General features: G+C 63.9%; 53 protein-coding genes and 1 riboswitch (1 of these 54 running past the window's edge). Of the genes, 25 read left to right on the top strand and 28 right to left on the bottom strand.

Annotated features, from left to right (window positions below):
- A protein-coding gene (locus HV681_RS25130; protein WP_175125842.1) for an NAD(P)/FAD-dependent oxidoreductase crosses the window boundary here: on the top strand, positions 1-351 show its final stretch. 813 nt of this gene lie to the left of the window's left edge; 351 of the gene's 1,164 nt are visible here — the last part of the coding sequence; its start codon lies off the left edge, out of view; it ends in the stop codon at positions 349-351.
- A complete protein-coding gene (locus HV681_RS25125) occupies positions 348-734 on the top strand; it encodes a RidA family protein (protein ID WP_175125841.1) in 387 nt (128 codons plus the stop codon). Before HV681_RS25130 ends, HV681_RS25125 begins: the two co-directional genes overlap by 4 nt.
- Here the strand turns inward: HV681_RS25125 and HV681_RS25120 are convergent.
- The 5 genes from HV681_RS25120 to HV681_RS25100 form a co-directional block, all read right to left on the bottom strand.
- Positions 709-1,989, bottom strand: coding sequence for an amidohydrolase family protein (locus HV681_RS25120; RefSeq protein WP_175125840.1), 1,281 nt, complete (start codon positions 1,987-1,989; stop codon positions 709-711). The two genes, HV681_RS25125 and HV681_RS25120, sit on opposite strands and share 26 nt — an antisense overlap.
- Positions 1,990-2,050: 61 nt before the next feature.
- The gene (locus tag HV681_RS25115) at positions 2,051-3,001 is read right to left on the bottom strand and encodes an ABC transporter permease (protein ID WP_056565907.1); all 951 of its coding nucleotides are present in this window, start codon (positions 2,999-3,001) and stop codon (positions 2,051-2,053) included.
- 10 nt (positions 3,002-3,011) lie between these two features.
- Positions 3,012-4,085, bottom strand: coding sequence for an ABC transporter permease (locus tag HV681_RS25110; protein ID WP_056565904.1), 1,074 nt, complete (start codon positions 4,083-4,085; stop codon positions 3,012-3,014).
- Positions 4,086-4,130: 45 nt separating this feature from the next.
- Entirely contained in the window at positions 4,131-5,660 is a 1,530-nt protein-coding gene (locus HV681_RS25105) for an ABC transporter ATP-binding protein (RefSeq protein WP_175125839.1), read from the bottom strand.
- Positions 5,657-6,688 carry a BMP family protein gene (locus tag HV681_RS25100; protein WP_175125838.1) on the bottom strand — a complete coding sequence of 344 codons (1,032 nt, stop codon included), beginning with the start codon at positions 6,686-6,688 and terminating at the stop codon, positions 5,657-5,659. The genes HV681_RS25105 and HV681_RS25100 overlap by 4 nt, the downstream gene beginning before the upstream one ends.
- Before the next feature lie 462 nt (positions 6,689-7,150).
- Between HV681_RS25100 and HV681_RS25095 the strand changes: the two genes are divergently transcribed.
- From HV681_RS25095 to HV681_RS25070, 6 genes are all read left to right on the top strand, one after another.
- A complete protein-coding gene (locus HV681_RS25095; protein WP_175125837.1) occupies positions 7,151-8,065 on the top strand; it encodes a DedA family protein/thiosulfate sulfurtransferase GlpE in 915 nt (304 codons plus the stop codon).
- Positions 8,066-8,239: 174 nt separating this feature from the next.
- Entirely contained in the window at positions 8,240-9,166 is a 927-nt protein-coding gene (gene panE / locus HV681_RS25090; protein ID WP_175125836.1) for a 2-dehydropantoate 2-reductase, read from the top strand.
- A 260-nt stretch (positions 9,167-9,426) separates the two neighbouring features.
- Positions 9,427-10,038: an NAD(P)-dependent oxidoreductase gene (locus HV681_RS25085; protein ID WP_175125835.1), complete on the top strand. Its 612-nt coding sequence runs from the start codon at positions 9,427-9,429 to the stop codon at positions 10,036-10,038.
- Positions 10,039-10,101: 63 nt separating this feature from the next.
- Positions 10,102-10,560, top strand: coding sequence for a nuclear transport factor 2 family protein (locus HV681_RS25080; RefSeq protein ID WP_175125834.1), 459 nt, complete (start codon positions 10,102-10,104; stop codon positions 10,558-10,560).
- Complete coding sequence (locus HV681_RS25075) at positions 10,561-11,130, top strand: flavin reductase family protein (RefSeq protein ID WP_175125833.1); 570 nt, start codon at positions 10,561-10,563, stop codon at positions 11,128-11,130.
- A 5-nt stretch (positions 11,131-11,135) separates the two neighbouring features.
- Positions 11,136-11,639, top strand: a complete 504-nt coding sequence (locus HV681_RS25070; RefSeq protein ID WP_175125832.1) for a nucleoside 2-deoxyribosyltransferase — start codon at positions 11,136-11,138, stop codon at positions 11,637-11,639.
- Positions 11,640-11,674: 35 nt separating this feature from the next.
- On the opposite strand, the gene HV681_RS25065 is transcribed toward HV681_RS25070, so the two are convergent.
- From HV681_RS25065 to HV681_RS25055, 3 genes are all read right to left on the bottom strand, one after another.
- Positions 11,675-12,424 carry a TetR/AcrR family transcriptional regulator gene (locus tag HV681_RS25065; protein WP_175125831.1) on the bottom strand — a complete coding sequence of 250 codons (750 nt, stop codon included), beginning with the start codon at positions 12,422-12,424 and terminating at the stop codon, positions 11,675-11,677.
- Positions 12,425-12,679: 255 nt separating this feature from the next.
- Complete coding sequence (ribB, locus tag HV681_RS25060) at positions 12,680-13,399, bottom strand: 3,4-dihydroxy-2-butanone-4-phosphate synthase (protein ID WP_056565879.1); 720 nt, start codon at positions 13,397-13,399, stop codon at positions 12,680-12,682.
- A gap of 113 nt (positions 13,400-13,512) precedes the next feature.
- Positions 13,513-13,663, bottom strand: a riboswitch (FMN riboswitch).
- A gap of 110 nt (positions 13,664-13,773) precedes the next feature.
- Positions 13,774-14,364, bottom strand: a complete 591-nt coding sequence (locus HV681_RS25055; RefSeq protein WP_175125830.1) for an SET domain-containing protein — start codon at positions 14,362-14,364, stop codon at positions 13,774-13,776.
- Between the two features lie 107 nt (positions 14,365-14,471).
- Between HV681_RS25055 and HV681_RS25050 the strand changes: the two genes are divergently transcribed.
- A complete protein-coding gene (locus HV681_RS25050) occupies positions 14,472-15,392 on the top strand; it encodes a bestrophin family protein (protein ID WP_175125829.1) in 921 nt (306 codons plus the stop codon).
- Between the two features lie 113 nt (positions 15,393-15,505).
- Here HV681_RS25050 and HV681_RS25045 read toward each other — a convergent pair whose 3' ends face one another.
- Entirely contained in the window at positions 15,506-15,988 is a 483-nt protein-coding gene (locus HV681_RS25045; RefSeq protein WP_175125828.1) for an Lrp/AsnC family transcriptional regulator, read from the bottom strand.
- Between the two features lie 93 nt (positions 15,989-16,081).
- On the opposite strand from HV681_RS25045, the gene ilvB reads away from it, so the two are divergent.
- A complete protein-coding gene (ilvB, locus tag HV681_RS25040) occupies positions 16,082-17,914 on the top strand; it encodes a biosynthetic-type acetolactate synthase large subunit (protein WP_175125826.1) in 1,833 nt (610 codons plus the stop codon).
- Between the two features lie 54 nt (positions 17,915-17,968).
- Here ilvB and HV681_RS25035 read toward each other — a convergent pair whose 3' ends face one another.
- The 5 genes from HV681_RS25035 to HV681_RS25015 all read right to left on the bottom strand — a co-directional run bounded on the left by HV681_RS25035 (position 17,969) and on the right by HV681_RS25015 (position 24,217).
- Positions 17,969-18,748 carry an SDR family oxidoreductase gene (locus tag HV681_RS25035; RefSeq protein WP_175125824.1) on the bottom strand — a complete coding sequence of 260 codons (780 nt, stop codon included), beginning with the start codon at positions 18,746-18,748 and terminating at the stop codon, positions 17,969-17,971.
- A 14-nt stretch (positions 18,749-18,762) separates the two neighbouring features.
- Positions 18,763-19,617 (bottom strand): ABC transporter permease, encoded by an 855-nt coding sequence (locus HV681_RS25030; RefSeq protein ID WP_175125822.1) that lies wholly within the window; start codon positions 19,615-19,617, stop codon positions 18,763-18,765.
- Between the two features lie 13 nt (positions 19,618-19,630).
- Entirely contained in the window at positions 19,631-20,401 is a 771-nt protein-coding gene (locus HV681_RS25025) for an ABC transporter ATP-binding protein (protein ID WP_056565862.1), read from the bottom strand.
- Positions 20,401-21,459, bottom strand: coding sequence for an ABC transporter substrate-binding protein (locus tag HV681_RS25020; RefSeq protein WP_175125821.1), 1,059 nt, complete (start codon positions 21,457-21,459; stop codon positions 20,401-20,403). The genes HV681_RS25025 and HV681_RS25020 overlap by 1 nt, the downstream gene beginning before the upstream one ends.
- Before the next feature lie 118 nt (positions 21,460-21,577).
- The gene (locus HV681_RS25015) at positions 21,578-24,217 is read right to left on the bottom strand and encodes a DNA topoisomerase III (protein ID WP_175125819.1); all 2,640 of its coding nucleotides are present in this window, start codon (positions 24,215-24,217) and stop codon (positions 21,578-21,580) included.
- 62 nt (positions 24,218-24,279) lie between these two features.
- Here HV681_RS25015 and HV681_RS25010 point away from each other — a divergent pair, with 62 nt between their 5' ends.
- Positions 24,280-26,904: a GDYXXLXY domain-containing protein gene (locus HV681_RS25010; protein ID WP_175125817.1), complete on the top strand. Its 2,625-nt coding sequence runs from the start codon at positions 24,280-24,282 to the stop codon at positions 26,902-26,904.
- A gap of 93 nt (positions 26,905-26,997) precedes the next feature.
- Here HV681_RS25010 and gluQRS read toward each other — a convergent pair whose 3' ends face one another.
- The 4 genes from gluQRS to HV681_RS24990 form a co-directional block, all read right to left on the bottom strand.
- Positions 26,998-27,876 carry a tRNA glutamyl-Q(34) synthetase GluQRS gene (gene gluQRS / locus HV681_RS25005; RefSeq protein ID WP_175125815.1) on the bottom strand — a complete coding sequence of 293 codons (879 nt, stop codon included), beginning with the start codon at positions 27,874-27,876 and terminating at the stop codon, positions 26,998-27,000.
- Between the two features lie 76 nt (positions 27,877-27,952).
- Complete coding sequence (locus HV681_RS25000) at positions 27,953-28,411, bottom strand: Smg family protein (protein ID WP_056565848.1); 459 nt, start codon at positions 28,409-28,411, stop codon at positions 27,953-27,955.
- Positions 28,412-28,649: 238 nt separating this feature from the next.
- A complete protein-coding gene (locus HV681_RS24995; RefSeq protein ID WP_175125814.1) occupies positions 28,650-30,674 on the bottom strand; it encodes a TRAP transporter permease in 2,025 nt (674 codons plus the stop codon).
- A gap of 237 nt (positions 30,675-30,911) precedes the next feature.
- The gene (locus tag HV681_RS24990; protein WP_175125813.1) at positions 30,912-31,871 is read right to left on the bottom strand and encodes a TAXI family TRAP transporter solute-binding subunit; all 960 of its coding nucleotides are present in this window, start codon (positions 31,869-31,871) and stop codon (positions 30,912-30,914) included.
- Between the two features lie 265 nt (positions 31,872-32,136).
- Here HV681_RS24990 and HV681_RS24985 point away from each other — a divergent pair, with 265 nt between their 5' ends.
- Entirely contained in the window at positions 32,137-33,276 is a 1,140-nt protein-coding gene (locus HV681_RS24985; protein ID WP_175125812.1) for a DSD1 family PLP-dependent enzyme, read from the top strand.
- A 57-nt stretch (positions 33,277-33,333) separates the two neighbouring features.
- On the opposite strand, the gene HV681_RS24980 is transcribed toward HV681_RS24985, so the two are convergent.
- The 7 genes from HV681_RS24980 to HV681_RS24950 all read right to left on the bottom strand — a co-directional run bounded on the left by HV681_RS24980 (position 33,334) and on the right by HV681_RS24950 (position 38,173).
- Positions 33,334-33,462 (bottom strand): entericidin A/B family lipoprotein, encoded by a 129-nt coding sequence (locus HV681_RS24980; RefSeq protein ID WP_056565839.1) that lies wholly within the window; start codon positions 33,460-33,462, stop codon positions 33,334-33,336.
- 59 nt (positions 33,463-33,521) lie between these two features.
- Positions 33,522-33,704 (bottom strand): CsbD family protein, encoded by a 183-nt coding sequence (locus tag HV681_RS24975; RefSeq protein WP_056565837.1) that lies wholly within the window; start codon positions 33,702-33,704, stop codon positions 33,522-33,524.
- Positions 33,705-33,839: 135 nt separating this feature from the next.
- Positions 33,840-34,583, bottom strand: coding sequence for an amino acid ABC transporter ATP-binding protein (locus HV681_RS24970; RefSeq protein ID WP_175125811.1), 744 nt, complete (start codon positions 34,581-34,583; stop codon positions 33,840-33,842).
- Positions 34,564-35,220 (bottom strand): amino acid ABC transporter permease, encoded by a 657-nt coding sequence (locus HV681_RS24965; RefSeq protein WP_175125810.1) that lies wholly within the window; start codon positions 35,218-35,220, stop codon positions 34,564-34,566. Before HV681_RS24965 ends, HV681_RS24970 begins: the two co-directional genes overlap by 20 nt.
- Positions 35,217-35,885, bottom strand: coding sequence for an amino acid ABC transporter permease (locus HV681_RS24960; protein WP_175125808.1), 669 nt, complete (start codon positions 35,883-35,885; stop codon positions 35,217-35,219). Before HV681_RS24960 ends, HV681_RS24965 begins: the two co-directional genes overlap by 4 nt.
- Before the next feature lie 17 nt (positions 35,886-35,902).
- Positions 35,903-36,685: a transporter substrate-binding domain-containing protein gene (locus tag HV681_RS24955; protein ID WP_105236847.1), complete on the bottom strand. Its 783-nt coding sequence runs from the start codon at positions 36,683-36,685 to the stop codon at positions 35,903-35,905.
- A gap of 522 nt (positions 36,686-37,207) precedes the next feature.
- Positions 37,208-38,173 carry a Bug family tripartite tricarboxylate transporter substrate binding protein gene (locus HV681_RS24950; protein ID WP_175125806.1) on the bottom strand — a complete coding sequence of 322 codons (966 nt, stop codon included), beginning with the start codon at positions 38,171-38,173 and terminating at the stop codon, positions 37,208-37,210.
- Positions 38,174-38,401: 228 nt separating this feature from the next.
- Between HV681_RS24950 and HV681_RS24945 the strand changes: the two genes are divergently transcribed.
- The 11 genes from HV681_RS24945 (at position 38,402) to HV681_RS24895 (ending at position 52,442) form a co-directional block, all read left to right on the top strand.
- Positions 38,402-39,595 carry an acetylornithine transaminase gene (locus HV681_RS24945; protein WP_056327713.1) on the top strand — a complete coding sequence of 398 codons (1,194 nt, stop codon included), beginning with the start codon at positions 38,402-38,404 and terminating at the stop codon, positions 39,593-39,595.
- A gap of 125 nt (positions 39,596-39,720) precedes the next feature.
- On the top strand, positions 39,721-40,047 hold the full coding sequence (locus tag HV681_RS24940) for a hypothetical protein (protein WP_175125804.1): 327 nt from the start codon (positions 39,721-39,723) through the stop codon (positions 40,045-40,047).
- 51 nt (positions 40,048-40,098) lie between these two features.
- On the top strand, positions 40,099-40,719 hold the full coding sequence (locus HV681_RS24935) for a class I SAM-dependent DNA methyltransferase (protein WP_175125801.1): 621 nt from the start codon (positions 40,099-40,101) through the stop codon (positions 40,717-40,719).
- A 269-nt stretch (positions 40,720-40,988) separates the two neighbouring features.
- Positions 40,989-41,327, top strand: coding sequence for a toxin (locus tag HV681_RS24930; protein ID WP_175125799.1), 339 nt, complete (start codon positions 40,989-40,991; stop codon positions 41,325-41,327).
- Positions 41,324-41,638 (top strand): helix-turn-helix domain-containing protein, encoded by a 315-nt coding sequence (locus HV681_RS24925; protein ID WP_175125796.1) that lies wholly within the window; start codon positions 41,324-41,326, stop codon positions 41,636-41,638. Before HV681_RS24930 ends, HV681_RS24925 begins: the two co-directional genes overlap by 4 nt.
- Before the next feature lie 1,111 nt (positions 41,639-42,749).
- A complete protein-coding gene (locus HV681_RS24920; RefSeq protein ID WP_175125794.1) occupies positions 42,750-44,510 on the top strand; it encodes an anti-phage protein Upx-like protein in 1,761 nt (586 codons plus the stop codon).
- Positions 44,511-44,541: 31 nt separating this feature from the next.
- Positions 44,542-46,494 carry an anti-phage protein Upx-like protein gene (locus HV681_RS24915; RefSeq protein ID WP_175125792.1) on the top strand — a complete coding sequence of 651 codons (1,953 nt, stop codon included), beginning with the start codon at positions 44,542-44,544 and terminating at the stop codon, positions 46,492-46,494.
- Between the two features lie 425 nt (positions 46,495-46,919).
- A complete protein-coding gene (locus HV681_RS24910; RefSeq protein WP_175125790.1) occupies positions 46,920-49,082 on the top strand; it encodes an N-6 DNA methylase in 2,163 nt (720 codons plus the stop codon).
- A complete protein-coding gene (locus tag HV681_RS24905; protein ID WP_175125788.1) occupies positions 49,079-50,254 on the top strand; it encodes a hypothetical protein in 1,176 nt (391 codons plus the stop codon). The genes HV681_RS24910 and HV681_RS24905 overlap by 4 nt, the downstream gene beginning before the upstream one ends.
- A gap of 767 nt (positions 50,255-51,021) precedes the next feature.
- Positions 51,022-51,666, top strand: a complete 645-nt coding sequence (locus HV681_RS24900) for a hypothetical protein (RefSeq protein WP_175125786.1) — start codon at positions 51,022-51,024, stop codon at positions 51,664-51,666.
- A 443-nt stretch (positions 51,667-52,109) separates the two neighbouring features.
- Positions 52,110-52,442: a hypothetical protein gene (locus HV681_RS24895; RefSeq protein WP_175125783.1), complete on the top strand. Its 333-nt coding sequence runs from the start codon at positions 52,110-52,112 to the stop codon at positions 52,440-52,442.
- Positions 52,443-52,541: 99 nt separating this feature from the next.
- Here HV681_RS24895 and HV681_RS24890 read toward each other — a convergent pair whose 3' ends face one another.
- Entirely contained in the window at positions 52,542-53,279 is a 738-nt protein-coding gene (locus tag HV681_RS24890) for an anti-sigma factor family protein (RefSeq protein WP_175125782.1), read from the bottom strand.
- Positions 53,276-53,791 (bottom strand): sigma-70 family RNA polymerase sigma factor, encoded by a 516-nt coding sequence (locus tag HV681_RS24885; RefSeq protein WP_205736559.1) that lies wholly within the window; start codon positions 53,789-53,791, stop codon positions 53,276-53,278. Before HV681_RS24885 ends, HV681_RS24890 begins: the two co-directional genes overlap by 4 nt.
- 388 nt (positions 53,792-54,179) lie before the next feature.
- On the opposite strand from HV681_RS24885, the gene HV681_RS24880 reads away from it, so the two are divergent.
- On the top strand, positions 54,180-55,214 hold the full coding sequence (locus tag HV681_RS24880) for a catalase family peroxidase (RefSeq protein ID WP_175125854.1): 1,035 nt from the start codon (positions 54,180-54,182) through the stop codon (positions 55,212-55,214).
- Between the two features lie 2 nt (positions 55,215-55,216).
- Positions 55,217-55,780, top strand: a complete 564-nt coding sequence (locus HV681_RS24875) for a cytochrome b (RefSeq protein ID WP_437340402.1) — start codon at positions 55,217-55,219, stop codon at positions 55,778-55,780.
- A 71-nt stretch (positions 55,781-55,851) separates the two neighbouring features.
- Here the strand turns inward: HV681_RS24875 and HV681_RS24870 are convergent, their stop codons facing one another.
- Positions 55,852-56,301 carry a hypothetical protein gene (locus HV681_RS24870; protein WP_254594284.1) on the bottom strand — a complete coding sequence of 150 codons (450 nt, stop codon included), beginning with the start codon at positions 56,299-56,301 and terminating at the stop codon, positions 55,852-55,854.
- Between the last annotated feature and the right edge of the window lie 659 nt (positions 56,302-56,960).

The raw sequence follows: 56,960 nt of genomic DNA, 5'->3' as shown, positions 1-56,960 counted from the left end.
GATGCCGAATGGACCGAGCTGGATTTCCGCTCGCTGGCCGAAGGCGCGCGCACGGTGGTCGACCTGTTTCCGCACATGCGCGATGCGATCGTGAACCGGGGCTGGGCGGGAATCGAAGCGGCCATGCCCGACGAGATTCCCGTGATCGGCCGCAGCAGCCGGCACGAGACGGCCTTTCACGCGTTCGGGTTTTCAGCGCACGGCTTTGAGCTCGGGCCCATCGTCGGCCGCATCATGGCCGACCTGATCACGACCGGCGCGACGGACCTGCCGATCACCCCATTCCGGATCGAACGTTTCTCGGATGCCGGCCTGGCATCCGGTTCATCCACCAAGGAGCAACACCAATGAACGATATCGTGCGCAAGGAAACGAACGAGCGCCTGTCCCGCATCGTGATTCACGGCGACACCGTGTATGTGGCGGGCGTGACCTCGAATGCGGAAGGCGGCATCGCCGCGCAGACCCGCGACGTGCTGGCCAAGATCGACGGCTATCTGAAGCAGGCAGGCACGGACAAGTCGCGCCTGTTGACGGTGCAGATCTGGCTCAAGGACATCGAGCGCGACTTTGCCGGCATGAATGCGGTGTGGGCGGAATGGGCGCTGCCGAAGGCAATGCCCACCCGCGCCACGTGCGAGGCCAAGCTGGCCTCGCCTGATCTGCTGGTGGAGATCATCGTGACGGCCGCCGCGCAGCCGGCGTACGTCAGCGGGCCGGTGTCTGAAAGCTGACGGCGCCGGGGCGGCCCGGCAGGTTCAGGGTGGCGGTGGCTGGCGGCGTGGTTGCCACCACCTTGCCGGCGCGCAGCACCATCAGGCGCGTGGCGCGCAGGCGCAAGGCCTCGACCGCGTCGCGCGCCTGCAGCAGCACCAGGTCGGCGCGCTTGCCGACTTCCAGGCCCGTCTCGTCCAGGCCCAGAATCCTGGCAGGCGTGGTGGTGACCGCTTCGAAACAGGCGCGCATGGCGTCCTGTCCCGTCATCTGGCCGACGTGCAGGCCCATGTGCGCAACTTCCAGCATGTCGCCGGAACCCAGGCTGTACCACGGGTCCATCACGCAGTCGTGGCCGAAGGCGACCGGCACGCCCGCCGCCATCAGTTCCGGCACGCGCGTCATGCCGCGGCGCTTGGGATACGTGTCGTGGCGGCCTTGCAGCGTGATGTTGATGAGCGGATTCGCAATCGCGGACACGCCCGCCTCGCGGATCAGCGGGATCAGCTTGGACACGTAGTAGTTGTCCATCGAGTGCATGGAAGTCAGGTGCGAACCCGTCACGCGGCCGTGCAGGCCCAGGCGCTGCGTGTGGTACGCCAGCGTCTCGATGTGGCGTGACAGCGGGTCGTCGCTTTCGTCGCAGTGCATGTCCACGCGCAGGCCGCGTTCGGCCGCCAGTTCACACAGGATGCGCACGGATTCGGCGCCGTCCTGCATGGTGCGTTCGAAGTGCGGGATGCCGCCCACCACGTCCACGCCCATGTCCAACGCGCGCTTCAGGTTGTCCAGCGCACCGGGCGCGCGCAGTACGCCGTCCTGCGGGAAGGCAACGAGCTGCAGGTCCAGGTAGGGTTTGACCTTCTCGCGCACGTGCAACAGCGCTTCGGTCGCCAGCAGGCGCGGATCACAGACATCCACGTGCGAGCGGATCGCCAGCAGTCCGCGCGCCACGGCCCAATCACAATAGGCCAGTGCGCGCTCCACCAGCGCTTCCTGCGTCAGCAGGGGTTTGAGCTCGCCCCACAGCGCGATGCCTTCGAGCAGCGTGCCCGATTGGTTCACGCGCGGCAGGCCGAAGGACAGCGTGGAATCCATGTGGAAATGCGCGTCGACAAAGGGCGACGTCACCAGCTGGCCGGCGGCGTCCACGGTCTGCGCGGCCTCGGCCTTCAACGCCGGTTCCAGCGCGGTGATGCGGCCGTCGGCCACGCCGATGTCGATGTTCTTGCGGCCGTCGGGCAGCGTGCAGTTCTTGATGATCAGATCGAGCATGCGAATTCCTTGCGAAAACATTCAGTTGCTGCATCCCTGTCGCGTAGCGCCTCGGGGGGGATCACCTTTCGCCTTTGCGATACGGCTTCATCAAGGCCTGCGGGTAGGCGGCGCGGCGCGCCATGAACACCAGGGCCAGGATGGACAGGATATAAGGCAGCATCAGGTACACCTGATACGGCAGTTCGGGCAGGCCCGGCAGCGCCGCGCCGCCCTGCTGCAGACGCAACTGCAGCGCATCGAAGAAGGCGAAGATCAGCGCGCCCAGCAGCGCCTTGCCCGGCCGCCACGACGCAAACACCACCAGCGCCACGCAGACCCAGCCGCGGCCGTTGACCATGTTGAAGAAGAACGCATTGAACGCGGCCAGCGTCAGGAAGCTGCCGGCCACGCCCATCAGCGCCGATCCGGCCACGATAGCGCCGATACGCAGGCGCGTCACGGACAGACCCTGGCCTTCGGCGGCGGCGGGGTTCTCGCCCACCATGCGCACGGCCAGTCCCACGGGCGTGCGGTTCAGCACCCACGCAAGAATCGGCACCGCGGCCAGCGCGATCAGCGTCATCGGCGTCTGCCCGGCCAGCACGGGGCCGATCAGCGGAATGCCGTCCAAGAACTTCATTTCAGCAAACGGCGTGATCGTCGGCGGCGTGGACACGCTGGGGAACGTGACCCGGTACGCGAAATAGCTGACGCTGGTGGCGAGCAGTGTCACGCCGAGGCCCGACACGTGCTGCGACAGGCCCAGCGGCACCGTCAGCACGGCGTGCAGCAGGCCGAACACGGCGCCGGCCAGCGCGGCGGCCAGCACGCCCACGTACAGCGGCGCGCCCAGGTACACGACCAGCCAGCCGGTGAAGGCGCCGGCCACCATGATGCCTTCGATGCCCAGGTTCAGCACCCCGGCGCGCTCGCAGAGCAGCACGCCCAGCGTGCCCAGTATCAGCGGCGTGGCCAGGCGCAGCACGGCCACCCAGAAGGCCGAGGAACTCATCAGATCCATCCATTCCATGGCGTGCTCCTCAAGCCTTGTTGCGGCGCAGGCGGTACTGCGCGAATAGCGTCGCGACCAGCATGGCGAGCAACGAGGTGGCGACGATGACGTCGGCGATGTAGTTCGGCACGGCAATGGCGCGGCTCATGCTGTCGGCGCCCACCAGCATGCCGGCCACGAAGATGCTGGCCAGGATCACGCCCAGCGGATGCAGGCCGGCCAGCATGGCGACGACGACACCCGTGTAGCCGTAGCCCGGGGACATATCCAGCGTGACGTAGCTGGTGCGGCCCGCCACTTCGATGGCGCCGGCCAGGCCGGCCAGCGCGCCGGACAGCATGGCGGTGCCGAGCATCACGCGGTTGACCGGCAGGCCCAGAAAGCGCGACGCGTGGGCGTTGGCGCCCACCGCGCGCATCTGGAAACCGAAGACGGTGTAGCGGTTCAGCAGCCACAGGCCGAGTGCCAGGCCCGCGGCCCACAACAGGCCGGTGTGGGCGCGCGTGCGCTCGATGAGCTTGCCCAGTTCCAGGTCGCCGTTCAGCGCCACCGATTGCGGCCAGCCCATCGCCATCGGGTCCTTCATCGGGCCGTCCAGCATCATGGACACGAACAGCAGCACGATGAAGTTGCCCAGCAGCGTGGTCACGACTTCGTCGACGCCCAGGCGGGTTTTCAGGATGGCCGGAATCAGCAGGAGCAAGGCGCCGGCCAGGGCGGCCGCCAGCATCATGCCGCCGAACAGGACCGGCATCGGCAGATCGAAACCCGTGCCGCCGTGCAGGCCGCCCACGGCCACGGCCGCCAGGGCGCCCAGATACAGCTGGCCCTCGGCGCCGATGTTGTAGAAGCGCGCGCGGAACGCCACGGCACAGGCCAGGCCGGTCAGCATCAGCGGCGTGGCGCGGGTCAGGGTTTCGGACAGCGCGAAGCGCGTGCCGAACGCGCCTTCGAACAGCAGCGCGTAGGTGCGGCCGACGGGGGCGCCGGCCCAGGCCACCAGCAGTGTGCAGACCGCCAGCGTGAAGAGGATGGCCGCAATGGGCGCCAGCGCCAGCGCAAGGCGGCTGGGCTCGGGGCGGCGTTCCAGGATCAGTTTCATGGGATGCTCAATAGTGAAGAAAGCCGGGCGGAACGGTGCAAACCGTCATGCCCGGGTTCCCGTCATGGCCAGGCCGACGGTGGCGGGCGTCCACTGGGCCACCGGCTTGATCGCGACCAGCTTGCCGCCGCACAGCACGGCGATGCGGTCGGCCAGCGCGAAGATCTCTTCCAGGTCCTCGGACACCAGCAGCACGCCGGCGCCGCGCGCGCGGGCGGCCAGAAGCTGCTCGCGCACGTAGGCCACGGCGCCGATGTCCAGGCCCCATGTCGGCTGGTCGGCCACGATGAAGCGCGGCTCGCGCGCCAGTGTGCGGCCCAGGATCAGCTTCTGCATGTTGCCGCCCGACAGGCTGCGCGTGCGTACATCGAGCGAGGCGGCGCGCACGTCGAACTGCTTGGCCAGCGAGGCCGCGTACGCCTTGCCCGCGCGGGCGCGGATCAGGCCGTGACGCGCAAAGCGCTTGTCCTTCAGGTCTTCGACGATGGCGTTTTCCCACAAGGGGCTGTCGCCGATCATGCCTTCGCCGTGGCGGTCTTCCGGAATGCGGCCCACGCGCGCGGCCGTCCAGCCGGCGGGTGTCGTGGGCGCGGCGGCGTGTTCCGGACCCAGCCGGATCGTGCCGTCCGACGGTTGGCGCAGGCCGGTCAGCACCGACACCAGCGCCTGCTGGCCGTTGCCGGCCACACCGGCGATGGCCACGATTTCATGCGTGTGGACCACGAGGTCCAGGCTGTCCAGGCGCGGCGCGCCGTCGCGGCTGTCGCGCACGGTGACCTGCGACAGCGTCACCACGGGCGCAGCCTGCTCGGCGGCAGTCGCGGCCTCGGCGCGCGGCATGACCACCTTGCGGCCCACCATCAGTTCGGCCAGCTCCGCGGGGTTGGTGCCCGCGGTGTCGCGTTCCGCGACCAGCTTGCCCTGCCGCAGCACCGCCACCCGGCGCGACACGGCCATTACTTCGTCCAGCTTGTGCGAAATGAAGATGACCGCCAGGCCTTCGTCGACGAAGCCGCGCAGCGTCGCGAACAGATCCTGCACTTCCTGCGGCGTGAGGACCGCGGTCGGTTCGTCCAGAATCAGCACGCGGGCGCCGCGGTACAGCGCCTTCAGGATCTCGACGCGCTGCTTTTCACCGACCGACAGCGTGCCGACGCGCGCGTCCGGGTCCACGCCCAGGCCGAAGCGCTGGCCGAGTTCCACGAGGCGCTTGCGCGCCTGGCCGCGGCCCGAGGCCAGCTTCCAGAGCGATTCGGTGCCCACCATGATGTTGTCCAGCACGGTGAGGTTGTCGGCCAGCGTGAAGTGCTGATGCACCATGCCGACGCCCGCCGCCAGCGCGGCATCGGGCCGGCCGGCGGGCAAAGGTTTGCCGAAGACTTCGATACTGCCGGCATCGGCCACATAGTGGCCGAACAGGATCGACACCAGGGTCGATTTGCCGGCGCCGTTCTCGCCCAGCAAGGCCAACACTTCGCCCTGGCGGAGCGTAAGCGAGACATCGTCGTTGGCCGTGAGGCTGCCGAAGCGTTTGGTGATCCCCGTCAGTTGCAGGGCGAGAGGCGCTTGGTTCATCGTGCCGAGGACTTGGGTTCTTTGTCGTTGACCTTCACGGTGAAGCTGCCGTCCAGGATGGCTTTTTCCTTGGCCTGGACCTTGGCGATCAGGTCGGCGGGGATCTTCTGTTCGAACGTGCCCAGCGGCGCGAGCGACGAGCCCTTGTGCTTCATCAGCGAGTACTGGCCGAAGTCATCGGCCTTGAACGCGCCAGCCTTCACCTGCTTGAGGGCTTCTTCGATGGTCGGGATCATGCTCCACAGCGCCGAGGCCACCACCGTCTCCGGGTACTGCGGCTGCGTGTCGATCACGTTGCCGATGGCCAGTTTGCCGCGTTCCTTGGCGGCGTCCGACACGCCAAAGCGCTCGGCGTACAGCACGTCCGCGCCCTTGTCGATCATGGCGAAGGCGGCTTCCTTGGCCTTCGGGGGATCGAACCACGAGCCGATGAAGGTCACCGTGAATTCGGCCTTCGGGTTCACTTCCTTGACGCCTTCCATGAACGCGTTCATCAGGCGGTTCACTTCGGGGATGGGGTAGCCGCCCACCAGGCCGATCTTGCCGGTCTTGCTCATGCCGCCGGCGATCATGCCGGTCAGGTAGGCCGGTTCCTGGATGTAGTTGTCGAACACCGAGAAGTTGGGCTGCTGCGGCTTGCCCGACGAACCCATCAGGAAGGCGGTCTGCGGATAGTCCTTGGCGACCTTGCGGGCCGCGGCTTCAACCGCGAAGGCTTCGCCCACGATCAGCTTGTTGCCCTGCTCGGCGTACTGGCGCAGCACGCGCTCGTAGTCGGCGTTGGTGACGTTTTCCGAGAACGTGTAGTCGATCTCGCCGCGGTCGCGCGCGGCGGACAGCGCGATGTGGATGCGCGACACCCATTGCTGCTCGACCGGCACCGTGTAGACGGCGGCGACCTTGATCTTGGCGGGCGCCTGCGCCAGGGCCGCGCCCGAGAACAGCAGCGCGCCGGCGGCCGCTGCGGCCAGCTTGAGCAGGCCGCGGCGGGCGATGCCTCCGGCGGACGAAAGGGAAAGGGATTTCATGCAGGTGACTCCTACGCGGGGAAGGACAGGAAATGGAGGGATGGGGGGATGCCGCCCGCCGCACGGAGGCCGCTGCCGCAGGCAGGCGTGCCGGGCAGATCGTGCGTGAACGGGGACGTGGGATCGGTCATCGGATGGGAGCGCCAGGCGGCGCACCCGGCCAAATGGTCGAGTTCTCAGCCTGTCCTGGCGAAGCAATATGTATGCCACGGGGCGTTCCCGCGACAAGGCGGGGAAACCTGATGGCCGGGCAGGATTATAGGCACCCTCGCGGGGAAGCGTGGCACCAGTTTGGTGCGTGGTGTCCCGATGGATGGACACCGGCGGGTCGTGCGACGCACTGCAATGGAACGCAGTGTTGCCGCGCGGACGGCAGGGTCTATGCCCCAAGCGCGAGGCCGCGCGCCTAAAATTGCGCGCATGAGCCGCGCCCGCGCCGCGCGCGGCAAGCTGGAAACCCCAATGCAAGATATTCAATTGCTGCTCGAACAGTACGGCGGGTGGCTCGTGTTCGCCAACGTCCTCATCGAGCAAGCCGGTCTGCCGGTGCCCGCCTACCCCATGATGATCGCCGCCGGCGCGCTGGCCGGCGCCGCCGGCTGGCTCGTGCCGCTGCTGGCCGCCACGGCCGCGTGCCTCATCGCCGACAGCCTGTGGTACTGGGCGGGAAGGCGCTACGGGTCGCGTCTGCTGGGCGTGGTCTGCAAACTGTCGTTGTCGCAGGACTCGTGCATCCGGCAGACGCAGCGGCTGTACCTGCGCATCGGCGTGCGCGCGCTGCTGGTGTGCAAGTTCCTGCCGGGCGCGGGCGCGCTGTCCACCGTCATGGCCGGGCTGACCAACACGCCTTACCGCCGCTTCTTCCTCTATGACCTGGCTGGCGCGCTGATCTGGGTGGGCTCGGCCCTGTTGCTCGGCGGCCTCTTCCACAGCGTCATCAACGACGTGCTGGACATCCTGGGCACCTACGGCCCGATGGGACTGGCGGTGCTGGCGGCCGTGCTGGCGCTCTATATCGTGGCGCGCTTTCTGCGACGCAAGATCCTGCTGCGCAGCCTGCGCGTCATTCCACGGCTGTCGGTTGACGAATTGATGCAATGGCGCCAGGACGGCCGCGAGGCGCTGGTCTTCGACGTGCGGCCCGAGGCGCAGCGCGATGCCGCGCGCATTCCGGGCGCCGTGGCCGTGGACCTGAAGCAGCCGTTGCCCGCGCTGGATCCCGGCGCGATCGATTCCGACATCGTGGTCTATTGCGCGTGCCCGAATGAGGTGTCGGCTGCCCTGCTCGCCTCGCGGCTGCGCGCGGCCGGCTACCGCAAGATCTGGGCGCTGCGCGGCGGCTACGAAGCCTGGCTGGAACGCGAACAGCAGGCGTGAGGCGTCCAGGACAGCAAGCCTGGTGCGTCTTGGGCAGGTCCGACGCGTGGAGCCGCAAGCCTGAAGCGTCCAGCGCATGATCCATCGGCCGCCGCGCGTGCGCGGCTGCGTGGCCCGGGCGCATAATGCCCGCATCGGCCCGCGCCTGACGCGGGCAGCCAACAGGAGACAGGCATGCGGTTGTTGTTCTTGGGCGCCGGCGGCACCGGCGGATACTTTGGCGGACGGGCGGCGCAAGCCGGCGCGGACGTGACGTTCCTGGTGCGCGAGCCGCGTGCCGCGCGCATCCGCGAACACGGGCTGCGCATCCAGAGCCCGCTGGGTGACGCCACGCTGCACCCCAAGCTGGTCACGCAGCAGACGTTGCAAGAGAGCTATGACGTCGTCGTGCTGTCCTGCAAGGCCTACGACCTGGACAGCGCCATCGAGGCTATCCGCCCCGCCGTGGGGCCGGACACCGCCGTGCTGCCCATCATGAACGGCGTGCTTCAGTACGACGTGCTGGACCGCGAGTTCGAACCGCATCGCGTGCTGGGCGGCCTGTGCCAGATCAACGCCACGCTCGGCCCCGAAGGCGAAGTCGTCCACCTGGGCAAGCACGCCAACCTGGTGTTCGGCGAACGCGCCGGCCCCGCCCGCAGCGAGCGCTGCGTGGCGCTGGAGCAGGCGCTGGCGGGCGGCGAATACGTCAGCCGCCTCAGCGAAAACATCTATCAGGACATCTGGGAAAAGTACGTCATGCTGACGACGCTGGCCGCAGCCACCTGCCTGATGCGCGGCTCGGTCGGCGAGATCGCGTCCACCGACGACGGCGTCGACATCCTGCTCGGTCTGCTGCAGGAATCGCAGTCGGTGGCCGCAGCCTCCGGTCACACCGTGCGGCCCGAGGCGGACGCCACCGTGCGCAAGCTGCTGTCGGACCGCACCCAGCCCATGACCGCCTCCATGTTCCGCGACCTGCGCCAGGGCCTGCCCGTCGAGGCCGACCACATCGTCGGCGACATGGTCCGCCGTGCCCGCACGCTGGGCGTGGACGCGACTTACCTGCGCGTGGCTTATTCGCATCTGCAGGTCTATCAGGCGCAACGCGCCGCCCGCTGATCGCGGGGGCGGCCCCTGTTCAAGCGGGGCCGCCGGGCGCACACTGATCGGGCGTGCCGCTGCTGCGTGCACGCCCGGTCAAACCCCAGCCGCCCGCCGCCATCCAGCGCATTGGTGCATGGATTGCAAAGAACTCTTCCTGTTTGACGGGTTTTTCGTTCGGATTTGACCGAATAGTATGGCTTTGCCTTGAGCCGGACCCTGTTCCGCCGCAATCGTGCGGTGCCTGTTCCCGGCCCATTCCTTCCAGGAGCAAGACCATGAAAATCGCATTGATCGGCATTACCGGGCGCGTGGGTTCGCGCGTGGCAGACGAATTGCTCAAGCGCGGTCATCAAGTGACGGGCATCGCCCGCACCCAAGGCGAAGTGAACGAGCAGCCGGGCCTGACCGTCCGCCAGGGCGACGCCACCGATCCCGAAGGTTTGACCCCCATCCTGGCCGGCCACGACGCCGTCATTAGCGCCACGCGCTTCGTGTCCGCCGACGCCAAGCCGCTGCTGGCCGCCGTCAAGAACGCCGGCGTGCCGCGTCTGCTGGTGGTGGGCGGCGCCGGCAGCCTGCTGGTCGCACCCGGCAAGATGCTGATCGACACCCCCGAATTCCCCGATGCCTACAAGCCCGAGGCCCGAGCAGGCGTCGTGTTCCTGGACACCCTGCGTCAGGAAAAGGTGCTGAACTGGACCTTCCTGTCGCCTTCGGCCATGTTCGAACCCGGCGAGCGCACCGGCACGTTCCGCGTGGGCGACGACCATCTGCTGGCCGACGACGACGGCAAGAGCTGGATTTCGATGGAAGATTACGCGATCGCCCTGGCCGACGAGATCGAGACGCCCCAGCATTCGCGCCGCCGTTATACCGTCGGATACTGATCCTCGGACGCGTTTGTTTGTAAACTGGCAGGCCGCCGATCGGCGTCATCTGAGTAGTCCTGTATGCGTAAGAAGTGGAAATCCTTGGCCGCCTGCCTGCTGGTCGCCGCCAGTTGCGTGGCAACTGCACCGGCGCTTGCCGCCGCGCCGCAATCGAACAAGGAAATCGCCGTCGCGTTCTTCCGCATGATGTTCCAGGACCGGGACGTCGACGAGGCGGTGCGCCTGTATGTCGGCCCGAACTACACGCAGCACAATCCGTACATGCAGGACGGCGTCGGGCCGATGGTCGACTTTTTCCCGCGCTACTTCGAGCAGCATCCGCAGGCCATCGTCGAGATCAAGCGCGTCATCGCCGAGGGCGACCTCGTCATGATCCACAACCTGTGGCGCGATTCGCCGGAAGACCGCGGCCAGGCCGTGGTCGACATCTTCCGCGTCCAGGACGGCAAGATCGTCGAACACTGGGACGTCAGCCAGGAAATCCCCGAGAATCCCGCCAACAAGAACGGCATGTTCTAGGTGTCCATGATCGAACCCGTTGACCTGCCCCGCGCCTATCTCCTTCTGAACCACGGCCCGACCGTGCTGGTCACCAGCGCGCACGGCGATGCCCGCAACGTGATGGCCGCGGCGTGGGCCATGCCGCTGGACTTCAGTCCGCCCAAGATGCTGGTCGTGGTCGACAAGAATACCTGGACGCGTGAACTCATCGAAGCGTCGGGCGAGTTCGCGCTGTGCATTCCGTCGCGGGCGCAAGCGCGCGCCACGATGGTGGTGGGATCGCAGTCCGGACGCGACGACGACAAGTTCCAGGCCAGCGGCCTGACGACGTTTCCCGCCAGCAAGATCGGCGCACCGCTCATCGAGGGCTGCCTGGGCTGGCTGGAATGCAAGGTCATTTCCGAACCGCACAACCAACAGGCCTACGATCTCTTCATCGGCGAGGTCGTGGCCGCGTGGGCGGCGCCGGACGTGTTTTCCGGCAACCGCTGGCACTTTCCGGACGACGAGCGCCGGTCGGTGCACTACCTGGCCGGCGGCTCCTTCTTCGCCACCGGCGAAGCCTTCAACGTCGCCGATCCGGAGTAAGGGCCATGCGCAGTGTGTACCTGGCGGGTTTCGATGTCTTTCTGCCCGATGCCGTGGCACACGGCGAACGGCTCAAGACCCTGTGCGCCACCTACGGTTTCGAGGGCCTGTTCCCGCTGGATAACGCCGCGCCGCCGGAACTTGCCGGGCAGGCGCTTGCAGAATGGATCTACCGCGCGAACGTCGCGCTGATCCGCCGTGCCGACATGGTGATGGCAAACCTGAATCCGTTTCGCGGCGCCGAGCCCGATTCGGGCACGGCTTTTGAAGTGGGCTACGCGATCGCCTGCGGCAAGCCCGTGTGGGGCTACACCAACCAGGCCGGCACGCTGATCGATCAGGTGGCGGTGGGGGCGGCGGCGGACGACGGCGCCTCGCGCATGGTCGACGCGCAAGGCCATACCGTCGAGGACTTCGGGCTGAATCTGAACCTGATGCTGGCGTGCAGCGCGCGCATTGTGACGGGCGGCCCGGCGGACTGCCTCGCCAGAATGGCGCGCGGCGCTTGAGTCCGGCGTCTGAGTCCGGCGCCTGAGTCCGGCGGCTAGGCGCGCGCCGGCTTCGCCTTTTTGGCGGCGCTGGCTGTCTTGATGGCTTTAGCCGGCTTGTCTGCGCTGACCGTCCTGGCCGCCTTCGGGGCAGCTTTGACTGCCTTGCTCATCTTGCCCGGCGCGGCGTTTCCAGACGCGCCCAGGTATCCCATGACCGCATCGACCACCGCGCCTTCCAACTGCTTGGGCGTGAAGCCCGCGGGCGGCTCGAGCGCGGCCGCGTGCACCAGCGACTCCATGATCCGCAACACCACGTAGGTCGCCAGATCCCGGTCTTGCTGCGCGACTTCTGCGCGGTGCAACTCCAGCAGATGCCGCATGCGGCGGTGGATGTCCTGGTCCGCGCGGCTGTGCTCGTGCGGCTGGTCGAACAGCGGAAACTCCCTTTCCAGTACGCGGTGCAGCGCGGGCTCCAGCAGATGCGCGTGCAGCATCGCCTGCACGATCGCGCCCACGCGCTCGCGCAGCGTGGCTGCCGGGTTGCCGTTCAGCACATCGTCGATCACGTCCAGCATCTGGTTGTCATGCCGGTCATGCAGCGCGGCGATCAGCGCGTTCTTGTTGGGAAAGTATTGATAGAGCGAGCCCACGCTCACGCCCGCCGTTTCCGCGATCAGATTCGTGTTGGTGCCGGCATACCCGTGTGAGGCCAGAACGCGAGCCGTGGCCTGAAGAATGGTGTCGACGGTTTGCTGCGATCTGAGTTGGCGCGGTGATTTCCGGGGCTGGGGAATGACGGTCATGAGTGAGGCAAAGGGCGAGAATCAAACGTGAGCAATGGCTCATTGAATTGGCGGCACGCGATGGCAGGCCGGCCAATCGTGGTCGGGCGCAGTGGCCACCAGGCGGCCATGGATCTGCATCGCTTCGCGCGAATTATGCCATCCGCTCATGCCCGCGATCGGGGCGCGCGCACTCGTTCAAATGCTCGTTCAACAACTCACCCTGTCGACGCCGCCCGCGGCCAGCGCAGCCGCGGGTGCGTTCTACGAGTGCGTTCAGACTGTCGCCGCCATCTCCAGCACTTCGTCGTCGATCGCTTCGGCTTGGCCGTCCTTGAGCTTTTGCAGATGGTCGGCCAGTTCAGCGATCGTCAGCGCCACCAGCCCGTGCTCGGCGGCGTAGCGATCCAGCGCCGCGCCGCGCATCATCGTGCCGTCGGCATTCATCAGTTCGCAGAGCACGCCCGCCGGGCGCATGCCGGCCAGCACGGCCAGATCCACCGAGCCTTCGGTGTGGCCGCGGCGCGTCAGCACGCCGCCCGGTTGGGCGCGCAGCGGAAACACGTGGCCGGGGCTGACGATGTCGTCGGGCTGCGCCGACGGCGAGATGGCGGCGCGGATGGTGGTGACGCGGTCGACGGCGGACACGCCGGTGCTCACGCCTTCGCGCGCCTCTATCGACACGGTGAAGGCCGTGGCAAAGCGGCTCTGGTTGCGCTGGACCATCGGCGGCAATTCCAGGCGATCCAGCGTGTCGCCGGGCAGGCACAGGCAGACGATGCCGCTGCCGTCTCGGATGAGCTGCGCCATGACGGGCACGGTCAGCTTGTCGGCCGCGACGATCAGGTCCGCTTCGTTCTCGCGGTCAAAGTCGTCCATGAGGATGACGGGACGGCCCAGGCGCAGATGATGCAACGCGCGCGACAGGCGCACGGCAAAGGGCTGCGAAGCCAGGCTGGGGATGGGGGACTGCTGGGTGAAGGCAACGTTGGACATTGAAACGCTCTCGCAAAAGGATGGGGCGAAAAACGTTTCAGGGCTAATCGACAGCCGAACGCAATACGGCCAGGCAAGGCGCAAACGCGCCCGGCGCAGCCGAGTATGTGCCGGCACATCTTCTCTCATCCGGACTATGACCGTCGGCCCTGGCATCTCACCAGATCTGCTGACCCCGGCCAAAGCTTGGCCGGGCGCTCGCGGGCTCGCCACATTGCATGGCATACCGCCGGTGGGGAATTGCACCCCGCCCTGAAGACGTACTGCATGTCGTGTTAACGACCGGTCGATTGTACGCCTGTCCGCAGCGCGGGTCTGAATATGCTTATTGCGGTTGGGGTCTTGGGAAATGGGGCGACGGGCCCCGTTTTCCGTCAGGCGGCCTTGGCGGCCTCGGATGTTTCAGTTTTCGCGGTCTTGGCAGCGTTGGCTTTCCTGGCCTTGCCGGCATCGGTCTTAGTGGCCTTGTCCGCATCGGCCTTCTTCGCCATTTTCTTGGGCAGCGCCAGCATCGTGCCGCGGCAAGGCGGCGTGCCGCAGAGGCACTTGTAGCCTTCCTTCAGCGCCTTCGTGATGCGGCCGTCCAGGACCAGACCGTAGTCGTAAGACAGTTCCGTGCCGCGCGGAATGTCCTGCAGCGCCACGATGTAGACGCGCTTGCCGTGCTTGCCCTCCTGCGCCTCGCAGTTGGGCTGGCAGGAATGGTTGATCCAGCGCGCATCGTTGCCTTCGTCGCCACCGTCGATCACGCGGCCGGAGCTGAGCGCAAAGAAGAACGTGTGGAAGGGATCATCCGGATTCGTGGGATGGCGGCGGTCGGCTTCCTTGGCGCTGATGCGCGCGCCGCCGTACTCGATGATGCGCGTGCCTGCAGGGATCTTGCGGGCGGCGAAGACGCCGTTGCCGTGCAGCTTGGAGCGGCGGACGGCATACCAGGGCTTGATCGGAGTGTCTTCGGTGGTCATTGAGGCTCGAGGGTGGCGGTGAGACGAAACAGAATTATATCGGCGGCTTTATTGCGCGATGACAGGCGTATAGTTGGCGCCGCCTTGTCCCTTGCTTGATATTCATCATGATCGTCCGTCCGCGGCCCTCCGCGCTGGCTTTGTTCTTTGTACTGCGCGGTTCCATCATTCCGCGCATCCTCAGCAGGATCATCGTCATCACGGTGCTCTCCTGCGTGGTGGTGTGGATGTACCACCGCCAGGTCTTCTCGCCCGCGCACCTGACCGCGGTGCCCTTCTCGCTCTTCGGTCTGGCCCTGTCCGTCTTCATGGGCTTTCGCAACAACGTCTGTTATGACCGCTGGTGGGAAGCCCGCAAGCAGTGGGGCGACCTCGTTGTGCAGGCGCGCAGCCTGGCGCGCGAAAGCGCCGTGCTGCTGGCGGCCAGCACCGCCAATCCGGTGCAGGAACGGCTGGTGCGGCGCTGCATCGGTTTCGGGTATGGGCTGGCGGCGCGGCTGCGCGGACAGGACATGGTCGAGGCCGTGCGTCCGTGGGTGCAGCAGGACGAGCTGGATTCCCTGGCTGGCTGCCGCAACGTGCCCGATGCGCTGCTCATGTCCATCAACCGGGATCTCGCGGCCTGCCTGCGGCGCGGGGAACTGACCGACATCCTGTATCAGGGGCTGACCCAGCGCGTCGCGCAGTGCGCCGCGATCCAGGCGGCCTGCGAACGCATCAAGTTCACGCCCTGTCCGTTCGCCTACTCGCTGCTGTTGCATCGCACCGCATGGCTGTTCTGCCTGCTGCTGCCTTTCGGTCTGGTGGGCACGCTGGAGTTCCTGACGCCGCTTGCGGTGACCATCGTCGCCTACACATTCTTCGGCCTGGACGCGTTGGGCGACGAGCTGGAAGATCCCTTCGGCGCGGACGAAAACGACCTGCCGCTGTCGGCGCTGGCCCGTGTGATCGAGATCGATCTGCTCGAAGGGCTGGGTGTGCGGCCGCTGCCGGAGCCGGCGGTGCCCGTGGACTACGTGCTGCGCTGAGGACGTTGGAATGCCGGCCGTGGCGATGGGGCCGCCCATCGCGACTGGCGCCGCCCCTACGCGACTGGCGCTGCCCTGTGCCAATGGCGCTGCCCTATGCCAATGGCGCTGCCCTATGACGCCGGCCCGGCCCCCGGCCCCGTCAGCGGCAGCTTGGTTTCCTTCAACCGGCGCAGCACGAAGCAGGACTTGCTGTGCCGGATCCCGGGGATGCGGTAGAGCTGTTCGCGCAGCAGGCGCTCGTAGTCGCGGGTGTCGCGCACGGCGATGCGGATGTAATAGTCATAGTCGCCCGACACCAGAAACGCCTCCAGCACCTCCGGTATCTGGGCCAGCGCGCGCCCGAATTCGTACAGCGTCTCTTCGCTGTGGCTTTCCAGCGTCACGTGGACGATTACCGTGTCCATGAAGCCCAGGCTGGCCGGATCGATGTCCACCGTGTAACCGCGAATCACCCCGGCGCTTTCCATGCGCTTGATGCGGTTCCAGCACGGCGTGGACGACAATCCGACCGCCGCGCCGATGTCGTTCAGGCTGGCGCGCGCGTTGTCCTGCAGCACCTTCAAAATGGCCAAGTCGAACTTGTCGAGGTTCATTTTCTTTGATTCCTCCAAATCAAAGATGAATTTACTCCGTTCGCCTGTTATCCGTGGAAAAGAAGATAAAAATTCTTCGGATCTACCAATAAGATGGATAGCATGAACGATCGCCTGCACCCCACCGCCGCCGCGGCGCTTGCCGCCACCGAAACTGCCACCGAAGCCGCCCCTGAAAACGGGGCGAAAATTCTGCTCGACACGCTGATTGCGCACGGTGTCGACACGGTCTTCGGGTATCCGGGCGGGGCGGTCCTGCCCCTGTACGACGCCCTGTACGCCGAGCCGCGGCTGCGCCACGTGCTGGTGCGCCACGAGCAGGCCGCCGTCCATGCCGCCGAGGGCTATGCCCGCACTACCGGCCGCACGGGCGTGGTGTTCGTGACGTCCGGGCCCGGTATGGCGAACACGACCTCGGGCCTCTTGGACGCCATGTGCGATTCGATCCCGGTGCTGTGCATCAGCGGCCAGGTGGCCACGGCGGCCATCGGTACCGACGCCTTCCAGGAATGCGACGCCATCGGCATCTCGCGTTCCGTCACCAAGTGGAACACCCAGATCCGCGCCGTGGACGACGTGGCCAGCGTGACGGCCCGTGCGTTTGAACTGACGCGCCAGGGCCGCCCCGGCCCGGTGCTGGTGGATTTTCCCAAGGACGTGCAGCTTGCCGTGCCGCGCGACAGCGATGGCCTGCACGCGCCGTCGCAGCACAAGCTGGCCGCGCTGCGCGCGCGCCGCCAGTCCGGCAAGCTGGCGGCCAAGCTGCCGCAGTCGGCCGTGCGCCGCGCCGCCGCGCTTATCGCGCAGGCCAAGCGGCCCATCTTTTACGGCGGCGGTGGCCTGGTGAATGCCGGCCCCGAGGCCTGCGAGGCGTTCACGGATCTGGTGCGCCACACCGGCGCGCCCTGCACGCTGACGCTGATGGGCCTGGGCGCCTTCCCCGCGTCCGACCCGCAATTCGTGGGCATGCTGGGCATGCACGGCACGGTCGAGGCCAATCTGGCCATGCACAATTCGGATCTCGTCGTCTGCATCGGCGCGCGCTTCGACGACCGCATCACCGGCAAGCTGTCGGAATTCTGCCCGCACGCCCGCAAGATCCATATCGACATCGACCCCGCCTCGATCAACAAGGTCGTGCGCGTGGACGTGGCGCTGGTCGGCGACTGCCTGCCGCTGGTGCGCGCGTTGCGCGCCGAGCTGGGCGACACGCCGCTCGAGCCCGCGCGACTGGCGCCCTGGTTCAAGCGCATCGACGCCTGGCGCGCGCAGGACTGCCTGGGCTTCACGCCCGCGCCCGACGCCATCCTGCCGCAACACCTGATGTCGCGCCTGAACGCCGCGCTGGCGGATCGCGATGCCATCGTGTCGACGGACGTGGGTCAGCATCAGATGTGGGCCGCGCAATACCTGCGCTTTGACCGGCCGAACCGCTGGCTGACGTCGGGCGGTGCAGGCACCATGGGCTACGGCGTGCCCGCCGCCATCGGCGCGCAGGTCGCGCATCCGGACAAGACCGTGGTCTGCGTCAGCGGCGACGCGTCGGTGCTGATGAACATCCAGGAACTGTCCACCGCCATGCAGCACGAGACGCCCGTCAAGGTCGTGCTGTGCAACAACGGCTACATGGGCATGGTGCGCCAATGGCAGGAACTGATCCACGGCGGCCGCTACAGCCACAGCTACAACGCGTCATTGCCGGATTTCGTGGCGCTGGCCCGGGCGTTCGGCTGGGGCGCGGCACGGGTGGATGATCCTGCCAAGCTGGATGCGGCGCTGGCTGAGTGCCTGGCGCATGACGGTCCGTACTTCCTGGACGTGGCGGTCACGGCGCAGGAAAACTGCTTCCCGATGATGCCGGCGGGGCATGGCCACCAGAAGATGATGCTGGCCGAAGGCGTCTGGTATCAGGACGAGACGACCTGAGACGTTGCCGGAGTGGGTGTCAGACGCCTTGCAGCCGCCGACACCCGCGCCGTCTCAAAACTGGATAGACAACCCGCCGTCCACCACCAGCACGTGGCCGTTCACATACGACGCCGCAGGCGAAGCCAGGAACACGGCGGCCCCCGCAATTTCCTCCGGCTCTCCCCACCGACCCGTCGGATTGCGTGCCGCCACGCGCGGGCCGAACTGCGGGTCCGCGACCATCTCCGCATTGGTTTCCGTGGCAAACGTCCCCGGCGCGATGGCGTTGCTGGTGATGTAGTGCGGGCCGAACTCCGCCGCCAGCGCGCGCACCATGCCGGTCAGCCCTTGCTTGGCCGCGGGATACACCGCGTCGCCCGCGCGCGCCAGTTCTCCCACCACCGACGTAATCGCGATCAGCCGCCCGCCGCCCTGACGCATCATGCGCTCGGCCGCAAACTTGGCCAGCAACATGCCGGCCACCAGGTCGGTGTCGATCAGCTCGCGGATTTCGGCTGGGCTGGTGTCGCGCAGCGTCTTGCGATTGCGCGCGCCGACGTTGTTCACCAGGATGTCCAGGCGCTCGTGCTCGCTGTCGATGCGTTCGAACGCCTCTGCCATCGCCGCGTCGTTGCTCACGTCAAACGGCAGCGGATGCGCGTCCAGCCCCGCGCCGGTCAGCTCACCCACCGCCGCGTTGACCGCTTCAACATTGCGGCCGTTGATCAGCACGCGCGCACCACAGCCGGCCAGGGCCCGCGCGATGCAAAAGCCCAGCCCACGGGCCGAGCCGGTCACCAGCGCCACCTGTCCCGTCAGGTCGAAATTGCGCAGATACGGAAGTGTCTTCATCAATCGGGCCTCGCTCATTCCCGGAATTCCGGCGCCCAGTGCAAGAGCCGCCGTTCAATCCACGTCACACAATAAACCAGCGCAATGCCGACGATGGACAGCAGCGTCACTGCCGCGAACATGTCGGTGGCGTTCAGCGTCGCCAGCGCGGTGATCATCAGATAGCCCATGCCCGTGGTCGAGCCCACGAATTCCGCCAGCACCACGCCGATCAGCGCAAAGCTGATGGCATTGGGCAGCGCGGCAAACGTCCACGCCGCCGCCGTTGGAATGCGCACGCGCCACAGGATCTGGCGCGGCGAACCGCCCAGCGTGCGGCAGAAATCGACAAGCTCACGTTCTACGCTGCGCCCGCCCTTGTAGGTGTTGAAGAACACCAGAAAGAACACGACGAACCACGACGTGACCACCTTGGATGCCAGCCCCAGCCCGAAGAACATGGTGATGAGCGGCACGAACGCGATCCGCGGCATGGAGTTGAACGCCACGATGAACGGGTTGAACACGTCGGCCAGAAAGCGGCTGCGGCTGAGCGTCATGCCCACCACGAAGCCGCTGCCCACGCCCACCACCAATCCGACAAGCGTGGCCTGCAGCGTCAGCCACAAATGCGGCCAGACTGAACGCGGCCCGGGCTGCAGCCATTCCCACAGACGCACGGCCACGCGCGAAGGCTGGCTGATGAAAAAGGGGTCGAACAGCGTGTTCTGCGCAAACCACGGGATGCGCGTCAGCGTCTCCCACGAGCCCAGGATGACGGCAAGGATCAGGATCTGCCACAGGGTGATGCGCACGCGGCGCGCGACGGCGGCGCGGCGGTCCAGCCGCAACTGGTCCTGCAGGGTGTCAGCGGTATCAATCGAAGTCATGACGCGTATCGGATCAGGCGGCGGCGCGGAACTGCTGGCCCAGCACGCTCCAGAGGCTTTGCACGTGGGAGACGAACTGCGGCGTTTCGCGCAGGGTGAAGACGTCGCGCGGATGCGGGATCTGGATGCGCTCGTCCAGCAGCACGCGGCTGGGCGGGCCGGACAGCACCACCACGCGATCGGACAGCAAGATGGCTTCGTCCAGGTCGTGCGTGACCATCACAATCGTCTGGCCCAGCTTGCGCCAGATCTCCATCAGCTCGCGATGCAGGTGCGTCTTCGTGTGCGTGTCCAGCGCACCAAAGGGCTCGTCCAGCAGCAGGATGCGCGGTTCCACCGCCAGGCTCATCAAGAGCGCCACGCGCCGCCGCATGCCGCCCGACAACTGGTGCGGAAAGGCGTCGGCGAAGGCGCTCAGGTGGCCGAGCTCCAGCAGTTCGGCGACACGCTTGGCGATGCGGTCGGCCGGCACGCCCTGAAACTTCAACCCCAGCGCCACGTTCTTCCTGACGCTGAACCACGGCAGCAGCGTGTCCTTCTGGAAGATGTAGCCCAACGCCGGCGGCACCTGCCCATCCACCACGCGCCCGTCCACCTTGATGGTGCCGGTGGTGGGGCGCAGAAAGCCCGCCATCATGTTCAGCAGCGTGCTCTTGCCGCAGCCCGACGGCCCGACAATGGACACGAATTCGCCTTCGTTGATCGTCAGGCTGACCTCGCCGACGGCGTGCGTCGTGCCCTGGCGCGACTGGTACGCCTTGCCTACCTTGTCCAGCGTGATCATCAAAGGCCCCGGACCTTGCGCACGAAGCTCATGTTCACGCACTTGGCGTAGGGCACGGTCTTGATCTCTTCATTCGAGAACTGGCGGCCGTCGCCCATGATGGCCGTCATGCGGTTGTACGCGTCCTCGGTGATGATGTTGTCCTTCAGGAACACCGTCTCCTTGTAGACGCCCAGCGTCTTCTCGATGGCGGCGCGCGGGAAGGCGCTCAGGTAATCGTCGTAGATCACGTCCGTGATGGCGGCTGCGCTGTTGGCCGTGATGAAGTCCTGCGCCTTGACCATGGCGGTCACAAAGGCCTGCACGACCTCGGGACGTTTCTGGATGGTGTCCTGCAGCGTCAACGCCGCGATGCCGGGCACGTCGCCGCCCATGAACTCGTTCCACGAGGCTTCGGTGGTGGCGTCGAAGATCGGCACGCCCCAGCCTTCCTGGCGCGCTTGCTCCATCATCGACATGGTGGCCATGCTGGCCGCGACCGACCCGGTCTTGAGCGCGCCCAGCATGGTCGCCAGATCGCCCAGCGGGCGGATATCGACCTTGTCAGCCACGCCGGCCTTCTGCATCAGGTACAGCGCCATCAGCCACGTGCTGGACTGCGGCTGCGTCGCGCCGACGCGCTTGCCCGCCAGGTCCTTCATCGACTTGATCTTGCCGCTTTCAAAGTCTTCGCGGCGCACGATGACGTTGGCGTACGTCAGCTTGCGGTCAAAGCCGAACACCAGCGCGGCGGGCTTGCCCGCGATGGTCAGCGCGGGCGCGGCGGTGGCGGCCGTGGCGCCGAACACGATCTGGCCGGCGGCCAGCAGCTGGTTGGTGCGCGGGCCGCTCTGCGAATTCAGGTACTCGACCTCCAGCCCGCCTTCTCCGAAGAAACCCTTTTTCAGCGCCACATAGCCGGCCGCGAAAAAGGGGTCGATGCTGCCCTGGCCGTACACGACCTTGCCCAGCTTGGGCTGTGCGAAAACGACGCGCCCGTTGAGCAGGCTGATGCCCGCGAAGGCGGACGCGGCAGCCAGCACGCGGCGGCGGGTGGTGAAGTCGGAGCTACGGGTCATGTCGTCCTCGAAGTGTCTGGGTTGCAGCTGTTTGGCGTCAACAATACCCCAGCGATTGCTGCCCAACAATGGAAAACGCCCGGTTTCCCGGGCGTTCGGTCGTGCGACGCGGCGCGGATTACGCCGCGGTCTTCTTCGGTGCAGCCTTTTTCACGGCCTTCTTGGCGGCGGTTTTGGTTGCCGTTTTGGTTGCGGTTTTGGTCGCTGCCTTCTTGGCGGGCGCCTTCTTCGCAGCCGTCTTGGCCGCCGTCTTGGTGGCGGTCTTCGTCGCCGTCTTGGCCGGCGCACGCGCGCGGCCCGGCTTCTCGGGACGGGGCTCGAACTCGAATCCCACCTTGCCGTCGGGCTGACGCACCAGGAACGCCTTGAACTTGCGATTCGTGCGGCTGGACACAAAGCCGTCCAGCAGATCGGTGCGGCCGTTGGTCAGCAGTTTTTCCATCTGCTCGCGCGAGATCTCCTGCTGCAGGATGACCTTGCCCGACCGGAAGTCGCACGACTTCTCGGGGCCGACGGACTTTTCGCAGACGTAGCTCATGCCGTGCTCGAACACGCGCGACTGGCATTTCGGGCACGGACCCACCGGCGTGTGGCCGGAGAAGTCCACGGCTTCGCTGTCGTCTTCGTCGTTCTGGCCGAAGTCGAATTCCAGCTTGTACTCATCGCTGATGCGCAGGATGGCGGCAAACGGCCGGCCCATCTTGCTGATGAAGCCTTGCAGCGGACCAATCTCGCGCTTGGCCAGCAGTTCTTCGACTTCCGGCAGTTCGAACGTGCGGCCGCCCGGGTGCTTGCCGATGGAAAAGTCGCAGGCCGTGCAGGCGTAGCGGCGGTAGTTTTCCTTGACCACGGCGCCGCATTTGGGGCACGGCGTGGTCAGCGTGGCGTAGTCGCCCGGCACCGTGTCGCGCTCGTATTCCTTGGCGCGCTTGACGATGACCTGCGTCATCTGCGCGATCTCGCGCATGAAGGCCTCGCGGCCCAGTCCGCCCTGCTCGATCTGCTTGAGCTTGTGCTCCCATTCGCCGGTGAGTTCGGGCGAGGTCAGTTCGGCCACATCCAGGCCCGACAGCAGCGTCATCAGCTGGCGCGCCTTGGCGGTGGGCACCAGATCGCGGCCTTCGCGGCGCAGGTAGCTTTCGTTGAGCAGGCCTTCGATGATGGCCGCGCGCGTGGCCGGGGTGCCCAGGCCGCGCTCGGACATGGCCTCGCGCAGTTCCTCGTCGTCCACCAGCTTGCCGGCGCCTTCCATGGCCGACAGCAGCGTGCCTTCGTTAAAGCGCGCCGGCGGCTTGGTCGACAGGCCGACGGCTTCGATGTCTTCCGTGCGCACGGTCTCGCCGTCCGCCACCGGCACCAGGTTGGCGTCTTCGCCCTGGGCTTCCTTGCCGTACACGGCCAGCCAGCCCGGATTGACCAGCACCTTGCCGTCCGTGCGGAAGCGATGCCCCTGCACTTCGGTCAGGCGCGTCGTGACGCGGTATTCCGCGGCGGGGAAGAACACCGCCAGGAAGCGCTTGAGCACCAGGTCGTAGAGCTTGGCTTCGGCTTCGCTCAGGTCGTGCGGGATCTGCAGCGTGGGGATGATCGCAAAGTGATCCGACACCTTCTTGTTGTCGAAGATGCGGCGGTTCGGTTTGACCCACTGCTGGCTGACGACGGTGTCGGCATGGCGCGACAGGCCGCCCACGGCGTTGGAACCGCCCTTGGCCAGCGCGCGCATGGTTTCCTGCACCGTGCTGATGTAATCCTCGGGCAGGTAGCGCGAATCGGTACGCGGATAGGTCAGCGCCTTGTGGCGTTCGTACAGCGTCTGCGCGAGCGACAGCGTGGTCTTGGCCGAGAAGCCGAAGCGGCCGTTGGCCTCGCGCTGCAGCGACGTCAGGTCGTACAGGGCCGGCGACATCTGGCTCGACGGCTTGGATTCCTCGGTCACGCTGCCGGGCTGCTCGCGGCAGGCGGCGACCACGCTTTGCGCGGCGGCGGCCGACCACAGGCGCGATTCGCGCTTTTCGGGATCTTTGTCGTCTTTCTTGAATTGCGGGTCGATCCAGCGGCCTTCGTACAGGCCGGCGGCCGCGACGAAAGTGGCGCGCACTTCCCAGTAATCGCGCGGCACGAAGCGGCGGATGCGCTCTTCGCGTTCGGCCACGATGGCCAGCGTGGGCGTCTGCACCCGGCCGACCGGTGTCTTGAAGAAGCCGCCGTCCTTGCTGTTGAAGGCGGTCATGGCGCGCGTGCCGTTGATGCCGACCAGCCAGTCGGCTTCGGCGCGCGAGCGCGCCGCGGCTTCCAGCGGCTTCATCTGCGTATCGTCGCGCAGGTTGGCGAAGGCCTCGCGGATGGCGGCCTGGGTCATCGACTGCAACCACAGACGCTGAATCGGCTTCTTCACGCCCGCGTATTGAACGATGTAGCGGAAGATCAGTTCGCCTTCACGTCCCGCGTCACAGGCGTTGATGATGGCGTCCACGTCCTTGCGCTTGGCCAGGCGGACAAGCAGCTTAAGACGTTCGGCGGACTTCTTGTCGGTCGGGCCCAATTCGAACGCGGGCGGAATCACGGGCAGGTGCGTGAAGCTCCACTTTCCCTTGACCGGATCGTTGGGCGCGACCAAGCTGAGCAAATGGCCGATGCTGGAAGCGAGAACGTAACGTTCGCTTTCAAAATAGTCGCCCTCGCGCGCAAAGCCTCCCAAGGCGCGTGATATATCAAGGGCCACCGAGGGCTTCTCGGCAATAATCAGCGTTTTATTCATGTGTATCCAGTGGCGGTAGTCCCGCCGTATCAGCGCGGATAATAAGATCGGAGATTCGCCAGATGCAAGTCGGCACTGAAAGACAAGCGGGATCCGAACTGCACGCTTGGCGTCAATTTTTGTCGCGAAGCACCTTGTGGCTAGGGGTTTTGCTGCTAGGCAGCGCCGCCGTCTGCTGGGTTGCCGCCAATTGGCAGGACATGACAAAAATGCAGCGCTTTGCCGGTGTGCAGGGTCTTCTTGCCGTGTGCGCGCTGGCCGCCGCGTGGTCCGGATTGCGCTTGCGCGCCCGGCCCGGGGTGCGACGCAGCATACCTGGCGCGCTGCTGGCGCTCGCCGGCATTCTGCTCGGCGCCCTGCTCGCGCTATTGGGTCAAACATATCAGACGGGTGCCGATACCTGGGAATTGTTCGCCTGGTGGGCAGTGCTGCTGCTGCCGTGGGCGCTTGCCGCGGGCAGCCAGGCGGTGTGGCTGCTGTGGGCGCTGGTGCTCAATCTTGCGGCCGCGCTGTGGCTGGGCGAACGCGTCTTCACCTGGCTGATGATCTTCGGCGGCCCGGGCCTGCCCAGCCTCGTCATGGCCGCCCTGAACCTGCTGATGCTGTTTGGCTGGGAAATGGCCGCGCGCCGCTGGCGCGCCAGCACGGTCTTCGGACCGCGCATCCTGGCCGCCATCGCGATCAGCGTGCTGGTCCTGGCCCTGATGTTCGGCGATTCCATCGTCGGCGGCCTGGGCACCTACAACGGCATTGCGTGGGTCGCCGCCACGCTGGGCCTGGGTCTTTACTATCAGCGCGGCCGGCGCGATCTCGTCATCCTGGCCATGCTGGCTGCCGGCGTCATCTGCGTGTCGCTGCGTGTGGTGGGCGAATGGCTGTGGCGGCTGGAGCCCGGCGTGTGGGCGGCGCTGCCGCTGGCCGCACTGCTCATGGCCGAGGCCGTCGTGGCCGCCCGCTGGCTGCGTGGCCTCAGCAACGAAGCGCCGGTCCCCATACCCGCCGCTGACGCCGAACCAGCCGGCGCGTCGGCAGGCAATGCCGTGGACCCCGCCGACTCCAGCGCGCCCGTCGCGCAGCTTGCCCCCGCCGCCGTGCCGCGCGCCGAGCCCCCCTGGTACGTGCAGTGCCTGCTGGGCTTGTCCGCCTGGCTGGCCACTCTGCTCCTGCTGCTGTTCGTCGCGTTTTCCAATCTGATCACCACCGAAGGCGGCGCGCTGGTCGCCGGGCTGGTGCTGTGCGCCGCGGGCGTGGCGGTGCTGCGCAGCGACGCCGGTCCATTCTGGCGGCAATGCGGCACGGCCATGGCCTTCACGGGGCAGATCCTCATCATTTTCGGGCTGTCCGATTCGACCTCGTTCGCCAGCGCCAGCTTCTTCGTGCTGCTGATGGCGGCCGCGGTCTATGCGCTGGGGCCCGACGTGATCCTGCGGTTCCTCAGCGGTCTTCTGATCGCCTTGGCCAGCGCGGCGCTGATCTGGCGCGGCCTGTCGCCCGACCTCATGCAGGAAGACCTGATGGACGCGTGGATCCGCTTCGACGCGACCCGTGCCACCTTCCTCTGGTTGCCCATCGGCGTGATCGGCGCGTGGGCCACCGCCGTCATCCTTACCGTCAGCCACCGCGTGGGCGCGCGGCGCGGCCATGCGCTGCAGCCGCTGGCGTGGGCCTTCCTGCTGTCTGTGCAAGGCATGGTCTGGCTGGCGAGCGGCATCTCCGTCATTGAATTGCCCGCCATCTGGCAGTTGGCGCCGCGAACCGCTGTGCTGATCGTCGCGGGCGCGCTGCTGCCCGTGGCCGCCGCGCTGGCCGTCCTGTGGCCGCGCCGCCGCCTGCTGACGGGGGGCGTCACATGGGGCGTGCCGATCGGTCTGCTGCTGCTGGCGCTGTTCTGGCTGCCCAGCCCGGGCGTCGGATTCGCCCTGACGTGGCTGCTGCTGGGCTTCGGCCTGAACCAGTCGCGCGTCATGATCTTTGGCGCGGCCAGCTTGCTGGCTTACCTGGGCGTCTATTACTACCAGTTGGAGCTGCCGCTGCTGCAAAAGGCGCTGTGGCTTAGCGGCGCGGCGGTCCTGCTGTTCGTGCTGCGGGCCGCAGTGTGGCTGGTGCCGCGCCTGATGCGCACGCAGACGCCCGCGCAGCTGCGCCCGATGCCGCCGGTGTCCCCAGCCCTGCGCTGGCGCACGGCGGCCATCCTGGGCGGTCTGGCGCTGGTGCTTGCGGCGGCCAACTTTGGCATCTGGGAGCGCGAGAAGCTGTTGGCCTCGGGCAAGGTGGTCATTCTTGAGCTGGCCCCGGTCGATCCGCGTTCGCTCATGCAGGGCGACTACATGGCGCTGAATTTCGCGGCCGGGCGCGAAGTGACGCGCTTGCGGCTGGGCGGCGACCGCACCGACGTGGACGGCGTCATGGGGTACGAGCCCGACGGCTACGTGATGCTGACACCGGACGCGCGCGGCGTGGCGCAGCCCGTGCGCATCCAGCCTGATGTTCACCCGCACGCCGAAACCGAAGTGCCGCTGCGCTATCGCGTGCGCGGCAATGGCGTGCGCATCGTGACCAACGCGTGGTTCTTCCCGGAAGGCGAAGCGGCGCGGTATGAAGTCGCGCGTTTTGGCGAGCTGCGCGTGGCTGACGACGGCGAAGCGTTGCTGGTGCGGATGCTGGGGGCGGATCTGCAGCCGTTGTGAACGGATGCAGCGTTAAGCGTGCCGGGCGCTTCCGGGTGGGCATCGGTTTGACCCGGATTCGCGCGGATGCAATCAGTCGCGCAGAGCCGCCGGTCAGCCGGGAAACCGCTCGGCCCAGCGCGCGGTGGCGTCCTGCAGGAAGGTCGCGACATCCGCGGCGGGCAGCGGCGTAAATCCCAATGCCGCCCACGCGGCTTGCAGGGCCGGCAGCGGTGCGCTGGTGTCGATCGCCGGTGCGCCATTCTGCTTCGACAATTTCAAACCGCTGGCCGGGTCCAGAATCAACGGCACGTGCAGGTAGCGCAGTGGCGGCAATCCCAACAGGCGCCCCAGCACACGCTGACGCGCCGTGGAGCTGAGCAGATCGGCGCCTCGCACCACGTCAGTCACACCCTGCGCGGCATCGTCCACCACCACGGCTAATTGATACGCCCACAGCCCGTCGGCCCGCCGCAGCGCAAAATCCCCGACTGCCTGCGCCACGTCTTGCTCCTGCGCGCCGAGCCAGCGATCCTCGAAGCGCTCCAGCCCTTCAGGCACGCGCAACCGCCAAGCGCGGGCCTCGCGTCCCGCCGGCAGGCCGTGACGGCAGGTGCCGGGATACGGTCTTTCGCCATCGGCGCCCGGCGCGGTCTGGCCGCGCAGCGCAGAATCCGCAATTTCGCGCCGCGTGCAGCCGCAGCCATAGATCAGGCCCTGCGCGGCAAGCGCATCGAACGCGGCCTGGTAGGCCTCGCTACGTTGAGACTGCCAGACGATGTCGCCGTCCCAAACAAGACCCAGCGCTCGCAACTGCCCCATGATGACGTCCGCGGCACCCGGCACCGTGCGCGGCGTGTCCACGTCCTCGATGCGCAGCAGCCAGCGCCCACGTTGCGCGCGCGCGTCCAGCCAGCTTGCCAGCGCGGTCGCCAGCGAGCCCGCATGCAGCGGTCCGCTGGGGCTGGGTGCGAAGCGGCCAACGTAATTCAAGGGGACGTGGACAAGACTTCAGCCCGCACAAGTGCGCGGGCTGAGGGGTTGGAAAGTGTGGCGCGGGAACGCGTGCTCAATGCAGCAGGCGCCCGCCTTCTTCGTCGAGCAGCTCTTCGAGGACCAGATTGTCGATCTCGGCTTCCTGGCTCCAGAGAACCATGAGGGCAATGATCTTGATCTTGGAGAGCGGCACGGGCGTTTCCGGCGAGGCCAGGCCCCGGTCGATGACGATCTCGCGCAGGGGCGCGGGCAGCACGCCGGCCGATTCCAGGAAGGCGATGAAGCCGATGGACTCGGTGCCGAGCTGTTGGTATTCGTTATCGGTGTAGATCCGGGTGCCGGACGTGGGCGCCTGGGCCAGGTCAACGCACCGTTCGGTGGTCTCGGCAAGGCCATACAGCCAACCGAGCGCGTCGTCAATGTCCTCGTGCTCGAAACCGGCAGCGGCGAGCCGCTTGGCGAGCACATCGGCAGCAGGACAGGCCTGAGGCGTGTAGTAATTCTCGAACAGATAGACCAGGATATCGAACATATGGCGCAGTTTGTGCCTGTTTGCACAGTCGGCCCGCATATCGGCAGACCAGCAAACATGAATTTTACTTTACGCCGATTTATTTTGCCGGGCAACCGGGGAAAAGGCGGATGTTGTACTACGTCACCTTGCACGCAAGGACGCCCATTTTGCACCCAAATGCTGACAAAATGGCTGATTCAGCAAAAAGGGGCGATCCCGCGTGGGTCCGCCCCTTTTTTGTTTGCCGCGTCCTGCGTTACGCCACCTTGGGCGCGTTCTCCAGTTTCAGGCCCGCCAGCTGGCGGATGAAAACAGGGATGCAGATCACCAACCCGATGATGCCGCTGGCCAGGCCCGGAATGATGGTCAGCAGCGCGCCAATCGTGCACAGCCACCGCTCCCAGCTCTTCATGCCAACCAGCATGAAACGCGACAAGGCCGCCGACAGCAACACCAGGCCGACCATGCAGCCAAGCAGGGTCACGAAGAACTCGTACCAGGTGAAGCCCTGCACCGAAATCAGCAGCGACGGTGAGAACACAAAGACAAACGGCACGATCAGCTTGGTGATGCCCAGCCGGAACGCCGTGTTCCCGGTCTTGAAGGGATCGCTGCCCGCCATGCCCGCCGCCGCGTACGCGGCCAGCGCCACCGGGGGCGTGATGTCCGCCAGGATGCCGAAATAAAACACGAAGAAGTGCGCCGCAATGGGCTGCACGCCCAACTGCACCAGCGTCGGCGCCGCGACGGCCACCATGATGAGGTAGTTGGCGGTCGTGGGCACGCCGCAGCCCATCAGGATGCAGACAATGCCGGTCATCACCAGCGCCGCGATCAGCGTCAGCGACTGCATGTCCGTCAATGCCTCGGGCAGGAAGATCGCCGCGCCTGCCGCCAGCGCCTGCGAGGCGGCGATCACGATGTACGAGATCTTGAAGCCCACACCCGTGAGCGTCACCACGCCGATCACAATGCCCACCGTGCCGGCCGCTGCGCCGACCGCCAGCGCGTACTTCGCGCCGGTTTCAAAGGCTTCGTACAGGTCGCGCAACCGCAGCCGCGTGTACGGATTGAGGATGCCCACCACGATGCAGCCCGTGATGCCCGCGAAGGCCGCCAGATACGGCGTGCGGCCGCTGGCCAGCATGCCGATCAGCATCGCCAGCGGGATCAGCGTGGGCCAGCGCATCTTGAACGACTGCTTGAGCTTGGGCATTTCCTCGGCGGTCAGCCCGCGCAGGCCTTCACGCTTGGCCTCGAAGTGCACCTGCATGAACATGCCGAAGAAGTACAGGAACGCCGGAAAAATGCCCGCAATGGCGATCTGCTGGTACGGAATGCCCAGGAACTCGATCATCAGGAACGCGGCCGCGCCCATGATGGGCGGCGTGATCTGCCCGCCCGTGCTGCTGGCGGCTTCCACGCCCGCCGCGAAGTGCCGCGGATAACCCACGCGGATCATCGCCGGAATGGTCAGCGACCCCACCGTCACGGCGTTGGCCACCGAAGACCCCGAAATCATGCCGAACATCGCCGAGCCGAACACCGACACCTTGGCCGGCCCGCCCGCGTAACGCCCCGCCACGGTCGAGGCCACGTCCAGGAACAACTGGCCCAGCCCGATGCGGGTGGCCAGCACGCCAAACAGCACGAAGTGGAACACGTAGGTCGCCACGACGCCCACCGCCACGCCGTACACGCCCTGGCTGGTCAGATACATATGGTTGACGACCTGCGACCACGTATTGCCCGCGTGCTTGAGCAGTCCGGGGAAGTACGGCCCGAACATCGCGTACGCCATGAACACCAGCGCGATGATCGGCAGCGGCCATCCCATGGCGCGCCGCGTGGCTTCCAGAAGGCCGATCAGCAGAATCGAGCCCATCAGCACGTCCTGCGGCAGCGGATTGCCCACGCGGAACGCCAGGTCCTCGAAGATGTACGGGATGTACAGCACCGACAGGGCCAGCGCGATCGCGATGATCCAGTCGTACAGCGGAATGCCGCCCGGCGCATACCAGGTCGACTTGGGTTCGCGCTGGTAATGCGACTTGGAAAAGCCGAAGACCAGGAAGATCAGGCTCAGCACGAAGGCCAGGTGCACGCCGCGGTGCGTCGCTTCGCGCAGCAGGCCGAAGCCGGCGGTGTAGTAGTGAAAGATCGAGAGGCTGACCAGCAGGCCCGAGACGATCCACGTGGCAGTCTTGTCCAGCGGCCGGAAGCGGATTTCCGAATCGTACTTTTCCGCCAGCTTCTGGGTTTTCTCGTGATCGATTTCCATCGCGGTGATTCTCAAGATGATTCAACAAGCAGGGCCGCACAACGGCGGCCCTGCTCAGATGCGGCGCGAAAGTGATCGCCGCCGACATAACGCACTACGACAGTTCGCCCACCCCTTCAAAGGCAAGCTATCCGCTTAAAGAACCCGATCCGCCCAAGCGGGGCCGCGCGGATCCGGCTCTGCCGGTCCGCCACCGGCGCCCCTGGGGGAAGCGCCGCAGGCGCTCGGGGGGGCCTATTACTTCAGCAGGCCAATCTCTTTGTAGAACTTCTCGGCACCGGGATGGAACGGAATGCCCGCGCCCTTGGTCGCGTTCTCGCGCGTGATCAGCTTGCCCTTGGCGTGGCCGGCGTCCAGCGTCTTGCGCGTGGCGTCGCTGTACAGCGCTTTGGTCACTTCATACACGGTCTGCTCAGGGATCTTGGCCGACGTCACCATCTGCGCGTTCACCGAAATCGTCTTGACCTCGGGAATGTTCTGGTACGTGTTGGCGGTGATGACATCCGGCGTGAAGAACTCCTGCTTGGCGCGCAGCGCATCGATTTCCGGACCCACCAGCGACACCAGTTCGATGTTGCCCGTGGAGGCCAGTTCGGCGATGGCGCCGGCAGGCGCGCCGCCCACGAAGAAGAACGCGTCCAGGCCGCCGTCCTTGAGCTTGTCGCCCGCCTGATTGGGTTTCAGGTATTCGGCCTTCACGTCCTTGTCGGTCATGCCGTACGCGCCCAGGATCAGGCGCACGTCGACCAGCGTGCCGGAGCCCGGCTCGTCCATCGACACGCGCTTGCCTTTCAGGTCGGCCACGCCCTTGATGCCCGAACCCTTGCGCGTCACCAGGTGGATGCTTTCCGGATACAGCGTGGAGATCAGGCGCAGGTCCTGCGCCTTGGGCTTGCCTTCGAACGTGCCCGTGCCGCTATAGGCCCAGAACGCCACGTCCGACTGCGTGAAGCCGGCTTCAAACGAGCCACCCATGATGCCGTTGATGTTGGCGACCGACCCGTTGGAGGCGACCGCCGTGGCGATCAGCTTGCCCGGTTGCGACACGGCGTTGCCGATGATGCCGCCGATCGGGTAGTACGTGCCCGCCGTGCCGCCCGTGCCGATGCGGAAAAACTGCTGGGCTTGTGCCGAACTGGTGGCGCCGACGGCGGCGACCGCGACGGTCAGGGCGGTGATCCAGTGCTTGAGTTTCATGCGAGCTTCTCCGGTACTTGTTGACAGGTCTGTCGGGTGACGTGGGTCGTCTTGTCATCGCCGGCGCGGCAGCATTGCCACGCCGGAAATGGGCCTCCCCTTGGGGGCCGTTTTCATGATGAAATTCTGTCATGCCGCCCACTGGTAGCCAATGGTTACGGGGCTATCGTTTACCTGGGGGTGCATCGCCCGTTTGGTTATGGGTGGTCCCGCTTTGGTTATGCGCGTGTTACCTCTCATGCAGTCAGACTACGGAGTCAACAGGATGTCCCAGGAAGTCATACGCGGCATTGCGCTGCCCCCGCCCGCGCAACCGGGCGATCCCTTGGCCCGCGTCGATACGCCCAGCCTGGTGCTGGACCTGACGCCCTTCGAGGCCAACCTGCGCGCGATGCAGGCCTGGGCCGACCGCCACGACGTGGCGCTGCGGCCGCACGCCAAGGCGCACAAGTGTCCGCAGATCGCCCTGCGCCAGCTTGAACTGGGCGCGCGCGGCATCTGCTGCCAAAAGGTCAGCGAGGCCCTGCCCTTTGTGGCTGCCGGCATCCAGGACATCCACATCAGCAACGAAGTCGTCGGCCCCGCCAAGCTGGCGTTGCTGGGGCAGTTGGCACGCGTGGCGAAGGTCAGCGTGTGCGTGGACAACGCGCACAACCTGGCGCTGGTGTCGCAAGCCATGGTGCAGGCCGGCGCGCAGATTGACGTGCTGGTGGAAGTGGACGTCGGCCAGGGCCGGTGCGGCGTGTCGGACGACGCCCTCGTGCTGGCGCTGGCGCAGCAGGCGCGCGACCTGCCGGGCGTGAACTTCGCCGGTTTGCAGGCTTATCACGGGTCGGTGCAGCATTACCGCACGCGCGAGGAACGCGCCGAGGTCTGCCGCCAGGCGGCGCGCATCGCGGCGTCTTACGCGCAGTTGCTGCGTGAGAGCGGCATCGCCTGCGACATCATCACGGGCGGCGGCACGGGCAGCGCCGAATTCGATGCGGCCAGCGGCGTCTACACCGAATTGCAGGCCGGTTCCTATGCCTTCATGGATGGGGATTACGGCGCGAACGAATGGGACGGCCCGCTAGCGTTTGAAAACAGCCTGTTCGTGCTGGCCACCGTCATGAGCAAGCCGGCGCCCGACCGGGTGATCCTCGATGCGGGTCTGAAGTCCACCACCGCCGAATGCGGCCCGCCCGCCATCTTCGGCGAACCGGGGTTGACCTACACCGCCATCAACGACGAACACGGCGTGGTCCGCGTGGAGCCGGGGGCGCAGGCGCCTGATCTGGGCGCGGTGCTGCGACTGGTGCCGTCGCATGTCGATCCCACGTTCAACCTGCATGACGGGCTGGTGGTCGTGCGCGATGGCGTGGTGGAAGATATCTGGGAAATCGCGGCGCGCGGGTTTTCGCGCTAACGAAAAAAGGCCGGCGCGCCGTCAACGCGCCGACCCTTCGATGCAGGCAGCCAGCCCCTACTTGGCCTGGTTCTGGATCTTCTCCCCGCCACGTTCGATGTCCTTACCGGCACCTTCCATCGTGTTGCAGCCGGCGGTCACGGCGGAGATCGCAAGCAGCATCGCAAGCCAAATACGGTGGGTCATTTTCTTCTCCTTCGGGCGTTTCGTTGGACGTTGCGGGTCATGCCAATTGGCAGCCGCGATTACTTGTCCAGCAAGTCCCGTGCCTGATCCTTGGCCTCGCCCACATTGCGCTGCACTTTGCCCTCGGTTTTCTCGATTTTCCCTTCTGCCTCGGTCTTGGTGCTGCCGGTCACCTTGCCGGCCGTTTCCTTCACGGCGCCCTTCACTTCCTTGACGGCGCCCTTGATGCGGTCCTTATCCATGTCATCGCTCCTTATCGCTCAGGTTGCGTGAAACCGCGCCGGAGAAAAACTACAAATCGGCTGCGGACAACCCCAATATAGGAACCGCGCCCAACCCGCGATAGAGGCGCATGCACCGGGTCAGGTGGTGCATTTTTACCGGTCGGCCGCCAGATCTGTCATCCCTAAAAATTGCCGCAGCTCTGGCGTGGCCGGCGCGGTAAAGAGCTCGTCCGGCGGTCCGATCTCGTGGACCCGGCCCTGGTGCATGAACACCACCCGGTCGCAGACCTCCCGCGCAAAACGCATCTCATGCGTCACCATCAACAGCGTCATCCCGTCGGCGGCCAATTCCCGCACCACCGCCAGCACTTCGTTGACCAGCTCCGGATCCAGCGCCGACGTGATCTCGTCGCACAGGAGCGCCAGCGGCTGCATCGCCAGCGCGCGCGCAATCGCCACCCGCTGCTGCTGTCCGCCCGATAATTCGTCGGGCCACGCGTCGAACTTGTGCGCCAGTCCCACCCGGGTCAGCATGGCGCGCGCCATGTCCTCGGCCTCGCGCTCGGGCACACGCTTGGCCACCATGGGCGACAACATCACGTTGCGCCCCACGGTCAGGTGCGGAAACAGGTTGAACTGCTGAAAGATCATGCCCACCTTCAGCCGCAGCGCACGCAGCCGCAGCTCATCGTCGCCCAATTGCGCATCGGCCACCATGATCGCGCCGCCGTCGATCTGCTCCAACCCGTTGATGCAGCGCAGCAGCGTGCTCTTGCCCGAGCCGCTCTTGCCGATGATGGCAATCACCTCGCCAGGATCGACGCGCAGCGTCACGCCTTTCAGCACTTCGTTGTCGCCAAACCGCTTGCGGACGTCTTCAAGGGCGATGAGGGGCATGCAACTTCCTTTCCAGCCGGAGGCTGAGGCGCGACAGGGGCCAGCACAGCGCGAAATAGATCAGCGCCGCGCAGGCATAGACGGTGAAGGGACTGAAGGTGGCGTTGGTGATCACCGTGGCCGCCTTCGACAGTTCCGTGAAACCGATGATGGACGTCAGCGCCGTGCTCTTGACGATCTGCACCGCAAAGCCCACGGTCGGCGCCACTGCAATGCGCAACGCCTGCGGCAGCACCACATACCGCATCTGCTGTACGTAGCCCAGCGCCAGGCTGGCCGACGCTTCCCACTGTCCCTTCGGTATGGCCTCCACGCAGCCACGCCAGATCTCGGCCAGAAACGCGCCCGCCCACAACGTCAGCGCCGCGCCCGCGGCCAGCCACGGCGGCACCTCCACGCCGATCAGCGACAGGCCGAAGAACGCCAGGAACAGCTGCATCAGCAGCGGCGTACCCTGGAATAGTTCGATGTACGCCCAACTGATGCGCCGCATCGCGGCCACGCGCGAAGTGCGCATCATCAGCGCCAGCACGCCCATCAGCGCCCCGCCCGCAAAGGCTGCAAGAGACAGGATGATCGTCCAGCGCGCCGCCAGCAGCAGGTTGCGCACGATGTCCCAGGTGGAAAATTCGATCATCGTGCCGCCTTGCGGAACAGCCGCCGCCCGGTCATGCGCAGGATCTGCCGCAGCAGCACCGCCAGCGCCAGATAGATGCCGGTCGTCACGAGATACACCTCGAACGCCCGGAAATTGCGCGACTGGATGAAGTTCGCGGCAAACGTCAGGTCCTCCGCCGCGATCTGCGAGCACACCGCCGATCCCAGCATCACGATCACGATCTGCGACGACAGCGCCGGCCAGATCCGCATCAGCGCGGGCATCAGCACGATGTGCCGGAACACCTGCAGCCGCGACAGCGCAAGGCTCGCGCCCGCCTCATACTGTCCGCGCGGTGTGGCGTCGATGCCGGCGCGGATGATCTCGGTGCTGTAGGCGCCCAGGTTCAACGCCATCGCCAGGCACGCCGCCTGCATCTCCCCAAGCTGGATGCCCAGCGACGGCAGGCCAAAGAACACAAAAAACAGCTGGATCAGAAACGGCGTGTTCCGGATCAGCTCGACATACGCGGTGACCGGCGCGCGCAGCCACGCCGGCCCCTGCGTGCGCACCCACGCGCACGCGATGCCGATCGCCACGCCCGCCACCGCGCCGAACGCAATCAGTTCGATCGTCACGCCGATGCCCTTGAGCAGCACCGGCGTGTACTCGAACACCGAGGCGAAGTCGTACTCGTAAGCCATGACGGCCGCCGCTCAGGCTACAGATCCTTGGGCAATGCGGCGCCCAGCCATTTCTGCGAAATCGCCGACAGCGAGCCATCCTGCTTGGCGGCCGCCAGAATGTCGTTCACGCGGGCGCGCAGCTTCGGTTCGTCCTTGTTCAGGCCGATGTAGCAAGGCGAGTTCTTGATCAGGAATTTCGTTTCGGGCTTCTTGGGCGGATTGCGCGCCAGGATCGCCGCGGCCACCACGTTGCCCGTCGCGATCATCGGCACCTGGCCCGACAGGAAGGCCGTGATCGTGCCGTTGTTGTCCTCATAACGTTTGACCGTGGCGGACTCGGGCGCAATCTTGGTCAGCTCGATGTCTTCCACCGCGCCGCGCGTCACGCCGATGGTCTTGCCGGCCAGATCCGCGGCGGACGAGACCTTCAGGTCCGCCGGGCCGAACACGCCGTTGAAAAACGGCGCGTACGCTTCAGAAAAATCGATGGCCTTCTCGCGCTCGGCATTCTTGCCCATGCTGGAGATCACCAGATCCACCTTCTTCGTCTGAAGGTAAGGCACGCGGTTGGCGCTAGTGACCGGCACCAGTTCCAGCTTCACGCCCAGTTGCTTGGCGATGAGCTGTGCCGTGTCGATGTCATAGCCCAGCGGCTTCATGTCCGAGCCCACCGACCCGAACGGCGGAAAGTCCTGCGGCACGGCGATCTTGATGACGCCCGCCTTGACGATATCGTCCAGCGCGTCGGCGTGCGACACAGGGGCGGCCAGCAGGGTGGCGGCGGCGCAAAGGGACAGCAACAGGGATCTGCGTTTCATGAGGAACTCTCCAGGGCCCGCACTGCCCGGCCGGGTCAATGCGTTGCACACCAAGTCGGTATACAAAGCGAGGAGATGCAAGTTCTGTGCCATGCCAGCTGCGCGGGGAAGCGGCGGGGTCGGTGCGTGTTTTGCCCCGTTCTGGTGCGCCTGATGCGCCGTCGGCGGGCGCGGCGGCACTGGTTTGGATCGCGCCGGCCACGTGGGGCTATTCGAAAACCGGTGTCTGACACCCGGCAAGCGCGGCGGCAGACTCAAGGCCGTCTCACTGGGTGTCAGACACCTGCCAAGCGGAGTGTCTCAGCAGGAAGGTGTCTGCTTAGCAGGAAGGTGTCTGACACCCCATAAGCAAATCGGCAGGCTCAAGCTGCCCCCACACGGGTGTCTGACACCTGGCAAGATGCCGCCCACCCACACAAGAACCGCGGTGTCCAACCCCCGCCAAGCGTCCCAATACCCCCCAACAAAAAAAGCCGCCCCTATCCAGGGACGGCTTCCAACAACATCAATCGCAACCCGCGCTCAATCCACCTGTGCGCCCGACTGCTTGACCGCCTTGCCCCACTTCTCCACTTCCGAGGCGATAAACGTCCCGGTCGCCTCAGGCGTCAGCGGCATCGGTTCCGCACCGCGATCCCGGAAGAACTTCTGCATCTCCGGCGTATTCAACACCTGCCCGATCTGCTTGCTAAGCGCATTGGTTATCTCCGCAGGCGTCCCCTTCGGCGCCAACACCGCCGCCCAGCCGATCGCCTCAAACCCCGGATAACCCGACTCGGCCACCGTCGGCACGTTAGGCAACTGCGGCAACCGCTTGGCCGTCGTCACCGCCAGCGCTACCGCCTTCTTGCTCTGCACGTGCGGCAAACCCGCCGTTACCGAGTCCACCATCAGCGGCACCTGATGCCCCAGAAAATCCGCCTGCGCCGGACCGCTGCCCTTGTACGGAATATGGCGAATATCAATATCCGCCGCCGCCTTGAACATCTCGGCCGACAAATGCTGCGTGCCGCCAATTCCGGCGCTGGCATACGCCAGCTCGCCCGGATTCGCACGCGCCTGCGTCACCAGTTGCTGCAGCGACGTAATCCCCGACGCCGGCGTCGCCAGGAACATCAGCGGCACCGAGAACACACCCGACACCGGCGCAAAGTCCTTCGTCAGGCTGTAATTGATGGTCTTGTACAGCGTCTGGTTCACCGCCGCCGCGCTGCCCGCGATCACCAGCGTGTAGCCGTCCGGCGCTGCGCGCGTGGCCTGCTCCATGCCGATATTGCTGCCCGCGCCCGCGCGGTTCTCCACCACGATCGGCTGCTTGACCGCCGCGCCCAGCTTTTCAGCCAGCGCACGGGCAAAGATGTCGGTCGCCTGCCCCGGCGGGAACGGCACGATCAGGCGGATGGGACGGTCGGGAAATTCCGCATGGGCGGGCGTCATGGCGGCGGCCAACGCCAGGCCGGCGGCAAGACTGGAAAGAATACGTTTCATGATTGGTCAGTAAAAAGCGACGGCGGACGGCGCGCGAGGGGCGCATCGCCTGCATAAAATAGAGCGCCCGCGCTGGCAGCCCTTGTGAGGCCGGCCCGGGGCAGATCGGAGGGGTAGCGTCACGATAGCATCCCCCCGTCGGTGCTACATTTGCCTTTTCGCGCTTCCCCCGGGGAAGTTCCCCGAAATTCCCTTCATCCCCTGTCCTTACATCCCGCAGGAACCGCCATGGAATTCAGCCAGTTCAACGTCAACACCCTCATGGAGATCACCTCCCGCCCGGACCTCGTGTTCGTCAGCGGCAAGGGATCCTGGCTGGAGGATCACGCGGGCAAGCGATATCTGGACTTCGTGCAGGGCTGGGCGGTGAACACCCTGGGCCACTCCGCGCCCGAAATGCAGCGCGCGCTGGTCGAACAGTCGCAAAAGCTGATGAACCCGTCGCCGGCGTTCTACAACATCCCCTCGATCGAGCTGGCCCAGCGCCTGACCGGCGCGTCCGACTTCGACCGTGTCTTCTTCGCCAACAGCGGCGGCGAAGCCAACGAAGGCGCCATCAAGCTGGCGCGCAAGTGGGGCCAGGTCAAGAAGAACGGCGCCTACAAGATCATCACCATGAACCACGGCTTCCACGGCCGCACCCTGGCCACCATGTCCGCCTCGGGCAAGCCGGGCTGGGACAAGATGTTCGCCCCGCAGGTCGAAGGCTTCCCCAAGGCCGAACTGAACGACCTGGAATCCGTGCGCAAGCTGATCGACGACAAGACCGTCGCCATCATGCTGGAACCCGTCCAAGGCGAAGGCGGCGTGCTGCCCGCCACCAAGGAATTCATGCAAGGCCTGCGCAAGCTGGCCGACGAAAACCAACTGCTGCTGATCGTCGACGAAGTGCAAACCGGCATGGGCCGCACCGGCAAGATGTTCGCCTACCAGCACTTTGACGTCGTCCCCGACATCATGACGCTGGCCAAGGGCATCGGCGGCGGCGTGCCGCTGGCCGCCCTGCTGGCCCGTCAGGAAGTCAGCGTGTTCCAGCACGGCGACCAAGGCGGCACCTACAACGGCAACCCCCTGACCACCGCCGTCGGCGTCGCCGTCTTCGACGCGCTGGTCGCGCCGGGCTTCATGGACGCGGTCAACGCCCGCGCCAAGCAACTGTCCGAAGGCCTGCTGGCCATCTCGGCCAAGTACGGCATGAAGGGCGAACGCGGCATGGGCCTGCTGCGCGCGCTGGTCATGGATCGTGATGATGGTCCGGCGATTGTCGAGGCTGCGCGTAATCAGGCGCCGGAAGGTCTGCTGCTGAATGCGCCGCGTCCGAATTTGCTGCGCTTCATGCCCGCGCTGAATGTGACGGCTGAGGAAGTTGATTCGATGCTGAAGCAACTGGATGCGCTGATTGCGCAGGTGCGTAAGGCTTGATGAGGTTTTAGAAAGTAGTGAATGCAGGGGCCGCGATTATGCGGCCCTTGTTTTTTTTGGGTTGATTGGAGCGCGGTTGGGGTTGGGTATGCGGCCGCGGGTTGGGGACACGTTAAGGAAATCGAATGGACGCGAAGGAATTTGTCGGTAATTGGAATGCGCTGCGGGGCGAGCTGTTGGAGACGTTCATGGCGGCGGACGGCGGGAGCGCGGTCACGGCCAAGGTGCGGGGGTTGGGATTGTCGGCAGAGCAGCTTGAGGGTGTGCGTGGCGTTTTGGATCTGGCGCTGCGGGACACGATGTATTCGCTGCTGCTGGGGTTGGATGGGGCGGCGAGTATTGGCGATAGCCAGGGGCAGTTCACCATCGCGGGTGAGGATGGGGTGGTGATTGAGGATATTGAGTCGGAGGCTTGGGAGTGCTTCCATGGGGATTCGGGCGTTTGCGGTTGATTCGCTCGCCAACGCGCTGGGTTTTTCGGTCGCCGTAACGGGAGTTTGAAGATGTCCAAGTCGCCTGCTGATGACGTGGTGTCGATCTATCGGGAGCATGCCGACGCGTTCGTGCTGCAGCGAGGCAGGGGGCTGATCGAGCGCGCGTGGCTGGATGCGTTTCTGGCGCTGCTGCCGGGGACGAGTCCGCGGGTGCTGGATATTGGGTGCGGGTTTGGGGTGCCGATTGCTCAGTATTTGATTGAGCGTGGCTGCCGGATCACGGGTGTGGATACGTCGGTGCCGTTATTGAATCGGGCGAAGGTGGCGTTTCCTGAGCATCAGTGGATTGCTGGGGATATGCGCAAGATGCCGGTTGCGGGGCCGTTTGATGGGTTGATCGCTTGGCATAGCTTTTTTCATCTATCGCCAGAGGATCAGCGGGGGATGTTTGGGGAGTTCGGGCGGTTGGCTGGACCGGGGGCGGTGTTGATGTTTACCAGCGGGCCGGGGTTGGGTGAGGCGATTGGGGAGTTTGAAGGGAGGCCGCTGTATCACGGGAGTTTGGAGGGGACGGAGTATCGGGAGTTGTTGGGGGGGAGTGGGTTTGAGGTGGTGCGGCATGTGGTGGAGGATGCCGGGTGTGGAGGGGCGACGGTGTGGTTCGTCAGGCGGGTTGGGGAGAAAACATGACTTACCAGCAACGTTGCGAGGTCTGGATCGGGATCAAGCAGGTGCGTGCATCAGAAGCGGACGAATTGAGCGGGCAGCGCTGTTACGTCGTCTGATAGTGGGCCAACAGAATTCATCAATGCAGGGTGGCTCGCCACAATGAGCGGCTCATCGCCGCTGCCTTGAGCCAGGGCGTGTTTCGCAGGATGTTCATCGCGAACACTCAGCCATTCCTGGCATGGCGGCCAACCTCAACGCACTTGCTATTTATACGTAACTTACGTACATTGATGAAAGCCCTGTTCATAGAATTGCCCGCGTTCTCGCGCTATCGGGCCGAGTACCTGGATGACGACGCCTTTCTCGACCTGCAACACGCCATGATGAAGCGCCCCGCAGCGGGTGACGTCATTGAGGGCACAGGGGGACTGCGCAAGCTGCGTCATGGCGACCACCGCCGCGGCAAAGGTAAGCGCGGGGGGCTGAGAGTCATCTACTACTGGTGGGACGGCGGGTCGCAGTTTTGGCTGTTCACCCTGTTCGACAAGGACGAGATGAAGGATCTGTCCGCCAGAGCTAAACAGGCGCTCAAGGGCATGCTCGAATACGAAAGGAAGATTAGGTTATGAAGAAGCGTGACTTGTACTCGGAGATCGCCGAAGGGTTTGAGGCGCTAGCGGAGGCGCGGGAAGGCAAGCGGACGCTGCGCACGCATAAGGTTGAACTCAAGCCTGCGCCCGAAGTGACCGCAGAAGATTTGTTGGCGTTGCGAGAGCGGCTGAAGCTCTCGAGGCAGGTGTTTGCGCACTATCTTCGTACCAATCCTCGGACCGTCGAGAATTGGGAGCAAGGGCGCGCGAAACCGAATGCGCAGGCGGCGTTGTTGATACGCCTAGTGGAGAAGTTTCCGGATACGGTGGATCGGTTGGCGGAGGTGTAGCTGGCCGCAAACATCGAAGCTTCGGCGCTCTGCAGCATTGGTCATAGGCCGCTACGTCGGCTCATAACCCAAATGGGGACCGCTGGCCGTAGCAAACGTTCTTGCGCCAAATATGCGGCGATGTTGAAACGGCGATGGCCCTCAACCAACAGAAAGCTAGCGGGGTAAGGAAGCGGAGCTTCTTGCAGGAGCCTAATGTGATCGTCGCGGTTGTCCAACACGACAGGTGGAACGGGGAACGTTCCGTTCGCGGTCATGAAGCCTATAAGGCCTGGACCACCGAGTATTTTTCTGCAGTCGACTACTAGATAGCGGCCATGCTCGACGGCCCCAGCATGATCCGGGGAAAAATCTGTCCAGCCTGTGCGAATCTGATTGATTTGTTCCCTGGGCCACGCGGCAAGTTGGAATTGATAATTCGCGGAAGGCAGCCACCCAAATGGTGAATGACTCCAATGCCGATGGAGCCAACCCCGAGCGACCTCCTCAGGAACATTCGGAAATCGACTTTGGACACGGGTCCACCACTCATGAAATGGTGTGGCGACTGCTCCGCTATCCTCAAAATCCGGCGCTAAATCATCGGGATAATTGTCCATTTCTCATTTGATTTGTCGGCTACCTTTTCAATCTCGAAAAGAAAAAATTTCGTCGGGCGAACTGACGCCTGACAGCAAGACATCGTACGGGATTCGCCTTATATGCGTGAAGTAAAGATAGCTGCTACCACCGTAGTTCCGCGTATGCCCTGGAAATAGGGGTTTGGGCTGCGTGATCAAGCCAGTGGCCACAATGATCACCCCTTGCCTTGCGGGCTCCAACTTCCGCCAAATGTTCCGGCACTACTGCAGTATGGCTCAGTTGGGAAGCTGGCAAAGGCTTTGGCGAACTCGCCGCCACTCCTGGCGGCGTTTTCACGTCCTTACGTCTATACACGTTCCATGGAAGGCCCTGGGCTGAGGGCGTTCGCGCGCGCCGATTTCAGAAGACGTCGGTGGTGTCGCCTTCGAATAGACTTCGGGAAGGAAAGATCGGCATTTGTAGGTCAGCAGAATCAGCATTCGTTCAGTTGTCTTCCCGCGGTATTTATAACTTCGAGAGGGGTAAACCATTGAATTTCGACCAAGGCTTAGAAGAATCCTTGTCACCGCCTTTGTTCGATCCCAAAGTCAGGTTGCTTGCCGGCGTTTTGGCGGGGTACGACATGGGATGCACAGTAGCTATCGCCAGCGGTCTAATGACTGTTCCTGAGCTTCACGCGGCGTCACTACGCCTTGAACTTCTATCCCAGTTGGCGCTCGGAGCTTGTCGCGGGAAGAAGCGTCCCACCGTTAAGCACTTTGACACATGGTTAAACCGGCAGCTCGGCGGTTCAAACGTCGTGAGAATGGAAGATCCACCGGAAGACGTTTTTGTTCTTGGCATCGTAACCCGCTGGGGAGGATTCCAAATATTCCCAGGTCTCTGGGAAGAGGCGGATAAATCCATTCAGCTGCTTCTTGGCGCGTTGGACGCTGCACCGGAAGAAGTCAGTCGCTCTTGGATGGAACCAGTGCTCGGGTTACTGCGGCTTTCAAATGCCGTAGCGGAGCGCTCTGGGCTTCGAAGGTGGCAATCTGCAACGTCAATGCCTCGACGGCCGATTCAAATACATCGCTGTCCCGACATAAAGACGCTTGCGCGGCGAGTGACCTTCACGGTTCCCGACCTTGAAGAAATTGGCGTTGCTCCAGAAGCGCTGGCGCCGTTTCTTCTTGCAGATTCGGAAAATTCCGAATTGCTCCTGGACCCCAGTCAAGAGACGGTGCAGATGCGTCGTCCGCTATTGAGGGTGGGAGATGATTACATCTTAAGTTCGCCGAGCGCGGTCTCTTATGCCCTGCGGCATTTCATCATGTGTTGGGCTCAGGAGCGCCACCTGTCGCCGAGGTTGAAAGCAGCGATGCTCAAGTTTGCGCATGGACAGTTGATCAAGCTTGCGAGCAGGAAAAGCCGTCACGGCCCACAATTGTTGCGCCTTCCCTTTCATCTACAGGGCGTTGCTGGTATCTGCCGAAGCCTTGTTGTAGCTGTTGCGAGGCGCCACTTCCTGCACTACCTGGTGATCGGAACCGACCTGGACCGGCTTCTACGCGTCGGTTTAATCGCGCCGGACGAGTTCTCGCCGGATGAAGTGATACAGGTCGCGAAGCATGTGGAAGGCGTGCGTAAAGTCATCGAGGCGGCGGACTTCAGTGCTGGTCACACTGTCGTAGTCGGAGGACTTCTCGGCCAAGCCACCACTCTGCCAGACATATCCGAGCGTAAGGGTTGGTCCGCCGTAGGCTCCAGTCTAGGAGATCTCGCCATGTTGTTGCAGGACCCGGACAGTCCCCAGGACCGACTGTTTCACCTGCTCACGCAGAAAAAGTCACTCGGTGAGCAGGGCTACGAGCTTCCCAACTACAACGGACTTCTAAATCTCTATCAGTTCTGGCTGGAGCAGAACTTCAGTCTGCGCCTTTCACAAAGTCGACACGACCGCCCGGCTTACGTGCAGATCGGTACGGATTACGTTCGGACGTATCGCCAGACGCGTCGTCGTGCGCTCGACGACCACGCCGCTCAGCTCCCGGGGGAAGGTACGCTCACACATGTACAAATGTCCGATTCCCACGCAATTTATCGTTCGCTCAGAGGAATTCCCGCTTACGTTAGCGTCGATTCGGCCACTCAAGGCGAACTCGCGTTTTACATGTCGGTGACAGGGGCCACACTGTGGGTGAGGGTGAAACCACCGCAAGACAAAGAGGCCCGGAGGCCTGTGTACGAGTTATGGCAGTCCCTTCAGTTCCTCTTGTACCGCGCATTAATCCAGGGGGGGGCCATGTAGCGCTCTCAAAGAGCCTCTTTCTGAAGTCTGGTTGGACTTCTCGGGGTTGATAAATCAGCCGGATGCGAACAGCAGGGCGGACCTATCTTCAGGCATACATGTGGAATCTGGGAAAACTCCGGGAGCGGTTGAAGTTCGGATTGACTCGGGATTTCTGAGAAATTTTCTCGGTGTGGAGAATCAGGGAGAGGTTTTATTCCTCACGGCAGTGCTGCAGGCGATCGACATGCTAATGGTAAAAGGAACCGAAGACGTACTCTCTCTTGCGGACAGCGCTAGGGCAGCGCTGGGCGGGCCGTCGGCGAAGATCCTGCACACGTTGCGTATCTGGAACGACGTCGACAAGCTTCTTATATCTAACCCGGCGCCGACATATCAAACCCCGACTGACCGGATATCCGCGGCGCGACATGCCTCCTTTACCTGCCTGCCCTCTGTCAGTGCGGTAGTTCAGCTCGACGCCACGGCAACGTCGATTGCGATTAATTCCTGCGTTAACAAGCTCGTCTTTGAATTGCAGAGCAAGTTAAGGCAATGGGCTCGGCGCCCGACCATCGAAAAGCTTCTCGGATACAACGAAACGCTGCTTCGGGAGCGCGGAAGATGGAGGGCAAGTGCTCGGGCGGTGCGAGCGCTTTATGGACTCGACGAAGGTACGCGAACCGCTCAAGAAGCTGAGCAGGAACGGGCTCAAATGCAGCTCACGCTTAGGGCGCTTATTGAAGCGGCCACTTGCGAGTGCTCAGACACTTCAGATAAGGCACCGGATGACTTGCAGGTCGATGAGCTTGTCGGTTTGATGGTCAACCTGATTGACTTAGGGCGGAACTCGGATGTGATGCACTTTGGCCTAGCTAGAAGTGGCATGAAATTGCATCCGAATGGCTCCTACAGCCTCGGCGCCGAAATTCTAGCTGAGCTTGCGGAACCGTTCATGGCACACTCCTTTGGTGAGAGGTTTTCTGAGGCAGCCGCTGAGTATGAAAAGTTGGTTCGCATAGACGCTCCGGTGGAAGCAACCCCGGACGACTTTGTTTTAGATACACCCAAATTCTTGTTCGCCTGGGAAGAGGAGTACGGCATGACGTTTGAAGCGTTTCGCCACATAGCTGGAGCGCTACAAGACATCGCCGTCAAGAAGAACTTGGTTGTAGTCGACTGCACCAGTCATGCCCTCTTCGAAGCATCAGCAGCAAGCGGCGCCTCGTTGGCAGACGTCCACGCGTTCTTACATGCTTTCGGCCTGCCAAGGAGATTGGCTTGGCCGGCAAGCCCACCAGCATCCGCCCACCGGGATGTGATGCCTTGGCGGTTTGAAAGGCGGCTGTCAATTAGCCTTAGACCACTTGTACTTGATGACCCAGCGGGAACCACTTTCACATATGGTCTCGGAACCACTCGCGAGTCGCTGGCATACGTTTTGGAAAGTATCCAGCGCGCCTCCTTTGACAAGGATGTTTTTCACTCGAAAGCAATGCGGTCCTGGCTTGGTGGCCGCGTTGACGAGCTAGGAAGAAAGTTTTCTGAATCGGTCGCTTCGCGCCTACGTTTGCTAGGCTGGGAGGCTGAGACGGAAGTGAAGTTGACGCGGATAGGAGCACCAAAAAACCCTGATCTTGGTGACGTCGACGTTCTTGCTTGGCGGTCGGATGGGCGCGTGCTTGCCATTGAATGCAAACGTCTAAAGGCTTCCCGCTCGATTTCGGAGATTGCGCAGAACTGCAATCGATTTAAAGGCAATGTCGGCGACTTGCTCCATAAGCACCTTCGACGCAAGGGATGGTTGCAGACAAGTCCAGCGAAGTTGGCCAACTTCTGCAAGATTAGCGAGGCAGAGTTGGACGTCGACTATCCGCTAGTAGTCAATCAGGCGGTGCCGTTCAAGTACCTTTCCAGTTTGCCGATTCCGCCGTCAGACGTGGTTGTAGTGGATGCCTTAGAACTTTATCTGAGCGCGGCCTCAGATGCCTCTTTCCCCACCTAGACGAAGGCCATCTGGTTTCCAAAAGCAGGTCAATCTACGTCTAAGCCAGGGATAGGTACCCGGCGGAGCTATTAGACCGAGTGATCGCATGGGAAACAAGGTGCCAGTCGGTGAACGTTCGTAGAGGCCTGCTCGGGGCGATCTTCACCAATTGCAGCTTTGCTTCGCGCGGGCAGTGTCAGAGGTAGAGAGTATCGGCTGGATCGTCTGGGACGCTCGCTTACCGAGCCGCCAAATGGAGGGGGCTTGCCAAATAGAACCCGTAGTTGAACTGCCGGAGTGCACGATCATCGTATAAGCACTCGTCATGCAATCCCATTTGTTCCACTCGATGCATTCGGTCGACCACGTGATAAAGTCCGCCACCATGCTGCGGGTGGTTGTTCTTGAACAATCACCGAGAAAGACAACGGGAGGGCAGGCGAGTGAATGAACGCCAAGCGGTTCAACGTATCCGCGCTTACTTGACTAATGAGCTCCGCTATCCAACGGAACTGATTCAACAGGAGTACCGGACCAGCCGTAACGCGCATCTGGACTTGGTCGTGATGTTGGACGGTCGCATCGGAATTGTTTGCGAAGCCAAGCGTCTCGACAATTTGCCTCGCGACGCCAAGCTGCTTCCGTTCGACCCATTGATCCGCCAGGTCCAGTTTGCGGCGATCGAAGTCGGCGCGCGCTTCTTCCTAGTGTCTGACGGACTACAGATGCTATGGTTCGAGACCGACGAATCAGGCCGGCCCTTACCGCTGACGACGCCGAAAGCCTATCGTGATCTGGTGGATGTTGAATCCGATATTCAGTTGCGCGCAAGCCGGACAGCGGGAGTCAAGCGTACGTTACGCAACATCCTGGAGTTGTCTCGCCAACAACGGTGGTCGCCCGAAGCCCTAGTTCTAGTTCTATATGCACACTTGCAGCGGCGACGCGGTCGCGAGATATTCTGCGAACTGCTCATCGGCGGTTCCGATTTCGAGGCTGCGCTCGCTGTGGCCCGTTCGAAATGGCCGGATGTTTCAAACACGGGGTTCGTAGAGACGCTCGTCTTCGTGACTAGGCAGGATCTAACATCACCGCGCTCCTACGAGAAGGTGCTGGAACTACTCGATGCTTCGGAGCTGGATAAGCTCGCACCGGCCGATGCGCTGGCCCTACTAGACGATATTCTGGGTCGGTATCCGACAACATCCGGCGCAGCTCGATTGCCGCGCTGGACGGCGGATCTGCTTGTGCGGCTTGCTGGTATCGAACGTGGCCACCAGGTATTGGATCTTTATTGCGGCCTGGGTAACTTATCTGCCGCAGTGCGCTTGGAAGGAACCACCTCGCCCGCGCATATGATCCTGTCGGCTCGCCGTGCAACAGATGCCATGTGGGCCTGCGTTCAGCAGTTGATGTTCGGATCTGAATTGCCGTTGATTTCGATCTACGACCCGTTCGAATCTGCGCGACTAACGGACACCAATGACCGGGCAGCCGACCGAATCCTCCTGGCACCGCCCTTCGGGGTAGCCCTCCGAAATGAGCGATTTAGCGAACGGCGAGGCGGCGTGCTGTCGAGCGAGGAGGCCTATCTCCGCCATGCGCTAGAACGTCTATCGCCAACGGGCCGGATCGTTGCAATGCTGCCGAATGGACAATTAGGAAGTTCGGAAAGATCGCCGTTGCGTGAACTTCTGCTCCGCAACGGGCTGCAGGCCGTGCTTGATGTCGGTTCCTTCCTGCCCGATTCGGGCGCGGCAGCGAGCATTGTCGTGCTCGATAGATCCAAGCCATCAAGGGAGGAACTGTTCTTTGCGAAAGCACAGAATAGCGAGCGAAAGGACAGCTTTAATTGCACGTCACTGCCGGGGCTGGCTCATGTTTTGAAGCGTTTCGAAATGTGGATGCGTGGCGATGAAGTCGGGAACGACGACCTCGGCCTGACCGCGACGGCGGCCCCGGGTCAAGGCGTGCTGAGCGCCGGCCCGTACCTCGCTCGCGGAGCGCAACGGCAGCTTCCTCTCGCTTCCTTCAAGCATCATCCGCTGGAAGAAATCGCGCTCGTGACAAAAGGCGGTGCCATCCGTCGCTCGAAGGGCGCAGGCGATGTGTTGTTCATTGGACCGGGCGCCGTTCGTCCGCTGGAGATACAGCTGGATCCGCTAGACCGAGCGGATGAGGCCGAGGTGCTGCAATACCCTAAGGCGGTCGCCACCGAGGGCGATATCGTGCTGAACGGACTGAGCACCTACCTAGGAGCGGCCGCGCTCATCGAGAGCGGACAGTTTCCCATCAATCGACATATCTTCCGCATTCGCGCACATATTGCGTTCGTCCTGCCAGAGTACTTGGCGATCGCGATCAACAGTCGTTACGTTCACGAGGCCTTGATCGCAAGCGCCGGGGGAAGCGTAATGACGATGTTGAGGTTAGAGGTATTAAGGCGGGTTTTGATCCCCGTTCCTCCTCGGGATATTCAGGACGAAATCGTCCGTCGAGTCGCCCTAGCTAAGGAGGAGCGAGACATTGCCGAAAGCTCGCTTCGGGATAAGGAGCAAGCGCTTTCAGGCCTAGTGCGCAACCTCGACCTCGGAGTGAAGGTATGAAGTACCCCGTTCATGTCAGCGGTAGAGCGCTGGAGGGGACGCTCGATGCCGTGATCAAACTCCTTGGTGGCTCTCAGCACCTGCTGTTCGATGCTATGGCGCGGTTGACCAATGGCACGCCTTCGCACGTTGTCGCGCCGACCAGCCCGGTCGAATTCGCCCGCAAGCGAAACGAGATTGCGAGAATCTTTCAGTCTCCTATGATGCTGCGGGGCCTGGATATCGCATTGCAACTGTTCGAAGAGGTCTACCGTGAAGTCGAAGTGCAGGGCGGCGTTCCGGGCTACCGGCCGCAGGATTTGCTAGACGTATTGCGGATCGATACCGAACAGCCCGACGAAACAATCTCGCTTTCCACGGACATGCGTTGGGTCGTGGAATGGCCCATTCGCTTGCCGGCCGGTGGGCCTGAGACGCGTATGAGTTGCGATTGGCTGTCCCGCTCCTGGGGTATTGTGGTACCTCCGTACGTCGTCAACTATCTCTCAAGCGCCGCGACAGCGCGCCGACAGAAGCGCAACGACGCTGCCGTAGCACTTCTGTCAATCGCGGCCGAGGCGACTCTGCGGGACGTCCTTTCGAGCTATGGCTATTCGTTCACGCGGGGAGCGGGAACAAAGGACGTCTATGCTTACAGCCGCGCGCAAGTTACTGCGGACGTGAAGGCGGGAGCCTACATCGTGAAGTTTCACGACGAGATGCCATTGGGCGTCAACGATTTCAGCAGTTCGTTTTCCGGAGCACCAGTCGAGATAAAGCTGAAACGCGCACTGAAGAACATAAGCGGGTCGCGTATCTGTCTCAACCTTGCGGTGCCCGATGCGTTCCTCGATCACTGGTCAACTGCGACAGTGGAAAAGCTCGGCGTATCGACTGTTGGCGGTCTCGGAGCGGCGCTGAAAATCGCCCGAAATCAGGTGGCCTGTGTCACGGCTGAAGACCTTGCCTCGGACTTCGACGAAGTGCTGCAGGCAGTCCGAAACAACCTCGTGCATCTGTCGGGGGCAGCGCTCAACACGCCATTGCCGCGCTTCGACGTTATTAAGAGCGGCTTCGTCTTGCGGGACTTTCTGATGGACGACCTGCTGGTGCAGGACTTTGTCGCCGCTATTTCACGGTTCGTGTCTGTTCAATACGTCAAGCTACGTAGCTCTGGGACGCTTCATACGTAAGGTGCTTGGAAAATGCGCTGCAATAGCGCTAGGCCTTGCATACGCATGCGCGCTGAAGCCGCTTACGAAGCGGCTTCAGCAACCTGCCCATCACAACGGTCAGTGCTTTGGTCGACGCGATCAGCGCGTACTTCATACCGTGATCCGAATCTGCAGGCGCTTGTTGATCAGAGCATCAATATTTGCGATTACCAACTGAGTAAGTAGGGTGGCGACGTCTGATCGGGTAGACAGGCGGGCTTCTCAACGTTGCGCTCTATGGGCCGATCGCTGCCGTCCGCGTAGTTCGCAGGATGGCCACGTCCTTTCAGCAGTTCTTCGCCCTTTTGCCAACTTCCGCTCCAAGGCCGCAATTGTAGGTCTTGTAGCGGCCAAAAGCGGGCACCAATGACCGCATGCGCGTCCACCGATGGAACTGCGCCGAATAAGGCTCCTTTTGATGCACTGCCCATCGGGCCGACTAGGTAAATCATCTCCAGCTGTATGGCACCCTACCCTCGCACAGTCCCTCACAAATCCACGGCTCACCGCCTCTCGTTGCAGGCTATTACCCAACCCTCGTAGGCGGGGGCCCGGGCTTAAGGACCATCCAATACCGCTTCAAGTTATTTATTGCTCACCGCTGGATGACACACACCTTCGGGGGGCTCAGCAAGTGTCGCTTTCAGGCGCGATCACCGCGCATGTGTGATAAGGACGTATACTCGAATGTAAACAGAAATTTCTGGTATTAATTCGGACGTTAACAGACGAGCTCGAAGGCGCGTATGGACATTGACTCAGCGAGCAAAATTGCTCAAATCGGCTTCTACGTTGGCGGGTTAGTAGTTGCCGTTCTTACATATCGAAGAGCTAAGAGCACAATCCTCAATACGGTCAATACTGAATATCACAAAAAGGTAATTGAAAGCGTGGCTGCGCTTAGCGACGAGTTGTATCGGGAGTTTGACTTTTACTCCGACGCCGCATGGCACAAGCAGAACGATGTGAAGGAGATGGTAGCGCGACTAAATGAGGAATTGCTAGAAAACAAAGACGAATTTGTCAAGACTGGGGAATTGAGTAGTGGTATCCCGGTAAGCTCAAAACAGATGCAGCTTTCAAATCTTCTTCAAAAATATAAATCCGATCCATTTCTTCCCGAGAGCGTTCGGGCCAAGACGGTGGGCTTGTTAAAGAAACGCACCGAAGTAATGCTCCATGCGCAAATCGAGGTGCTTCAAAAGTACGTAGAGGATTTAGCCAAGGGAAAGCATTGGGATACGCTTGAAACCAATCATCATTGGATTCACAACCAGATAAATGAGCGTTTATACAAAGGTGGCGTGGGGGTGTCGCAAGTGGGAGAAGCTGTGCACGAAGTTCGCCTCGAAATTCAAAGATATTTCCAAAGATTTAACCCGGTCGCATAAGCAGGAGAAAGCGGGTGGCTTGAATCATTTCATCGTGTCTTACGCTGCGGTGAATTTGCCGAGCCGCTTATTCGTCTGAGCGCTTTTCTAGCCTTCCCTATCAGCGTCTCTGATCAGCGCAAGCTTTCGCGCAGTTTCGTTCCGAGGCAGACATAGGCTGAATGCCCAGTCGCCAATTTATCCATCCCTTTCCGACTAGAGTCGCACCACACCGTATACTCCCCCGACTACCGCAATCAACGGTGGTCCGGTGTGGAAGCCGGTAAATTCGTCGGTGCTGACCTCCGCGTCAGCACGCCTTCGCACGCCCCATGGGCGGGCCTTGGCAGGGGTGCGCTAGTCGTACGCCGGTTCCGACGATCCGGTCTTCCAACCTTGTCCTGTGCCCGCCCGCCCCATTTGGAAGTGGGGCAGCGGGATTTCCATATCGTCGGAGGAAGTCTATGCAATCCCACCCGCTCACCGATAACCCCTGGTCCGTCGACACCAATCCCGAACACGGCCTGGTTCCCCTTTCCAACCTCTACAACATCGACCGCGCCCGATACGCCATCGCATCGATCGCTCGCCTTGTCGGCAACAGCGCCTCCGAACCCAACGCCACCGGTGCGCAGCCGCTGGACGCATGGACCGTGACCGCCTTGTTGGGCGGCGTGGAAGGATTGTGTGAGCATATGGGCGTCATGACTGAGGCCATGCTGGAAACGGCACGAGCGTGCGCACAAGATGCCGATTGCGCCGACCCCACGCATGACGCGCCCGCGTCGATTCAGTAGGCGCTAAAACGGCTCGGGCCTGCCGCGATGTGCGACAGGCCCGAGCCGTTAGATTCAACGAAAACTTGCTCGATCTGAGGCGTTAATCGCTCCGAGGCGTCACGATTCACCCGCTTGCATGTTCTGACCGCTCCCATCCCCCGCCGTCACCAACGCATAATTGTACCCCCGCCCCGACCAATACCGCGCCACCAGCTCGCCATCCCTCCGGCTCCCCTGCGCCAGAAACTGCCCCCCCGGCCCAGGCGGCCGGATATAAAACGTAGCGCGCTGCCCCGCGTTCTCATAGATAACAAGCGCAGCCGGTCCCTGATCCGTAGCCAACAATCGCGCAGCAACAGGCCTAAACCCGCTATCGCTCAAATTGGGCAACCGCTCGGCATGCGCAAAGTACGCATCCAACCACCCCTGCAAATCCCCAGCATCCGCACGCACATCCGGCTGCGGCGCATCGGCTGACGCAAACAACCGATAGGCCTGCATCGCATCCTGCATCGGCAGCACCCGATTCGCCAAGGCCGTATCGCGAACGCTCCATCCCGTGACGCCGCCAATCGCCACCGCCACCACAAGACTAGCCGCCATCGCCATCCGCCGCCGCGTGCGAACGCGTAGCCCCGCGCGCACCGCAGCAGGATCCAACGCAGGATTACCCGGCAAACCATCCCCGCCGGCCCCTTCCCGCAGCCGCTGCGCATCCCGACGCCACGCCTCCAGCTCCTGCGCCTCATCAGGATGCGCCTGCAAATACGCCTGCAGCTCCTGCAACTGCGACGGATCCAACTGTCCATCCACATACGCATTACGCGTCAGATCATCAATAGCGCGTTCTTTCATTTCAATATCCTCAGACGAGCCTCGCCAGCCTGGCCCTCATGCAGTTCACGCAAGGCACTCCGCGCGCGGGACAGGCGCGACATGACGGTGCCTAGCGGTACGTCTAAAACATCGGCGACGGCCTTGTAGCTCATGCCTTCCACGCTGACCAGCCACAGCAGCGTGCGCTGCGCCTCGGGCAGGCGTTCGAAGACATCCAGGGAAGATCGCGCAATCACCTCTCGTTCGGCCGACGGCGCGGCGGCGTCGGAGCCGGCAAACCATGACAGCAGCCGCGCGTAGCGGCGCGAGCGGCGTTGGGAGTCCAGGAACTGGCGGTACAGGATGGTGAAGAGCCACGCGCGCACGTCGCCTTGCGGACGGCGGCCGCGCCAGCGGGTGAGCGCTCTTTCCAAGGTGGATTGCACCAGGTCGTCGGCCGCGACCGCATCGCGCGTGAGGCGCAGCGCAAAACGCCGCAAGCGCGGCAGTAGTTGGCGCAGCACGGCGTCGGAGAGTTCTTCCGTTGGCATCTCGTCGTCGGGGGATGCCGGCGCGTCGGGCGGCACGCGGACCGGTTGAATCATGGCGGGTTCCTGGGACAGGCCTGCGCAACCAGCTTACAGGTCAATGCAGTAAGACGCCGCCCCGGCGGGTTTATTCCATCGCGGAACAACTTTTTTCGCGCGGCGTCCTACAGGGGTATTCATCGCCCCATGGGCAAGGAGCCTTATGCAACAAGGATCTGACCGCAACGGCCCGCCGCCGGGTCAAACGCCACCGGGAAGCCAGCCGCCGGGCCGCCTCCCGCCGAATCGCCAACCGCCGGGTGCACGGCAACAAGACGGCCAGTCGCCGAAAGACCGGCCCCAGAAGCCCCGGCCGCTCACCACCCCGCAAACCCTCCTTCGCCTCACCGCAATCGGCGCCATCGTGCTCGCCTCCGGCGCCGCGTTCGCCTACGTGGGCGGCTGGCTCGACCCGCAGCGCCTGACGCCCGACCGCATCGTGAACGCCCTGGAAGCCAACAGCGGCGTCCACGAGGGCTTTCGGCGCAACCACGCGAAAGGCGTCTGTGTGATCGGTCGCTTTGAAAGCAGCGGCGCGGCACACGAGTTATCCACCGCCTCGGTGTTCGCGCCGGGCAGCACGCCGGTGGTGGGACGGCTGGCGCTGCCCGGCGGCAATCCTTACGCATCGGACTCCAGCGTACCGATCCGCAGCTTTGCCTTGATGTTCACGTCGGCCAATGGCGAACAGTGGCGAACCGGCATGAACAGCATGCCGGTGTTTCCGTTGTCGACACCGCAGGCGTTCTACGATCAGCAGCTTGCCGGCCGGCCCGATCCCAAGACGGGCAAGCCCGACCCGCAGCGAATGCAGGCCTTCTTTGCGGCGCATCCTGAAGCGGCGGCGTTCCTTGCGTGGGCCAAGACCGCCAAGCCTTCGGCCAGCTACGCCACCGAAGGCTATTACGGCCTGAACGCGTTCTACCTGATCGATGGGAACGGAAAGCGCCAGCCGGTGCGCTGGCAGTTGTCGCCGTTGGACGCCGCGGCGGCGCCTGCGGCGCAGCCGGGACACGATGCCGACTATCTGCAAACCGATCTGCAACAGCGACTGACCCAAGGGCCGTTGCGCTGGCGTCTGCTGCTTACGTTGGGCGAGCCCGGCGATTCCACTAGCGACGCAACGCGCCAGTGGCCGGCGGACCGGCCGACCGTCGACGCCGGCACCGTGGTGATTACCAGCAGCGCACCGCAAAGCGATGGACCCTGCCGCGACGTGAACTACGACCCGACGGTGTTGCCGCAAGGCATCGCTGTTTCCGACGACCCGCTGCTGGCGGCGCGTTCCGCGGCCTATGCGGCCTCTTATGAACGCCGCACGGGCGAAGGGCCGCCTCAAGCTGCCGCTGCGTCACCCCATTCGACTCAACCGGAGCGCGCCCAATGAACATGCAGCCCAATCAAACCCGCCGGCCGCCAGCCACGTTCAGCCTATTCGCACGCGTGCTGCATTGGTCGATGGCGGCCGGCATACTCGCGATGCTGTTCATCGGCGTGGGCATGGTGGCGTCGGTGTCCGAGCGGCATCAGTGGCTGGTGCAGATCCATAAGCCGTTGGGCTTGGCGTTGCTGGCGCTGGTGTGCATCCGGCTGGCCAGGCGTGTGTTCAAGGGCGCGCCCGCGTTGCCCGCTGATCTGCCGGCCTGGCAACGTCATGCGGCGCTGGCCTCGCACATTCTCCTGTACGCGCTGATGTTCGCAATGCCGCTGATCGGCTGGGCGATGCTGTCGGCGGGTGGCTATCCGGTGGTGGCGGGTGGTTGGCAGTTGCCGCCCATTGCGCCTGCGGATGCGGCGCTGTGCGCTTGGCTGCGGGGCGCGCATCGCTATCTGGCCTTCCTGCTGTTCGCGACGGTGCTGCTGCATCTGGCCGCGGCGTTGTTTCATGGCTGGGTGCGGCGGGATGGCGTGCTGGAAGCGATGACGCGGGGGCGTCCGGTGTCATCGCGCTGACGTGGGGAATGGGCCATGTGAGGCATCTTCCGTGGCCCATGCGATCAAAGCGCAGAGGGGGTGACACGAATTCAATTCGGCTTCCACGTCACGCCATCCTTTGTCCGATACTTCGGCGTTCCCGTGCAACATCCGCCAGCCCCAAGCGCCTGCCGCCCGATGAACGCCGTCACGCCGCCCTTCTCTTCCGTTAGCGATTGACTCAAGCATGACGTCGGCAAGGGATAGAAATCGCCTTCCAGCACCAGCGTCCAGCTCACGTTCTCGCCTTCGGCTGGATCTACCCGATACACCTTGCAGTTGTGCGCAAGCAGATGGATAGGCTTTCCCGCCAGCACGCCCTTGAACTGATGCTCAGCCGGCGCCTCACGCGTGGCGATAGTTTCAGCAGTGAGCTTCGACCCGGCCGGCGGTGGCGGCAGTTGGGGTTCGCATGCGGCAAGCAGGCTGGTCGCGCTTAGCGTCATTGCGACGCGGCGGGCGGAATGCTTCAGCGATGGTGTCATTTTCTTGGTGGCCATCCTCTTTAGACGCCAGGCCGACGCCACGCCGAACTTGGGTGACTTGAGCTTGGCGGTCGCTGGGTCGGTTGGGTTCTTAAGATTCTTATCTCGGTCGATGATGATTTGAAGCGTCTTGCGAGGCCCGTCCCCGTTCGGCCGCGCGGGCGGCCTCCGGTGACTTACGCGGCGTCTTGCGTCGTGGCGATGACGCTTCGCGTGTGGCTGCTTTTGCTCAAGGAGTCTGACACCTTGTCGAGATTCGCATCATACCTAGTGCATATCCCAAGTTTCCAGACGTCGCCAGCGGCAGACGCTCTCGGCAAATTCAGACAGGGCCAACATCAATCATCATTTAAACGCCAGTGCCCGAAGGGCGGCGCGTAAAGGTCGGCGCGATTCGTCTGAGCGCGGATGACCGGGCCAACTTTGGCTCACGCGGGCCAAAGTTGGCCCGATTTTTTTTGTTTGTTTTCAATCCATTGAAGAATCTCGGGCCACAAATGGCCCGGACTTCGGTTGAAAAAAGCACTTTCGCTGCTTTTGCGCCATTGAGATTGCCATGTTTAGCGGTGAAGCACCCGTAAGCAGTTGATAAGAAAGAACAACGGAAAGGACGCTTCCGAGTTGGCACAACGTTTGCATTGAGGCGATAGGTCATCACCGCCTACTGCCACACT

The organism is Achromobacter animicus, from assembly GCF_902859585.1.
GTDB classification, from domain to species: domain Bacteria; phylum Pseudomonadota; class Gammaproteobacteria; order Burkholderiales; family Burkholderiaceae_B; genus Achromobacter; species Achromobacter animicus.
This window is presented reverse-complemented; position numbering and strand designations above follow the sequence as displayed.

Coding starts and splice junctions, on each gene's coding strand:
- HV681_RS25125 (WP_175125841.1), top strand. CDS start 348: ATGAACGATATCGTGCGCAAGGAAACGAACGAGCGCCTGTCCCGCATC.
- HV681_RS25120 (WP_175125840.1), bottom strand. CDS start 1,989: ATGCTCGATCTGATCATCAAGAACTGCACGCTGCCCGACGGCCGCAAG.
- HV681_RS25115 (WP_056565907.1), bottom strand. CDS start 3,001: ATGGAATGGATGGATCTGATGAGTTCCTCGGCCTTCTGGGTGGCCGTG.
- HV681_RS25110 (WP_056565904.1), bottom strand. CDS start 4,085: ATGAAACTGATCCTGGAACGCCGCCCCGAGCCCAGCCGCCTTGCGCTG.
- HV681_RS25105 (WP_175125839.1), bottom strand. CDS start 5,660: ATGAACCAAGCGCCTCTCGCCCTGCAACTGACGGGGATCACCAAACGC.
- HV681_RS25100 (WP_175125838.1), bottom strand. CDS start 6,688: ATGAAATCCCTTTCCCTTTCGTCCGCCGGAGGCATCGCCCGCCGCGGC.
- HV681_RS25095 (WP_175125837.1), top strand. CDS start 7,151: ATGCAAGATATTCAATTGCTGCTCGAACAGTACGGCGGGTGGCTCGTG.
- panE (WP_175125836.1), top strand. CDS start 8,240: ATGCGGTTGTTGTTCTTGGGCGCCGGCGGCACCGGCGGATACTTTGGC.
- HV681_RS25085 (WP_175125835.1), top strand. CDS start 9,427: ATGAAAATCGCATTGATCGGCATTACCGGGCGCGTGGGTTCGCGCGTG.
- HV681_RS25080 (WP_175125834.1), top strand. CDS start 10,102: ATGCGTAAGAAGTGGAAATCCTTGGCCGCCTGCCTGCTGGTCGCCGCC.
- HV681_RS25070 (WP_175125832.1), top strand. CDS start 11,136: ATGCGCAGTGTGTACCTGGCGGGTTTCGATGTCTTTCTGCCCGATGCC.
- HV681_RS25065 (WP_175125831.1), bottom strand. CDS start 12,424: ATGACCGTCATTCCCCAGCCCCGGAAATCACCGCGCCAACTCAGATCG.
- ribB (WP_056565879.1), bottom strand. CDS start 13,399: ATGTCCAACGTTGCCTTCACCCAGCAGTCCCCCATCCCCAGCCTGGCT.
- HV681_RS25055 (WP_175125830.1), bottom strand. CDS start 14,364: ATGACCACCGAAGACACTCCGATCAAGCCCTGGTATGCCGTCCGCCGC.
- HV681_RS25050 (WP_175125829.1), top strand. CDS start 14,472: ATGATCGTCCGTCCGCGGCCCTCCGCGCTGGCTTTGTTCTTTGTACTG.
- HV681_RS25045 (WP_175125828.1), bottom strand. CDS start 15,988: ATGAACCTCGACAAGTTCGACTTGGCCATTTTGAAGGTGCTGCAGGAC.
- ilvB (WP_175125826.1), top strand. CDS start 16,082: ATGGATAGCATGAACGATCGCCTGCACCCCACCGCCGCCGCGGCGCTT.
- HV681_RS25035 (WP_175125824.1), bottom strand. CDS start 18,748: ATGAAGACACTTCCGTATCTGCGCAATTTCGACCTGACGGGACAGGTG.
- HV681_RS25030 (WP_175125822.1), bottom strand. CDS start 19,617: ATGACTTCGATTGATACCGCTGACACCCTGCAGGACCAGTTGCGGCTG.
- HV681_RS25025 (WP_056565862.1), bottom strand. CDS start 20,401: ATGATCACGCTGGACAAGGTAGGCAAGGCGTACCAGTCGCGCCAGGGC.
- HV681_RS25020 (WP_175125821.1), bottom strand. CDS start 21,459: ATGACCCGTAGCTCCGACTTCACCACCCGCCGCCGCGTGCTGGCTGCC.
- HV681_RS25015 (WP_175125819.1), bottom strand. CDS start 24,217: ATGAATAAAACGCTGATTATTGCCGAGAAGCCCTCGGTGGCCCTTGAT.
- HV681_RS25010 (WP_175125817.1), top strand. CDS start 24,280: ATGCAAGTCGGCACTGAAAGACAAGCGGGATCCGAACTGCACGCTTGG.
- HV681_RS25000 (WP_056565848.1), bottom strand. CDS start 28,411: ATGTTCGATATCCTGGTCTATCTGTTCGAGAATTACTACACGCCTCAG.
- HV681_RS24995 (WP_175125814.1), bottom strand. CDS start 30,674: ATGGAAATCGATCACGAGAAAACCCAGAAGCTGGCGGAAAAGTACGAT.
- HV681_RS24990 (WP_175125813.1), bottom strand. CDS start 31,871: ATGAAACTCAAGCACTGGATCACCGCCCTGACCGTCGCGGTCGCCGCC.
- HV681_RS24985 (WP_175125812.1), top strand. CDS start 32,137: ATGTCCCAGGAAGTCATACGCGGCATTGCGCTGCCCCCGCCCGCGCAA.
- HV681_RS24980 (WP_056565839.1), bottom strand. CDS start 33,462: ATGACCCACCGTATTTGGCTTGCGATGCTGCTTGCGATCTCCGCCGTG.
- HV681_RS24975 (WP_056565837.1), bottom strand. CDS start 33,704: ATGGATAAGGACCGCATCAAGGGCGCCGTCAAGGAAGTGAAGGGCGCC.
- HV681_RS24970 (WP_175125811.1), bottom strand. CDS start 34,583: ATGCCCCTCATCGCCCTTGAAGACGTCCGCAAGCGGTTTGGCGACAAC.
- HV681_RS24965 (WP_175125810.1), bottom strand. CDS start 35,220: ATGATCGAATTTTCCACCTGGGACATCGTGCGCAACCTGCTGCTGGCG.
- HV681_RS24960 (WP_175125808.1), bottom strand. CDS start 35,885: ATGGCTTACGAGTACGACTTCGCCTCGGTGTTCGAGTACACGCCGGTG.
- HV681_RS24955 (WP_105236847.1), bottom strand. CDS start 36,685: ATGAAACGCAGATCCCTGTTGCTGTCCCTTTGCGCCGCCGCCACCCTG.
- HV681_RS24950 (WP_175125806.1), bottom strand. CDS start 38,173: ATGAAACGTATTCTTTCCAGTCTTGCCGCCGGCCTGGCGTTGGCCGCC.
- HV681_RS24945 (WP_056327713.1), top strand. CDS start 38,402: ATGGAATTCAGCCAGTTCAACGTCAACACCCTCATGGAGATCACCTCC.
- HV681_RS24940 (WP_175125804.1), top strand. CDS start 39,721: ATGGACGCGAAGGAATTTGTCGGTAATTGGAATGCGCTGCGGGGCGAG.
- HV681_RS24935 (WP_175125801.1), top strand. CDS start 40,099: ATGTCCAAGTCGCCTGCTGATGACGTGGTGTCGATCTATCGGGAGCAT.
- HV681_RS24930 (WP_175125799.1), top strand. CDS start 40,989: ATGAAAGCCCTGTTCATAGAATTGCCCGCGTTCTCGCGCTATCGGGCC.
- HV681_RS24925 (WP_175125796.1), top strand. CDS start 41,324: ATGAAGAAGCGTGACTTGTACTCGGAGATCGCCGAAGGGTTTGAGGCG.
- HV681_RS24905 (WP_175125788.1), top strand. CDS start 49,079: ATGAAGTACCCCGTTCATGTCAGCGGTAGAGCGCTGGAGGGGACGCTC.
- HV681_RS24900 (WP_175125786.1), top strand. CDS start 51,022: ATGGACATTGACTCAGCGAGCAAAATTGCTCAAATCGGCTTCTACGTT.
- HV681_RS24895 (WP_175125783.1), top strand. CDS start 52,110: ATGCAATCCCACCCGCTCACCGATAACCCCTGGTCCGTCGACACCAAT.
- HV681_RS24890 (WP_175125782.1), bottom strand. CDS start 53,279: ATGAAAGAACGCGCTATTGATGATCTGACGCGTAATGCGTATGTGGAT.
- HV681_RS24885 (WP_205736559.1), bottom strand. CDS start 53,791: ATGCCAACGGAAGAACTCTCCGACGCCGTGCTGCGCCAACTACTGCCG.
- HV681_RS24875 (WP_437340402.1), top strand. CDS start 55,217: ATGCAGCCCAATCAAACCCGCCGGCCGCCAGCCACGTTCAGCCTATTC.
- HV681_RS24870 (WP_254594284.1), bottom strand. CDS start 56,301: ATGGCCACCAAGAAAATGACACCATCGCTGAAGCATTCCGCCCGCCGC.